This window comes from Flavobacterium gossypii, assembly GCF_014138495.1.
In the GTDB taxonomy this organism is placed as follows: domain Bacteria; phylum Bacteroidota; class Bacteroidia; order Flavobacteriales; family Flavobacteriaceae; genus Flavobacterium; species Flavobacterium endophyticum.
In genome coordinates this window covers 1,035,010-1,092,680 of record NZ_JACJIS010000001.1, presented here as the reverse complement: position 1 = coordinate 1,092,680, position 57,671 = coordinate 1,035,010, and the positions used below count along the sequence as shown (strand labels likewise).

At 37.0% G+C, this 57,671-nt stretch carries 54 protein-coding genes and 2 tRNA genes (2 of these 56 only partly in view); 24 read left to right on the top strand and 32 right to left on the bottom strand.

The window, feature by feature from the left end; translation table 11 throughout:
* The 3 genes in view from GGR22_RS05195 to GGR22_RS05185 are tightly spaced (at most 2 nt apart) and all read left to right on the top strand, a layout consistent with a single transcriptional unit that may run on beyond the window.
* Positions 1-600, top strand: partial view of an SCO family protein gene (locus tag GGR22_RS05195; protein ID WP_121375284.1) — the 3' portion only. The gene continues 138 nt to the left of window position 1, outside the view; only the last 600 of its 738 coding nucleotides appear in the window; its start codon lies off the left edge, out of view; it ends in the stop codon at positions 598-600.
* 2 nt (positions 601-602) lie between these two features.
* Positions 603-1,151, top strand: coding sequence for a DUF420 domain-containing protein (locus tag GGR22_RS05190; RefSeq protein WP_182492827.1), 549 nt, complete (start codon positions 603-605; stop codon positions 1,149-1,151).
* Complete coding sequence (locus GGR22_RS05185) at positions 1,141-1,374, top strand: thioredoxin domain-containing protein (RefSeq protein WP_182492826.1); 234 nt, start codon at positions 1,141-1,143, stop codon at positions 1,372-1,374. The genes GGR22_RS05190 and GGR22_RS05185 overlap by 11 nt, the downstream gene beginning before the upstream one ends.
* A gap of 13 nt (positions 1,375-1,387) precedes the next feature.
* On the opposite strand, the gene GGR22_RS05180 is transcribed toward GGR22_RS05185, so the two are convergent.
* Positions 1,388-2,785, bottom strand: a complete 1,398-nt coding sequence (locus tag GGR22_RS05180) for a DUF4403 family protein (protein ID WP_182492825.1) — start codon at positions 2,783-2,785, stop codon at positions 1,388-1,390.
* 166 nt (positions 2,786-2,951) lie between these two features.
* On the opposite strand from GGR22_RS05180, the gene GGR22_RS05175 reads away from it, so the two are divergent.
* Genes GGR22_RS05175 through tsaB form a run of 3 tightly spaced genes read left to right on the top strand, consistent with a single transcriptional unit; the run spans position 2,952 to position 6,376 of the window.
* Positions 2,952-4,397, top strand: coding sequence for a TolC family protein (locus GGR22_RS05175; protein WP_121375281.1), 1,446 nt, complete (start codon positions 2,952-2,954; stop codon positions 4,395-4,397).
* A 3-nt stretch (positions 4,398-4,400) separates the two neighbouring features.
* A complete protein-coding gene (locus GGR22_RS05170; RefSeq protein ID WP_182492824.1) occupies positions 4,401-5,720 on the top strand; it encodes an efflux RND transporter periplasmic adaptor subunit in 1,320 nt (439 codons plus the stop codon).
* Positions 5,720-6,376 carry a tRNA (adenosine(37)-N6)-threonylcarbamoyltransferase complex dimerization subunit type 1 TsaB gene (tsaB, locus tag GGR22_RS05165; protein WP_182492823.1) on the top strand — a complete coding sequence of 219 codons (657 nt, stop codon included), beginning with the start codon at positions 5,720-5,722 and terminating at the stop codon, positions 6,374-6,376. Before GGR22_RS05170 ends, tsaB begins: the two co-directional genes overlap by 1 nt.
* On the opposite strand, the gene GGR22_RS05160 is transcribed toward tsaB, so the two are convergent.
* The 5 genes from GGR22_RS05160 to GGR22_RS05140 all read right to left on the bottom strand — a co-directional run bounded on the left by GGR22_RS05160 (position 6,377) and on the right by GGR22_RS05140 (position 11,247).
* Positions 6,377-7,051, bottom strand: coding sequence for a hypothetical protein (locus GGR22_RS05160; RefSeq protein ID WP_182492822.1), 675 nt, complete (start codon positions 7,049-7,051; stop codon positions 6,377-6,379).
* A gap of 26 nt (positions 7,052-7,077) precedes the next feature.
* Entirely contained in the window at positions 7,078-7,887 is an 810-nt protein-coding gene (locus GGR22_RS05155) for a mechanosensitive ion channel family protein (RefSeq protein WP_182492821.1), read from the bottom strand.
* 108 nt (positions 7,888-7,995) lie between these two features.
* On the bottom strand, positions 7,996-10,014 hold the full coding sequence (locus tag GGR22_RS05150; RefSeq protein ID WP_182492820.1) for a thioredoxin domain-containing protein: 2,019 nt from the start codon (positions 10,012-10,014) through the stop codon (positions 7,996-7,998).
* Positions 10,015-10,089: 75 nt separating this feature from the next.
* Positions 10,090-10,290, bottom strand: coding sequence for a dodecin family protein (locus tag GGR22_RS05145; protein WP_182492819.1), 201 nt, complete (start codon positions 10,288-10,290; stop codon positions 10,090-10,092).
* A 57-nt stretch (positions 10,291-10,347) separates the two neighbouring features.
* A complete protein-coding gene (locus GGR22_RS05140; protein WP_182492818.1) occupies positions 10,348-11,247 on the bottom strand; it encodes a NifU family protein in 900 nt (299 codons plus the stop codon).
* A gap of 342 nt (positions 11,248-11,589) precedes the next feature.
* On the opposite strand from GGR22_RS05140, the gene GGR22_RS05135 reads away from it, so the two are divergent.
* Complete coding sequence (locus GGR22_RS05135) at positions 11,590-12,582, top strand: PorP/SprF family type IX secretion system membrane protein (RefSeq protein ID WP_121375273.1); 993 nt, start codon at positions 11,590-11,592, stop codon at positions 12,580-12,582.
* Positions 12,583-12,654: 72 nt separating this feature from the next.
* A complete protein-coding gene (locus tag GGR22_RS05130) occupies positions 12,655-13,173 on the top strand; it encodes a gamma carbonic anhydrase family protein (protein ID WP_182492817.1) in 519 nt (172 codons plus the stop codon).
* Between the two features lie 15 nt (positions 13,174-13,188).
* Here the strand turns inward: GGR22_RS05130 and murI are convergent, their stop codons facing one another.
* The 8 genes from murI to GGR22_RS05090 all read right to left on the bottom strand — a co-directional run bounded on the left by murI (position 13,189) and on the right by GGR22_RS05090 (position 21,391).
* On the bottom strand, positions 13,189-13,968 hold the full coding sequence (gene murI / locus GGR22_RS05125; protein WP_182492816.1) for a glutamate racemase: 780 nt from the start codon (positions 13,966-13,968) through the stop codon (positions 13,189-13,191).
* 65 nt (positions 13,969-14,033) lie between these two features.
* A complete protein-coding gene (locus GGR22_RS05120) occupies positions 14,034-14,534 on the bottom strand; it encodes an OmpH family outer membrane protein (protein ID WP_170148775.1) in 501 nt (166 codons plus the stop codon).
* Between the two features lie 30 nt (positions 14,535-14,564).
* The gene (locus GGR22_RS05115; protein ID WP_182492815.1) at positions 14,565-15,638 is read right to left on the bottom strand and encodes an OmpH family outer membrane protein; all 1,074 of its coding nucleotides are present in this window, start codon (positions 15,636-15,638) and stop codon (positions 14,565-14,567) included.
* Positions 15,639-15,682: 44 nt separating this feature from the next.
* Entirely contained in the window at positions 15,683-18,310 is a 2,628-nt protein-coding gene (gene bamA, locus GGR22_RS05110; protein WP_182492814.1) for an outer membrane protein assembly factor BamA, read from the bottom strand.
* Complete coding sequence (locus GGR22_RS05105; RefSeq protein WP_121375267.1) at positions 18,243-18,983, bottom strand: isoprenyl transferase; 741 nt, start codon at positions 18,981-18,983, stop codon at positions 18,243-18,245. The genes bamA and GGR22_RS05105 overlap by 68 nt, the downstream gene beginning before the upstream one ends.
* Positions 18,984-18,986: 3 nt before the next feature.
* On the bottom strand, positions 18,987-19,670 hold the full coding sequence (gene porG / locus GGR22_RS05100) for a type IX secretion system protein PorG (RefSeq protein ID WP_182492813.1): 684 nt from the start codon (positions 19,668-19,670) through the stop codon (positions 18,987-18,989).
* Positions 19,671-19,824: 154 nt separating this feature from the next.
* On the bottom strand, positions 19,825-20,709 hold the full coding sequence (locus tag GGR22_RS05095) for an NAD kinase (protein ID WP_121375265.1): 885 nt from the start codon (positions 20,707-20,709) through the stop codon (positions 19,825-19,827).
* 22 nt (positions 20,710-20,731) lie between these two features.
* Complete coding sequence (locus tag GGR22_RS05090; protein WP_121375264.1) at positions 20,732-21,391, bottom strand: CBS domain-containing protein; 660 nt, start codon at positions 21,389-21,391, stop codon at positions 20,732-20,734.
* A 105-nt stretch (positions 21,392-21,496) separates the two neighbouring features.
* On the opposite strand from GGR22_RS05090, the gene GGR22_RS05085 reads away from it, so the two are divergent.
* Positions 21,497-22,210, top strand: a complete 714-nt coding sequence (locus GGR22_RS05085) for a pyridoxine 5'-phosphate synthase (protein WP_182492812.1) — start codon at positions 21,497-21,499, stop codon at positions 22,208-22,210.
* A gap of 18 nt (positions 22,211-22,228) precedes the next feature.
* Positions 22,229-22,993, top strand: a complete 765-nt coding sequence (locus GGR22_RS05080; RefSeq protein ID WP_182492811.1) for an alpha/beta fold hydrolase — start codon at positions 22,229-22,231, stop codon at positions 22,991-22,993.
* A gap of 55 nt (positions 22,994-23,048) precedes the next feature.
* On the opposite strand, the gene GGR22_RS05075 is transcribed toward GGR22_RS05080, so the two are convergent.
* Positions 23,049-24,401 carry a T9SS type A sorting domain-containing protein gene (locus GGR22_RS05075; protein WP_182492810.1) on the bottom strand — a complete coding sequence of 451 codons (1,353 nt, stop codon included), beginning with the start codon at positions 24,399-24,401 and terminating at the stop codon, positions 23,049-23,051.
* 137 nt (positions 24,402-24,538) lie between these two features.
* On the opposite strand from GGR22_RS05075, the gene GGR22_RS05070 reads away from it, so the two are divergent.
* The 4 genes from GGR22_RS05070 to clpX all read left to right on the top strand — a co-directional run bounded on the left by GGR22_RS05070 (position 24,539) and on the right by clpX (position 28,553).
* Entirely contained in the window at positions 24,539-24,907 is a 369-nt protein-coding gene (locus tag GGR22_RS05070; protein ID WP_182492809.1) for a phage holin family protein, read from the top strand.
* A 124-nt stretch (positions 24,908-25,031) separates the two neighbouring features.
* Positions 25,032-26,357, top strand: a complete 1,326-nt coding sequence (tig, locus tag GGR22_RS05065; protein ID WP_182492808.1) for a trigger factor — start codon at positions 25,032-25,034, stop codon at positions 26,355-26,357.
* A gap of 225 nt (positions 26,358-26,582) precedes the next feature.
* The gene (gene clpP, locus GGR22_RS05060) at positions 26,583-27,242 is read left to right on the top strand and encodes an ATP-dependent Clp endopeptidase proteolytic subunit ClpP (RefSeq protein ID WP_121375258.1); all 660 of its coding nucleotides are present in this window, start codon (positions 26,583-26,585) and stop codon (positions 27,240-27,242) included.
* A gap of 75 nt (positions 27,243-27,317) precedes the next feature.
* The gene (gene clpX / locus GGR22_RS05055) at positions 27,318-28,553 is read left to right on the top strand and encodes an ATP-dependent Clp protease ATP-binding subunit ClpX (RefSeq protein WP_121375257.1); all 1,236 of its coding nucleotides are present in this window, start codon (positions 27,318-27,320) and stop codon (positions 28,551-28,553) included.
* A 67-nt stretch (positions 28,554-28,620) separates the two neighbouring features.
* Here clpX and GGR22_RS05050 read toward each other — a convergent pair whose 3' ends face one another.
* Both GGR22_RS05050 and GGR22_RS05045 read right to left on the bottom strand, forming a co-directional pair.
* Positions 28,621-31,080 (bottom strand): outer membrane beta-barrel family protein, encoded by a 2,460-nt coding sequence (locus GGR22_RS05050; RefSeq protein WP_182492807.1) that lies wholly within the window; start codon positions 31,078-31,080, stop codon positions 28,621-28,623.
* 156 nt (positions 31,081-31,236) lie between these two features.
* Positions 31,237-32,763 carry a GH3 auxin-responsive promoter family protein gene (locus GGR22_RS05045; RefSeq protein WP_182492806.1) on the bottom strand — a complete coding sequence of 509 codons (1,527 nt, stop codon included), beginning with the start codon at positions 32,761-32,763 and terminating at the stop codon, positions 31,237-31,239.
* A 126-nt stretch (positions 32,764-32,889) separates the two neighbouring features.
* Between GGR22_RS05045 and GGR22_RS05040 the strand changes: the two genes are divergently transcribed.
* A complete protein-coding gene (locus GGR22_RS05040; RefSeq protein WP_121375254.1) occupies positions 32,890-33,687 on the top strand; it encodes a DUF2797 domain-containing protein in 798 nt (265 codons plus the stop codon).
* A gap of 50 nt (positions 33,688-33,737) precedes the next feature.
* On the opposite strand, the gene GGR22_RS05035 is transcribed toward GGR22_RS05040, so the two are convergent.
* Positions 33,738-36,320, bottom strand: a complete 2,583-nt coding sequence (locus tag GGR22_RS05035; protein WP_182492805.1) for an AsmA-like C-terminal region-containing protein — start codon at positions 36,318-36,320, stop codon at positions 33,738-33,740.
* A 175-nt stretch (positions 36,321-36,495) separates the two neighbouring features.
* Entirely contained in the window at positions 36,496-38,259 is a 1,764-nt protein-coding gene (gene sppA, locus GGR22_RS05030) for a signal peptide peptidase SppA (protein ID WP_182492804.1), read from the bottom strand.
* Between the two features lie 124 nt (positions 38,260-38,383).
* On the opposite strand from sppA, the gene folK reads away from it, so the two are divergent.
* Entirely contained in the window at positions 38,384-39,529 is a 1,146-nt protein-coding gene (folK, locus tag GGR22_RS05025; protein ID WP_182492803.1) for a 2-amino-4-hydroxy-6-hydroxymethyldihydropteridine diphosphokinase, read from the top strand.
* Between the two features lie 4 nt (positions 39,530-39,533).
* Here folK and GGR22_RS05020 read toward each other — a convergent pair whose 3' ends face one another.
* Entirely contained in the window at positions 39,534-40,064 is a 531-nt protein-coding gene (locus GGR22_RS05020) for an RNA methyltransferase (RefSeq protein WP_182492802.1), read from the bottom strand.
* A 65-nt stretch (positions 40,065-40,129) separates the two neighbouring features.
* Here GGR22_RS05020 and mutS point away from each other — a divergent pair, with 65 nt between their 5' ends.
* The 5 genes from mutS to GGR22_RS04995 all read left to right on the top strand — a co-directional run bounded on the left by mutS (position 40,130) and on the right by GGR22_RS04995 (position 44,007).
* Positions 40,130-42,736, top strand: a complete 2,607-nt coding sequence (gene mutS / locus GGR22_RS05015; RefSeq protein WP_182492801.1) for a DNA mismatch repair protein MutS — start codon at positions 40,130-40,132, stop codon at positions 42,734-42,736.
* Between the two features lie 141 nt (positions 42,737-42,877).
* Positions 42,878-42,950 (top strand) — tRNA-Gly (locus GGR22_RS05010).
* 15 nt (positions 42,951-42,965) lie between these two features.
* A tRNA-Leu gene (locus GGR22_RS05005) sits at positions 42,966-43,051 on the top strand.
* A gap of 151 nt (positions 43,052-43,202) precedes the next feature.
* Positions 43,203-43,406, top strand: coding sequence for a hypothetical protein (locus tag GGR22_RS05000; RefSeq protein ID WP_182492800.1), 204 nt, complete (start codon positions 43,203-43,205; stop codon positions 43,404-43,406).
* Positions 43,407-43,656: 250 nt separating this feature from the next.
* Positions 43,657-44,007, top strand: coding sequence for a DUF1508 domain-containing protein (locus GGR22_RS04995; RefSeq protein WP_182492799.1), 351 nt, complete (start codon positions 43,657-43,659; stop codon positions 44,005-44,007).
* Positions 44,008-44,074: 67 nt separating this feature from the next.
* Here GGR22_RS04995 and GGR22_RS04990 read toward each other — a convergent pair whose 3' ends face one another.
* From GGR22_RS04990 to GGR22_RS04975, 4 genes are all read right to left on the bottom strand, one after another.
* Positions 44,075-44,308: a hypothetical protein gene (locus tag GGR22_RS04990; RefSeq protein WP_170148746.1), complete on the bottom strand. Its 234-nt coding sequence runs from the start codon at positions 44,306-44,308 to the stop codon at positions 44,075-44,077.
* Between the two features lie 253 nt (positions 44,309-44,561).
* Positions 44,562-46,700: a S46 family peptidase gene (locus tag GGR22_RS04985; protein WP_182492798.1), complete on the bottom strand. Its 2,139-nt coding sequence runs from the start codon at positions 46,698-46,700 to the stop codon at positions 44,562-44,564.
* A gap of 88 nt (positions 46,701-46,788) precedes the next feature.
* Entirely contained in the window at positions 46,789-47,247 is a 459-nt protein-coding gene (locus tag GGR22_RS04980) for a GNAT family N-acetyltransferase (RefSeq protein ID WP_246336913.1), read from the bottom strand.
* An 8-nt stretch (positions 47,248-47,255) separates the two neighbouring features.
* Complete coding sequence (locus tag GGR22_RS04975; RefSeq protein WP_182492797.1) at positions 47,256-48,482, bottom strand: 3-deoxy-D-manno-octulosonic acid transferase; 1,227 nt, start codon at positions 48,480-48,482, stop codon at positions 47,256-47,258.
* A 98-nt stretch (positions 48,483-48,580) separates the two neighbouring features.
* Between GGR22_RS04975 and GGR22_RS04970 the strand changes: the two genes are divergently transcribed.
* Together GGR22_RS04970 and galE are read left to right on the top strand one after the other, a co-directional pair.
* Positions 48,581-49,711, top strand: coding sequence for a DegT/DnrJ/EryC1/StrS family aminotransferase (locus tag GGR22_RS04970; protein ID WP_182492796.1), 1,131 nt, complete (start codon positions 48,581-48,583; stop codon positions 49,709-49,711).
* Between the two features lie 44 nt (positions 49,712-49,755).
* Positions 49,756-50,769: a UDP-glucose 4-epimerase GalE gene (gene galE, locus GGR22_RS04965; RefSeq protein ID WP_182492795.1), complete on the top strand. Its 1,014-nt coding sequence runs from the start codon at positions 49,756-49,758 to the stop codon at positions 50,767-50,769.
* Between the two features lie 63 nt (positions 50,770-50,832).
* Here the strand turns inward: galE and fabD are convergent, their stop codons facing one another.
* From fabD to GGR22_RS04925, 8 genes are all read right to left on the bottom strand, one after another.
* A complete protein-coding gene (gene fabD / locus GGR22_RS04960) occupies positions 50,833-51,708 on the bottom strand; it encodes an ACP S-malonyltransferase (protein ID WP_121375243.1) in 876 nt (291 codons plus the stop codon).
* Positions 51,709-51,739: 31 nt separating this feature from the next.
* Positions 51,740-52,408: a YiiX/YebB-like N1pC/P60 family cysteine hydrolase gene (locus GGR22_RS04955; RefSeq protein ID WP_182492794.1), complete on the bottom strand. Its 669-nt coding sequence runs from the start codon at positions 52,406-52,408 to the stop codon at positions 51,740-51,742.
* 34 nt (positions 52,409-52,442) lie between these two features.
* Positions 52,443-52,958: an Rv0361 family membrane protein gene (locus tag GGR22_RS04950; RefSeq protein WP_121375241.1), complete on the bottom strand. Its 516-nt coding sequence runs from the start codon at positions 52,956-52,958 to the stop codon at positions 52,443-52,445.
* Positions 52,959-53,089: 131 nt separating this feature from the next.
* A complete protein-coding gene (locus tag GGR22_RS04945; protein ID WP_121375240.1) occupies positions 53,090-54,040 on the bottom strand; it encodes a bestrophin family protein in 951 nt (316 codons plus the stop codon).
* 37 nt (positions 54,041-54,077) lie between these two features.
* Positions 54,078-54,800: a hypothetical protein gene (locus tag GGR22_RS04940; RefSeq protein WP_182492793.1), complete on the bottom strand. Its 723-nt coding sequence runs from the start codon at positions 54,798-54,800 to the stop codon at positions 54,078-54,080.
* 75 nt (positions 54,801-54,875) lie between these two features.
* Entirely contained in the window at positions 54,876-56,264 is a 1,389-nt protein-coding gene (locus GGR22_RS04935; protein WP_182492792.1) for a HAMP domain-containing sensor histidine kinase, read from the bottom strand.
* 6 nt (positions 56,265-56,270) lie between these two features.
* Complete coding sequence (locus GGR22_RS04930) at positions 56,271-56,945, bottom strand: response regulator transcription factor (RefSeq protein WP_121375237.1); 675 nt, start codon at positions 56,943-56,945, stop codon at positions 56,271-56,273.
* A gap of 138 nt (positions 56,946-57,083) precedes the next feature.
* Positions 57,084-57,299 (bottom strand): (4Fe-4S)-binding protein, encoded by a 216-nt coding sequence (locus GGR22_RS04925; protein WP_121375236.1) that lies wholly within the window; start codon positions 57,297-57,299, stop codon positions 57,084-57,086.
* Positions 57,300-57,430: 131 nt separating this feature from the next.
* Between GGR22_RS04925 and GGR22_RS04920 the strand changes: the two genes are divergently transcribed.
* A protein-coding gene (locus tag GGR22_RS04920) for a hypothetical protein (RefSeq protein WP_182492791.1) crosses the window boundary here: on the top strand, positions 57,431-57,671 show its 5' portion. The gene runs 1,394 nt beyond the window's last position; only the first 241 of its 1,635 coding nucleotides appear in the window; its start codon is at positions 57,431-57,433; its stop codon lies off the right edge, out of view.

Below are 57,671 nucleotides of genomic sequence, written 5' to 3'. Positions count from 1 at the left end.
AAATCTGACGAAGCTAAAAACATTGTCAAGATCGGTGCGGCGCCAAAATTTAGCTTGACGGATCAGAACGGAAAAACAATTTCAAATAAAGATTTTGAAGGTAAAGTTTATGTAGTAGAATTTTTCTTCTCGACCTGTCCATCCATCTGTCCAGTGATGAATCAGAATATGCTGTTGATTGAAGACGAATTTGGAAAGAATGCTGATTTCGGAATCGCTTCTTTTACCATCAATCCAGAAAATGATACGCCTGAAGTCTTAAAAAAACATGCGGAGCAATTAGGAGTGAGTTCTCCAAATTGGCATTTCCTTACTGGCGACCAAGAATATATTTACAACATCGCAAATAAAGGATTTAATATTTATGCTGGCGAAAGCAAGAAAGAAGGTGATGCTGGATTTGAACATTCAGGCTATTTTGCTTTAGTCGATAAAAAAGGTAATATCCGAAGCCGAAAAGATAAATCAGGAAATCCAATTATTTTTTATACCGGCTTAAATTATAAAGACAAAGAAGGCTTCCAAGATGATTTGCAAGGAAAATACAAGCCAGGCATTCATGCCATCAAGGAAGATATAGCAATTTTATTAGAAGAATAAGTATGGAGAATAATTTGAATGCTGTTGAGCTGAAATATAGAAAATGGATTATTGTATTGTCTGTAGCCATTCCTGTCGTAGTAGCTATTCTTTTTGGCGTAAAGCTGAAAGATTTTGGGTATGATGTAGAACCTTTATCATTTCTGCCGCCGATCTATGCAACGATAAATGGAATCACTGCGGTCCTTCTAGTTACGGCTGTATGGGCAATCAAGAACGGCAAAAGAAAATTACACGAAAATTTAATGAAAACGGCTATCGGATGCTCTGTAGCTTTTCTAGCGATGTATGTGGCGTATCACATGACGGCCGATAGTACTCCGTATGGAGGAGAAGGAGCTCTGAGATATGTGTATTTTTTCATACTGTTGACGCACATTCTTTTGTCAATCATTATCATTCCTTTTGTTCTCATAACGTATGTAAGAGCGTTGGCAGAACGATTTGACAAACACAGAAAGCTGGCAAGGATAACCTATCCTATGTGGCTTTATGTGGCGGTTACCGGAGTTATTGTTTACTTGATGATTTCGCCATATTATGCACACTAAAAAAATATCTATATTCCTGTTTCTGGCTTTGCTGTTCTTTTCATTGGACTCAAACGCCCAATGTGCCATGTGCCGTGCAGTTCTAGAAACAGAAGAAGGCGGCATAAAAGCAGAAGCGGTCAATGACGGAATCGTCTATCTCATGGTTATTCCGTATATTTTAGTCGGAATCTTGGGATATGCAATCTATAAAATGAAAACACAAAAAAAGCCTGAAGAATAATTCAGGCTTTTTTTTATTTCAATCCATCGATACTGACGTCTACTTTTCCGTTAACGCTGATAAAAGCAATAATGGCTCTGTTAGTAAGCTGTATCCTTTTGAATTCGATATCATCAATGGCGCCATTTACAAAAACGCCCGGCATTGGAGAGTAGTTTTTTAAATAGCCCATCATGTTTTTCTTGCCTTCTTCTAAATTAGGCTTGATCGAATAACGACAGCTTTCTTGCATCTTCCTCAATATGATTCCAGAAGCCAGCCAGTTTGCGGTCTTGATCAACTTATTTTTAGTATCCAGCACATAATCAAGCTGGTCGAAATAAATTTCTTTCGTAGCATCATTATACTGTGGAAATCCAGAAAGATAAATGGTTCCGTTGATAGAACCTAAAAGGTCCAGTGCGATAATCATCTTATTGTTTTTTTGCCAGATGTCTACTTTTTGGACAGTCACTTTTTTCTTTCCAGAACCAAATTCTTGTCCCTGAAAGTTTTTAGTCATTAATTTCGAAGCGTCCTGATAGGTAGAAACAGCTGCAATATTGGCAGAAATATGATCCGGCATTTTGGTTACCGGCTTTAAGACCATCTTGTCTCTGTCGAGCTTGTTTTTTGGTTGCTGTCCAACGATTGTTTCCATGATGCATTTCAAGCCCATCTCAAAAGAAATGATTTCTTTTTGAAGCTTGGCATCAGTCGTATAAAGTTCGATTGGCACAATTCGAAGCCATGAATCATATGTCTCGCTCATCTGAAATGGCGTACATATTTTTTCTAGGGCATCCAGCACATTAGGCTTGAAGTCCATTGATTTTTTGATGGCTTCGTCGAGATTGTTCTCGATTTTCGACTTAAAAATACGAATGGCTGGATTGATCAGATACGTAATCGCAACATTTTTTCCGCCAATGACTATAGTCGGGCTTTCATTCCATTCCAACGATTTTATGGTCGTGTTGGTGTTCATCTTCCAATTGGTTAGTCCTACATCACTTAGCAAGGTAACAACGCCATTCATATTTATTTCTCGGGTGTCATAAAGTTCTATCCCAAGTTTGTTGATTCCGTATCTGTAATGGATGTTGATTTTTAAAGGAAGTACCGTTTTTATTTTTCCTTTTTCTTCTGAAATTTTTATGGCAGAAAGTTTCCAGACTTTCATCTGTATATCATCATCTTCTATGTTTTTGTCCTCATAAATCACGTCGTTCAAGAGCCTGTTAGTCTGATTTTCGATGTCCTTGAGTTTTATTTTTACGGGGAGGTTGATGAATGATGTCGAATTTTCATATACCAAAGGCGAAGCATCATCTGGTTCAGGTTTTAAGGCTTCGATTTGCTTTGAAGTAGAACAGCCGCTGATGAGAAAGAGTGTTAGTAATGAGATTGATAGGCCTAGGAATTTACCCATATCTTTAATGTTTTAATTTTGAAGTAAATGTAAATTTATTTTTTAATATCTTTCTAAAAAAAATCTGTAACAGATTCCCGATTTAAAAGTCTAATTAGTTTTATTAAGTAAGTAAAAAAACTAAATTTGTATTGCAATCGATTACACATTTTGTACGTAATTATCTATGAAAAAAACGTTGGTCAGTAAACTAGTTTTAATTTTTGCCCTTTTCTTCGGGCTTGCATCAAATGCCCAGGCAAAAAAATGGACCTTGCAAGAGTGCGTGCAGTATGCGTTAGATAATAATATTTCTATACGACAGGCAGATTTGGACAGCCAAGTCGCAGCTGTTGATAAAAAAGACGCTTTTGGCAATTTCTTGCCGTCGATCAATGCAAGTGCTTCACATTCGTGGAATATCGGTCTGAACCAAAATATCACCACGGGTCTTTTAGAGAATCAGACGGTTCAATTTACTTCTGCAGGCCTAAATGCTAATATCGATATCTACAAAGGATTGCAAAACATGAACAGGCTTAAAAGAGCCCGCCTTTCAGTTATTGCGGCACAATATCAGTTGTCAAAGATGAAAGATGATGTTTCTTTGAATGTAGCCAATGCTTTCCTGCAAATTCTTTTTAATAAAGAAAACCTGAAAGTTCAAAAAGAACAGCTGCAGAATAATGAAAAACAGAAACAGCGAACTGAAGCCTTAGTAGACGCCGGTTCTGTACCAAGAGGCGACCTGTTGGATATGAATGCTACCGTAGCAAGCAGCCAACAGGCAGTAATCGTTGCAGAAAATACGCTATTAATTTCAAAATTAAGCTTGGCACAATTGTTACAGCTAGAAGATTTCCAGGACTTTGATATCGCAGATAATGATTATGAAGTAAGAGAAAGCGAAGTAATGCTTCAGTCACCTTCTGCCATATTTGAAAAAGCAAAAGAAGAAAGAGCAGAATTGAAAATTGCCAAAACAAACCTAGAGATAGCAGAAAAAGATGTAAGAATAGCGCGAGGAGCATACCAACCTAGCTTACAAGGATTTTATAGTTTTAGCACCAGAGCTTCCTATTCGGATAGAGTAACTGGTTTTGAACTGAATCCTCAAAACCCTACTAGAGTGATAGGAGTTGTCGAAGGGACGAACCAAAATGTAGTAACACCAAATACGTCTCCATTATTAGGAAGTCCAGCACCAGTTTTTGATCAATTCAGTGATAACAAAGGACACTCTTTCGGTGTTCAGTTGAACATTCCTATCCTAAACGGATTGTCAGCCAGAAACAATGTCGAGCGTTCAAAAATAGCCTTGGAGCGTTCAAGAACCGTATATAGCCAACAAGAACTGGATCTCGAACGAAATGTCTATACAGCTTTTACTGATGCCAAAGGAGCTTTGAAATCCTATGAATCGGCTTTGGTAGCATTGGATGCGAGAACAGAAGCCTTTAATTATGCTAAGGAAAAATTTGAAGTAGGATTGATGAATGCCTTTGAGCTCAATCAAGCACAGACATTGTATGTCAACGCGCAATCTGAAGTATTAAGGACAAAATTCGATTATATCTTTAGGGTGAAAGTTTTAGAATTCTATTTCGGCATTCCTATTATCCAAAAACAATAAATTATGAAAAAGAAGACAGTTTATTATATACTAGGAGGTGCGATACTTCTGATAATTATTTTATTGGTACTTTCCAAGACAGGTGCTATTGGAAATAAAGAAAAAGGAAAAGAGGTAGAAATATCAAAAGTAGAGGCCATGACGATTATCGAAACGGTTTCTGCCACCGGTAAGATTCAGCCAGAAATTGAAGTAAAAATTTCATCTGAGGTTTCGGGTGAAATTATAGAACTGCCTGTAAAAGAAGGACAGGTCGTTAAAAAAGGCGATCTGCTAGTTCGCATCAATCCTGATTTGTATACTTCCGGACTAAATCGTTCTGTAGCAAGCCTTTCGGGAACGAAAGCAGGCTTAAGCCAAGCAGATGCTCAATTTAAAGAAGCAAAAGCAAATTATGAAAGAAACAAGACGCTTTTTGAAAAAGGAATAATTTCAAAATCAGATTGGGACAAGGCGATTTCTTCATATGAAGTTGCTCAAGCGACAAAACAATCGGCGTATTATAATGTTCAGAGCGCTTCGGCAACCGTGAACGAAGCAAAAGACAACTTAGGACGAACTACAATTTATGCTCCTGCCGACGGAACGATTTCTTCATTAGGCGTAGAGCTGGGCGAAAGAGTACTTGGTACACAACAGATGACGGGTACCGAACTTTTGCGAGTAGCGAACCTTAACAACATGGAAGTTGAAGTCGATGTAAATGAAAATGATATTGTTAAGATTAATGTCGGCGATTCTGCAAAAGTTGAAGTTGATGCTTACCTTAAAAAAGAATTCAAAGGAATCGTTACCAGCATTTCAAATTCTGCCAGTACAGCATTGACAGCAGATCAGGTGACAAACTTTAAAGTAAAAGTAAGGATATTGAAAGAATCGTATGCTGATTTGCTTGAAGGCAAGCCAGAAAGTTATTCGCCTTTTAGGCCAGGTATGACAGCGACAGTCGATATCATGACCAAAAGAAAAGATAACGTGCTGTCTATTCCGATCAGTTCTGTGGTCGTGAAATCGGATACTTCTGCTACTGCAAAACCTGTGGTGATAAGTACGAAAGAAGACGAAAATAACAATCAAAAAGCGCCAAAATCTGATAAGAAATTTGAATGTGTGTTTGTGAAAGTAGGCGATAAGGCAAAGATAAGAGTCATAAAAACTGGAATCCAAGATGATACCAATATTGAAGTTTCTTCTGGCTTGAAAAAAGGCGATGTCGTAATAATTGGTCCTTATGCTACAGTTACAAAAGATTTAAATTCAGGCGATATGGTACATGTCAAATCTGAAGGCGAAGTTAAAAAAGACAGCAAGACAAAAAAATAATGTCCTATATTCTCAATATTGAAACGGCTACGAAAAACTGCTCGATAAGCATTGCCAAGCAAGGAGAAACACTTCTTTGCAAGGAAATGGCTGAACAAGGTTATTCACATGCCGAAAAACTCCATGTTTTTATAGCAGAAGCATTGCAGGAATTACAAATAGATTTCTCCGATTTAAGCGCGATTGCGGTAAGCCAAGGCCCCGGTTCTTATACAGGGCTTAGGATTGGCGTTTCGGCTGCAAAAGGTTTGTGTTATGCCTTGGATATTCCATTGATAGCGATTGATACGCTAGAGGTATTGGCTGCTCAGCTTTCAATTTCTGAAGGATTGATTGTTCCGATGATTGATGCCAGAAGGATGGAAGTCTATAATGCTGTTTTTGACAAGAATCATCAAAGAATACGAGATACCAAAGCAGAAATCATCACCGAAGTATCTTTTTTAGACCTAGAAGGCACTATCCATTTAATCGGTGACGGCGCTTTAAAGTGTGCCGATATATTGAAAGATGCGAGATTTGTTTACTATCCAGAAAATACGTATCCTTCTGCCAAAGAAATGAGTCTTCTTTCTTTTGAAAAGCATAAAAAAAGCGACACCGTAGATGTCGCTTACTTTGAGCCTTTTTATTTGAAAGATTTTATGATCAAATGATTATAAAATAGTGTTTAAAAACGAACCTAGACTTTTTAAATCTTCCTCTTTATCCAAAGAAATTTTATTTGATTTTATGTACTCTGTAACTTCTTTTTCTTTTCCAGGAAAGAGTTTGTACAGTTCTTTCTTGTTTGATGGAATAAAAACGATAGGTTGTTCTTTTACTTTGATATAATATTCTGTCGTTGCTTTTTTATACATAGCAGGTTTAGCTGTCTGATATCCGCTAGAAGCAGCTACCGCTTCTTTCAAGAAAACTTTAGTTCTTGAATAAATCTTTACCTGTCCGTTTTCGCTAATCAGATTCAGATAACCTGTTTTGTTTCCTTCTTTTTGAGTTGTATAGTCCTCATACACATAAGTATTTTTCTTGCTAGTAGTAACTATAGGCACACCTTTATTAGGGATAAGGTTTTTGGTTGCGTCATCAGAGTCTTTAAACTCTATCTGGTCAGTAAAGGCATTATATCTTAATAATATAATCTGACTATTGTTTTGGTAACTTCCAGGAAGAAATGTCTCATCTATATATTGGCTTCCTTGTGGTTTTGTATCGTATGTTACTATATTTGACTCAACGCGCCTATTGTTTGACTCATAATTTACAGTCTGTGCGAAGCCAATCTGACTTGCAAATGAAAGTGATAGGAATAAGATGCTTTTAAAATTCATTTTTTAAGGTTTTAAGGTTAAATATTTTATGTGCTTGCTTTTACAAATGGACTCTTCTCCATTTTTTCTAATTCTGCCAGGCTCTGTTCCAAAATATCAGAGCTCATGTTTCCAAAATTTTCGTTCTTGGACCATGGTCTAGCCACTAAATTTATGCCAGTATCTGTCAAATCGCTGACAATTACTGCTGGAGCAGGGTTTTTTAACACTTGAGGGTGTTTTTTCATGATTTCCATCAGCATCTCTTTTACCTGCTTTATGTCGGTCTCATAATTTATCTTGAAAACAAGATCGGCTCTCCTGCTGTTGTTTTGCGAAAAATTCTTGATTTTATTGTTCGAAAGTATGCCATTCGGAATATAAACAACCTGATTAGACGCAGTCAGTAATTTTGTTGTAAAAATTTGAATTTCTAAAACCTTTGCTGTTTCGGCTTGAGCTTCAATCGTATCACCGACTTTAAAAGGTTTGAAAAGGATAATCAAAACACCGCCTGCAAAATTAGAAAGAGATCCTTGCAATGACAGACCAACGGCCAAACCGGCAGCTCCAAGAATGGCTACAAACGAGGAGGTCTCAACTCCCAGTTTGGAGATAAAAATTACAAATAACAGTACTCTCAAGACCCAAATCAAGATATTTGCTAGGAACGTAGTCAGCGTAGGTTCTAGATTTCGGCTGATCATTATCTTGGTGGCAAGACGGTTCAAAAGTCTGATTCCCCATAATCCCAGAAAGAGTATTAAAAAGGCACCGATTAATCGAGGTGAATAATCGACTAAAACCGCGATAAAACGATCTGTATACGTTTCTATTTTTTGAGTGTCAATCAACATGCTGGATGGTAAAAAGTGTTTTCGTATTTAAGTATCAAATCTACTGATTAAAAAAATAAATTTTTCTTAAATTATAATAATTTTAATGTGATGGATGTCGTGTTTGTTTTAAAACTTTAAGTTTTGCAAAGTTAATTCTAGATTTTCAGAAGGCAAATCACAAGTCTTATTTTGGCATACATAATATAAATTTTTTCCTTCTTCAAATCGAGATTTTAAGAATGGTAGTTCGGAAGGCTTGTCATTTCCAGAAAAGACAATGTTGGGAAGGTAGTCTTTTTGCAAGATTAAAATATTTGCTAATGCTTGCTCTCCACAAACGGCAAGCTCTCTATTTTCATCCGAGAAATTCAGAAAAGCATGCAGCCAGTTGGAAAAAGCTGAAGGATAATCGATGTTAGGAAGAATATGGCCCAGCATTTTTTGCGCCGTCGATTCATAATAAGGATTGTCAAAATAAATAGCAAGTTTATAAAGGTTATTTGCCATGACAGAGTTGGAAGCAGGAATTACATTGTCTTCTAATTCGTAATGCTTTGTAATCAACGCGGCATCAATATCGGAAGTAAAGGAAAAGAAATCAGTTGTAGTATCATAGAAATGATCGAAGCAATAATCGGCAAGCTGTTTTGAGTGATGAAGCCATTTCTCGTCAAGCGTAGCTTCATATAAGGAAATAAACGCATCAATCACAAAACAATAATCTTCAAGATAGGCGTTTATCGTATTTTTGCCGTCATTATGGCTGTGCAACAAGTTTCCTTCAGGAGCCCAAAGGTTTTCAGTTATAAAAGAAGCATTTTGCAACGCTTTGTTTAAATAGTCTTTATTTCCTAAAGCTTTATAGGCATCGACAAATCCTTTTAACATCAACGCATTCCACGAAGTAAGACATTTGTCGTCCAATCTTGGTTTCTTTCTTTTTTCTCTTTCGGTATAGAGCAGGTTTTCCCATTCATGTTTCTTTCTATGAAGCTCAGAACTATCTTTTTTATATTGTGAAGCAATTTCTTCTAAAGATTCTGTCTGGATCAAGACATAGTTTCCTTCTTCCCAAAATCCGAATTCATTAATATTGAAGATGATGCTGAATAGTTCGAAATCTTCTTTCAATATAGCTTTCAGTTCTTCTTTTGTCCAAACATAGAAAGCACCTTCTTCTAGATGATTATCTACGGTCAAGCTGTCTGCATCTAGGGCAGAATAAAATCCTCCATCGCGATTGGTGAGTTCTTTTGATATAAAGGTTAGTGTTTTTTCAATCACTTCTTTATATAATGGATTTTTTGTGAGTTTATAGGCATCTGAATAGAGCGACACCAATTGCCCATTGTCATATAGCATTTTTTCAAAATGAGGTACATGCCATTTCATATCGACAGAATATCGCGAGAAGCCCCCGTCAATAGTGTCGAATAAACCTCCGTAAGCCATTTTTGTGAGCGTCAGGTTGACGAATTCCAATAGTTGGTTATCTTTTTTCTGGTAGGCATAGCGCAGTAGAAAAGAGTAATTGCTCGGCATCATGAATTTCGGAGCTCGGCTATAGCCTCCGAATTCCCAATCAAAACTTTTTTTCCATTTTTCAACAAGGTTGGCAAGAGTGCTCGAATCAAATTGTTCGGCATCTTCTTGTTTATGTACTAGGCTTATGGAGTTGATTCCGTGATGCAATTTTTCGGCGTAGTCAATCATTTTTTCAGGATTAGACCGATAGAGTTGCTGTAATTGCTGCAAAGTGTCCATCCATTCACCTTTTCTGAAATAGGTTCCTCCCCAGACAGGCCTGCCATCTGGAAGGCATACGACATTCATGGGCCATCCGCCTCTACCTGTCATAATTTGAACGGCTTTCATGTAAACAGCGTCTATGTCTGGCCTTTCTTCTCGGTCAACTTTTATACTGACAAAGTTTTGGTTCATGACAGCGGCAGCTTCAGAATCCTCGAAAGTTTCATGTTCCATTACATGGCACCAGTGGCAAGCCGAATAGCCTACGCTGACAATTATTAGTTTGTCATTTTCTTTGGCAAAATCCAAAGATTTTTGGTTCCAAGCTTTCCAGTGTACTGGATTGTTGGCGTGTTGAAGAAGATACGGACTGGTTTCGTTATGTAAATCGTTCATTTGGAAAGACTCCTTTCTTTTATAAAAAAAGCGCTCCGATATTCGAAACGCTTGATTCAGGTGATTTATGTTTCTTTATTCTAGTTCGAAAGTAAGTTTTAAATTTACTCTAAATTCCTTAACCGTTCCATTCTCTACAGTAGCACTTTGATCTTGGACATACACCGATTTGATATTTTTTAAGGTTTTGGATGCCTTAGAAACAGCTTTTTTTGTAGCGTCTTCCCAGCTTGTCTCAGAGCTAGAAAGAACCTCGATTACTTTTAGTACAGACATAATTTGCTAGTTTTAAATTGTTTATCTTATAAAAATAGCAAATAAATGTGTCTTTTGCTAGCTATTTATTGCTTCCACTTTTATTTCTTCGTCATTCAGCATGTCTTTCAGCATGTTTTCGATGCCGCTTTTAAGGGTAAATGTTGAAGAAGGGCACCCACTGCACGCTCCTTGCAATACAACTTTTACTCGTTTTTCTTTTTCGTCATACGAATCAAAAAGAATATTGCCGCCGTCTGCTGCTACAGCTGGTTTTACATATTCTTCCAGAATGTTTATGATTTGCTGTGAAGTTGTATCTAGGTTGTCGAAATTCTCAATTTTCTGTTTTTCGATTTTCGGATTCATCGCAGCTACGTCTTCGTCGATAACTGTTCCTCCGTTTTCAATGAACTCTTTGATAAAAGTTCTTAGCTCGTAGGTGATGTCCTGCCATTCTTTTACTGCATATTTCGTAACTGAGATATAATTCTCATCAATAAAAACTTCTTTTACGTAAGGGAATTTGAAAAGCTCTAAGGCTAAAGGAGATGATGCTGCTTCATCGATGTTTTTAAATTCCATCGCCGTTTTTGTCATCATCTTGCTGCCGACAAATTTCTGAACCGATGGGTTTGGCGTGCTTTCAGCATAAACTGTCAATGGTTGTTTTTGGACTTTTTTCTCCGTAATAGTTAGAATTTTTCCGCCTTTATTGACAAAACTTTCAATCTGCTCCGCAACAGCATCTTTTACATCATCCCATTCTACGATATTATATCTTTGGATGGCGATGAAATTTCCGGAGATATAAACGGATTTTACAAACGGAAGATAGAACAATTGTTGGGCAAGGGGAGAATCTTTGGCTTCGTCTATATTTTTGAACTCAAAATTTTCATTTTGTGTAATAAAATCAGGCAATTCAAACTTTAATATTGTCGGATTTTGAGTTTCTTTTATTATAATATGTATCATTAGATTTTATTTTTAGCAAATTTAACAAAGAAATTTTCCGTGAAATATTATATTTGGTTTTTTATAGAATAAATTAACAGTTCTTTCGTTTTTGTTTAACAGTCCAAGTGAATAGTGGCGGGATAATTATTTAAGAGCTTTTTAATTTTTTTCTTAAAGTTTATATAAAAAGAGTGTGTAATATTAACGAATTAGTATACCAACCTAACACAAAAATTTATATATTTGACCGCTACGAAAAATTACTAGATCAAATCGGCCTGCCTGTTTAATAGGTAATCTAAGGGTAGCAGGTTTTTGATAGGTTGTTTTAAGAGCATTTTCATTAAAAAGATAGACCCCATGAATTTTAAAAAGAGGTATTTAGCATTATTATTGTTATTGTCACAAATATCGTTTTCACAAGAAGGAATTGCCGTTTATTCAGATTATTTATCCGATAATTATTATTTGATCCACCCTTCAATGGCTGGTGCTGCAAATTGTGCTAAATTACGTTTAACTGCTCGTCAGCAATGGTTTGGGCAGGATGATGCTCCAGCTCTACAGACGTTGAGCTTTAATGGCAGAGTAGGGGAACAATCGGGTGTCGGTATTATACTTTTTAATGATAAAAATGGTTATCACTCGCAAGTAGGAGCAAAACTTACGTATGCCCACCATATCCAATTTTCAAGAGGAGATTATGATTTGAACCAATTATCATTCGGTATGAGCGCAGGATTGGTACAAAGTAAATTAGATGAATCTGAGTTTGAAGGATTTGATCCAATTGTTGTAGGTGGAATTTACCAAAAAGATTCTTATTTCAACGTAGATTTTGGTGCTTCATACAACTACTTGGATTTTTATGCTCACTTCACGGTAAAAAATGCTGTTTCAAACATCAGAAGAGAAATCTATACTGATTATGAGTCTGATAACTTAAGAAAATATTTGTTTAGTGCTGGTTATGTTTTCGGAGATCCAGACAGATTACAGTGGGAGCCTTCTTTCTTATTCCAGCTTGTTGACGAGACTAAAGAAAAATCTATCGACGTAAACTTAAAAGTCTACAAAGATTTAGATTTCGGAAAGCTTTGGGGAGGTTTGTCTTATAGAAGAAGCTTCGATGGCGCCCAATATCTTGACGGAAACAGTGTTTCTGATCAAAAACTTCAATACATTACCCCAATCGTGGGCTTGAATTATAAAAACTTTATGGTTGCCTATACATACTCCCATTTGACAGGAGATGTAAAGTTTGATGATGGAGGTTTCCACCAAATCACTTTAGGTCTGAACTTATTCTGCAAGAGAGAAAAATGGGATTGTAATTGTCCTGCTGTTAATTAATTATTTTAAAGTTGATATTAATTCTGTCCCGATAATTGTAATAATGTTATCGGGATTCTTTTTTATATTCCTATGCTAATAAAAACTGTGAATGGCAAGAGTCCTTTAATTCCGGACGACTGCTATGTGGCTGAAAACGCAACTATTATCGGCGATGTAACATTTGGTTCTTCCTGCAGTGTTTGGTTTAATGCTGTAATCCGAGGCGACGTGCATTACATCAAGATTGGAAACAAAGTAAATATCCAGGATGGAGCGGTTATTCATTGTACTTACCAAAAACACCCAACTGTAATTGGGAATAACGTTTCAATAGGGCATAATGCCATTGTGCACGGTTGTACTGTGCAGGATAATGTTTTGATAGGCATGGGCGCTATCGTAATGGATAATTGCGTAATTGAAAGCAATTCGATTATAGCAGCTGGTGCGGTAGTCACGCAGAATACTATTGTTGAATCGGGAACAATCTATGCGGGTGTTCCGGCTAAGAAAGTAAAGGATATAAACAAATCGGATTTTGCAGGCGAAATAGAACGTATCTCGAATAATTATGTGATGTATTCAAGTTGGCTAAAAGAAGAAAAGTAAGTGTCTTAGACTTGCTTAAAAATCCTTTTGAAGTACGGTATATTTATTTTCTAAGATTGTTTCTAATACCTTTGGATTTGAATTGGTATAGAATATAGTACTTGGGTTATCTTGCTCTGTATTAAGTCCAATTTTTTCCTCTAGTACTTTTTGCGTCTGCTTTGCTACGGCTTCACCAGAATCGATAATTTTGATATGAGACGGCAAGATTTCTTTTATTTGTGGAATCAGATAAGGGTAATGGCTGCATCCTAATACCAAGTAATCTATGTTGGCTTCAATCATAGGCGTTAGGTATGTTTTTAAGAGCGATGTCATTTCTTCCGAATGCATTTCCCCATCTTCGATGAGCTTTACGAGATTATAGCCCACCTGCTCGATAATATTTGTGTCTTGGAATTGTTCTGCTGCCTTATTGAAAAGTTCGCTGTTAAGTGTTCCTTTTGTAGCCAGGATTCCTATAGTCTGGGTTTTTGAGTTATTTGCTGCCGGTTTTATGGCAGGCTCAATTCCAATGAACGGAACGTCATATTTAGCTCTTAATTCTTTTATGGCATTTGTGGTTGCCGTATTGCAGGCTACTACGATAATTTTGGCATTCTGGTCTAAAAGATACTCAGTGTTTTTTATGCTGAGCGCAATAATTTCATCCTTAGATTTTTGTCCATAGGGTGCATTTTTGCTGTCAGCCAAATAAATAGTATTCTCGTGAGGCATCAATTGATGAATTTCTTTCCAGATGGAAGTTCCGCCTATTCCAGAGTCAAATAGTCCGATTGGGTTTGAGTTTATCATAGAAACAAAAGTAAAAAAAAACTGCTCAATTAGTTTGAGCAGTTTTTAAAAATATTTTGGATTGATTAGAAACCAAGTTCTTTTTTTACGTCAGCAGTGATGTTTGGACCATCTGCAAGTAGAACCATGTTTGAATCTAAAACATATTGGTATCCTTTAGCTTTACCTACTTTTTGAATAGCAGCTTTGATTTTGTCTTGGATAGGCTTGAATAAATCTTGCTCTTTTTGCTGTAATTCTTTTTGAGCATTTTCGCCGTAATCTCTGATTCTTTTTTGCATGTCTTGGATTTCAACAGCTCTGTCTTGGTTTATTTTTTCAGAAACAGTTGTAGATTCAGAATCGTATTTTTTTAGTTTGGCTTGATATTCATCAACCATTGTTTTGTAATCAGCATTGTAAGTCTGGTTCAATTTTTCAAGTTGCTTTTGCCCTTCCAACATAGCAGGCATCTTAGCCATAATTTCACTAACGTCAACATGTGCAGTCTTTGCTTGAGCATTCATAGTCTGGCTTGCACCAATGAAAAGAGCTGCGGCGATTAGTAAAGTTTTCAATTGTTTCATCATTTTAAAGTATTAAATATTAATTTAGTTTTAGTTCCCGTTATTGTTTTCTCCAGAAGTTTTTTTCTCTTCTTTTTCTTTTTTAGCGGCTTCTCGTTCTTCTAAAATTTTCTTTCTTTTTTCTTCCAAAGCTTTTTTACGCTCGTCTAATTTTTTTTGTCTTTCTTCAGCGGCGTCTTTTTTAGCTTGCTCTGCTTGAGCTTTTTTATCTGCTATTGCTTGTGCTGCAGCGGTATTTTTTTCTTCTACTACGTTTCCGTCTTTCGGTTCTTCTTTTACAGTTTCTGTAGTCGCTTTTTCAGGTTCAGAACTTGTCTTTTTAACGTCTTCTGTTTTTGTTTTAGCAGCATTTCTTTTCGCTTCCCTTTCTTCCATAAGTTTAGCTCGTTTTTCTTCAAATGCTCTTTTCTTTTCTTCAGCAGCAAGTTTTCTATCTTCGATTATTTTCTCTCTCGCCGCTTTTTTGTCTTCAAGTAATTTTTGTCTTTCTGCCAAATCTGGGTTTGAATCAATCATGTCTTGCTTGCGTTCTTTTTCGGCTTCTTCTTTCAGCTGCTTGTTGCTAAGCTGCTCTCTTTTTTCTGCTCTTGTAAGTTGTCTTACAACTAGGTCACTAATGTTATGTCTTTCAGCTCCAAATAGCATCGTAAGATCTGATGATTTGTCAAAAATAAAATCATATTTTTTACTTTCAGCTATATCTTGCACGATAGTGAAGACTTGGTCTTGAATTGGTTTTACTAATACCGCTTTTTGCGTGATTAGATCACCTGTAGATCCAAATCTTTTTTGCTGAAAATCTAATAATTCAGTTTCAAGGAAAGAGATTTCTTCTTCTCTTTCTTCAATAAGTTCTTTGGTCAATAAGACTCTTTCTGTTTTCAGATTTTCTTTCAGCTTATTGATTTCATTTCTTTTTACTTCTGCTTCTTGTTTCCACTTTTGAGCTTTTAGCTCTAGCTGGTTTTTGGCTTCAGCATAGTCAGGAACTTTTTCCAAAATGTATTCCATGTCTATGTATCCAATACGAATACCGCGAGTCTGTGCCCCAACTGTAGCTGGAAGAGCGGCTAATAGAAATAGTATAAAAAAATGTTTTCTCATATTCTTGATGTTATATTAGAAAATATCGTGCCAAATTTATATTGTTAAAATTGTTGTCCTATGATGAAATGGGTTTCCCATCCGTTTTTCTGTGTACCTCCAGGGATTGGATCGAATCCATGTCCGAAGTCGATACCTAATAATCCAAAGGCTGGCATGAATACTCTTAGACCAAAACCTGCCGAACGTTGCAATACAAACGGATTATAATCTTTAAAATTGTCATACGCTGCACCTGCTTCAAGGAAAGTTAAGGCATAAATCGATGCCGCACCTTTCAATGTAATCGGATATCTCAACTCCAATGAAAACTTATTATAGATAGTAGCTCCATTTTGGTTTCCTAAAGCATCCAGCGGTGTCAACGATTGATTTGGATATCCTCTCAACTGTATTACCTCACGGCCATCTAACGAATAATTCGCTAAACCATCTCCACCAAGGAAAAATCTTTCAAAAGGAACAAGGCCTCTATCATTGTTATAAGCTCCAAGGAAACCGAATTCACCTAAAGAACGAAGTACGAATTTACCATAAATTTTTGTATACCAATCAGCTTTGAATTTAATTTTATAATATTCCAGCCAATTAAACTTCTTCTGGTCAATTTTTGCTCGGTTTGGCGTGCCGTCTTCATTTTGATATTCTGGATTGTTTTCAAGGTCTTTGTAGTCAACACCATTGAAAAGAGAATAGGGCAATGTGAATTTGGCGCTTATGCTGAATTCAGATCCGAAAGTTGGGAAAATTGGGTCCAAACCTCTACTGTCTCTTCGCAATCCTATAGTGTAGGCTAAGTTTCTAGAATTACCATCACCAAAAGTGAATAATCCTGTGTTATAGTTGTTCAAATCATAATATTGGAAACTTACTGCCTGTGATAATACAAAGTAATCATCTGGAACGTTAAGTTTTTTTGCAATACCAAGGGAAAGGGATGTGATGTTGAAACTCTTGTCTCTGTTTACATCGTTATTTCCTGTGTATAAGAACTGCTTACTATGAGAGATAGAACCTGAAAATTGAACTGGTTTCTTTCCGCCAAGCCATGGTTCTGTGAAAGAAAGGCTATACGTCTGGAAGTAAGAACTTCCTTGAAGTCTAAGAGCCAATTTTTGTCCATCACCCATCGGAAGCGGCGTATAGGCGTCTTTCTTGAAAATATTTTTTATGGAGAAGTTGTTGAAAGAAAGACCTAGCGTTCCAATGAATCCGCCGCCGCCGTAACCTCCTTGGAGTTCGATCTGGCTCGATCCTTTTTCTACAACATTGTATTCGATATCAACTGTTCCTGCAGCAGGGTCTACGTTTTTGAATTTTGGTTCTAAAGCCTGAGGGTCGAAGAATCCTAATTGTCCAAGCTCTCGAAGCGTTCTCATCAAAAGTTCCTTGCTGTATTTCTGTCCTGGAAGTGTTCTTAGTTCACGATAGATAACTTTGTCGTTTGTTTTGTCATTTCCGACTACAGTAATTTTATTGAAGTAGGCTAAAGGGCCTTCCATAATTCTGATCTCGAAATCGATCGTATCATTGGCAGTTTTGACCTCCACCGCATTTACGGTCGAGAATAAATAACCGCTATTTTGGTATAAGTTTTTAATGTCGTTTCCGTCAGGTTTTGTCTTATCCTCGATTCTTTTTTGCAACAGTACGCCATTGTATACATCACCTTTTTTGATGCCTAGCATTTTTTGTAGTCCTTGATCTGTATAGACCGAGTTTCCTAGGAACTTAATGTTTCCGAAATAGTATTTATTTCCTTCTTCTACATTTAGTTTTATAGCAACGGTATTTTTTTCTTTGTTGTAGTTGATAGAATCAGATACGATTCGAGCATCTCGATATCCTTTTTCTTTATAGACAGATACGATGTTCTCCAAATCTTCAGCATATTTTTCCTTGATGTATTTTGAGCCTTTCCAGAAGCGGAGCGGGAATCTTGTCTTTGTGTTTTTCATTGCCTTTCTGATTCTGCTATCAGAAAGTTTTTCGTTACCATTGACTTCTATTGAGCTAACTTTTACTTTGCTGCCCTTGTCAATGTTTACAAGCATTTTGACTTCATTACCAGCTGTAGTGTCTTGAATAGTAGTGATAACTACTTTAGTGTTGTAGAAGCCGTCTTTTTTGTATTTATTTTCAATGTAGTTTTTTGTCGTAGTGATAAGATTTTCGTTAACTATTTTGCCTTTTGTCAGTGAGTTGTCCTTAATAAGGCCCTCTACTTTCGACTTTTTAACGCCTTGTATTTTTACTTCGCTTAATTTCGGCAATTCGCTGATATGCATGTCGATAAAAATACTGTCACCATCAATTCGATTGATATAGGTGTCAATTTCATTGAACAATCCTAGTTTCCATAATTTTTTGATGGCACTACTGATTTCTTCACCAGGAACTGTGATTTTTTGTCCTTTTTCAAGGCCGGCAAATGTAACAACTGTTTGTTCGTTATAGCTGATTTTTCCGATAACTTTTATATCGGCTAGAATATATTCTCTTCCTTGATCAAATGGGACTCTGTCTTGGGCTTTTGCTTGAAAAATATTTCCTAAAACTAATACGGTTAAGAATAGTTTAATGCTTTTGTCTAACATTAAAAGTTTATTTAATTTGTTCACTTGTTTTTCCAAATCTACGTTCTCTTTTTTGATAACTAATGATAGCCTCATATAAATCTTTTTCTCTAAAGTCAGGCCACAATACATCTGTAAAGTACAATTCTGCATAAGCTATCTGCCAAAGTAAGAAATTGCTGATCCTATGTTCGCCACTGGTTCTTATTAATAAATCTACGTCAGGTAAATTTTGCGTGTAAAGATGCTGATTAATAATTGATTCGTCAATAGCGTCTATTGAAATTATATTATTTTTAACTTTACTGCTTATATTCTTTATGGCAGAGACAATTTCCTCCCGTGAACCGTAGCTTAGCGCAAGAGTCAGGGTCATCCTGTTGTTGTCTTTTGTTTTAGAAATGACTTGGGATAATTCTTTTTGAGCAGAGGAAGGCAACTTTTCAAAATTGCCGATTGTATTAAGTTTTATGTTGTTTTCTGTAAGGGTTTTAAGCTCGTTTTTCAATGAATTTATGAGAAGTTTCATCAAGGTATCTACTTCTAATTTCGGACGGTTCCAATTTTCAGTAGAGAAAGCATAGAGCGTAAGATTTTCAATGCCAAGTCGGGCACAAGTTTCTACGGTTTCTCTTACCGCTTTTGTGCCATTTTCATGGCCAAAGGCTCTTAGCAGGCCTTTTTGTTTAGCCCAACGGCCATTTCCATCCATGATGATGGCTAGGTGCTTTGGGAGGTTGTCTTTGTTTATTGTTTCTAGTAAGTTCATTCTTTATTCTGCACAGTAGCATGGTTTGTTCCCAAAGGTATAGGTTAGTGTGAAACCTGAAAAAACATACCAATCTTTGCTGTTTAAATTTCCAAATCGCAATGTATCAAAACTGTCATTTTTCGGGTTGCTTCCATCAAGATTATCAGTAAAGGTATATCTAGCTCCGACTTCAAATCCTAATATAAGCTTTTCTGCAATTCTGGTTTTCACGCCAACAGTCATTGGGATTGCAAAACTATTTTTTTTATCATCTTCTTCATACTGATTGTTCAGGTAATATAATTCGGTATAGCGAAAATAACTTATTCCTGAATATACATATGGAGTCAGCAAAAATCCCGATTCATGCAAATTAAAATCAAAAAAATTGAATTCAAGGCCTAAAGATAATTCTTTTACACTATTTTCAAAGTTTAATCCTCTTTGTTTTCTGGCGGGCATGTCAGAATCCTTATCGTCTGATGTTATTTTTCCTTGCGTATAAGAAATTCTCCAAGAATGTCTCGGACTTTTATTCCACTTGTATAACACTCCGAAAGCAAATTCATTTGGCTTGACATAATTGGTCGGACCAACGTCTCCAATGTAGTTGTTTCCTCCGGCAAAAATTCCGATTTCGTGAATCTGGGCGTTAGAAACGGCAAAACTTAAAATGCAGAAAAATGTAATTATTATTCGATTCATTTAATGAAAAAATAAGGGTGCAAATATAACAATTATGAGCACTTATCAACTGTCTAATAATTAAATATCCTTAATTTTAGGCAAATGCTAGGCTCTTTCGATTTAAAGTAAACGAAACTTAAGTGTCGATAGTATAAAATGTAAGGGATTTTCTTTAGTTTCTCTTGTCTTCTCCCCAAAGTAATTTGGTGCGTAAAGTTTTCAAGAAGCTTTTTTCTGGAAGCTCGACCATGTTGATCTGGAAAGGTGTTTTTTTGATAGTCAGCACAGTGTCATTGCTGATTGAAGCTATTCTAGAATCCAACGAAACGAGATAATGTTCTTCACGGCCGGAAACTTTTAGCTTTATCTCGACGTTGTCGGGAATGACCAAAGGTCTTGCGTTTAAATTGTGTGGTGCTATCGGAGTAATGACAAAACTTTCGACCGCAGGTGTTAGTATCGGCCCGCCACAACTTAACGAATATCCGGTAGAACCTGTAGGTGTTGAAATAATCAAGCCATCTGCCCAATACGAATTTAAATATTCGTCATTTAAGTATGTTTCGATAGTAATCATCGACGTAGTGTCTTTTCTGCTTACTGAAATTTCGTTCATGGCAAAATTCAGATTTTCGATTTCTGGAATATTCTCGGAACTTTCCAAGCTAAGCAATGTTCTTGGCGAAAGGGAATAATTTTTATCGATAATATATTGCATCAGCTCATCGATATTTTCTTTTTGGACGGTTGCCAAAAAGCCTAGTCTTCCTGCGTTTATTCCCAAAATAGGAATGCCAGAGTCCCTCACCAATGTAGCCGCACGCAAAATAGTTCCGTCTCCGCCTATGCTTACCAGAATTTCTACGTTGCTGTCAAGATCATTAAAATCATGAAAAGTGCTATATTCTTTTTGGATGATTTGTTTTTCGTAGAGCATGGCTAGAAAATCATCCTGAATAACCAATTCGACATTGTTTTTGTTGAAGAAAACAAAAATATCCCTGATAATTGGCTCCGTGCTATTTTGATAATATTGACCGTAAATGGCTACTTTCATTTCTGATAATCTAAGATCTGATTTATATGTTTAAATATTTATCCAAATAGTCCGAGCGCTCTTTTAAGGCATTCAGATAATTGTCTTCTTGATGTTCTGAAATAATTTCATAGTTATAGCGCCTAAAAGTCTGAATGATTTCATTCATCGCGCCCAAAGTAATTTTTATAGTAATCTGAACTTTGTCAGCTTCCACATTAGAGACAAACAAGCCGAGCAATTTTCCGTTATTGCTTTCCACGATCTGCGTAATCTGGCTCATGGAATAGTCATTAATGTTTTTTTCAACAATGATAATTCCCCCCATTTCTTTCAGGAAAGGAGTTTCGTGGAAAAATTTGATGATGTCAGTGATGTCGTAATAACCGATATAGTTGTTCTTGTCATCTAGAACAGGAACAACGCTCGTATGGTTTCTAGCGAAAACTTCTAAGACATCTAGCCAAATCATGTTTTTTCTGGCAAAAAAACCTTCCAAAGTGTAACGATAGTCGTTAACTTTTTTATCAGAATCGAAAGTTTCTACATCATCTCCCGAAATGCTTCCGATGTATATTCCTTCTTCCAAAACTGGAAAATGTGAAAATGACAGGTCGGCGAAAAAATCTTGAACTGATTCAATCGTGTCGCCAATGGCTATCGCCTTGATGTCGTTGTTGATATAATCTGTAATTTCTGTCATAGCCTACTGTCGATAATCCGTTGCAAAATAATCAAAAAATAGCACAAAACGCCTTGTTTAACTTTGTATTTTTGTATTAAATAATTATTCTCAAAAAGTATTCCAATGACAAAATTAAGCGTAAACATAAATAAAATAGCAACTTTACGAAATGCGAGAGGTGGTAATGTTCCTGATTTATTGCAAGTTGCCAAAGATATTCAGCGTTTTGGTGGGCAAGGAATTACCATCCATCCAAGACCTGACGAACGCCACATTCGTTACCAAGATGCTCGTGATTTGAAGTCTGTCGTATATACAGAATACAATATAGAAGGGAATCCAGAGCGAAAATTTATAGATTTAGTTTTAGAAGTCAAGCCCACACAGGTGACTTTGGTTCCGGATGCAGACGATGCAATTACGTCTAACGCAGGATGGAATACAATAAAAAACCAAGATTATTTGACGGAAATTATACAAGAGTTTCAGCGCAACGGAATCAGGACTTCCATTTTTGTTGATCCAGTTCTTGAAATGATTGAGGGCGCCAAAAAAACAGGGACTGAAAGAATTGAGTTGTATACGGAGGCTTTTGCACATGAGTATGATTTAGGAAATAAAGATGGCATACAGCCGTATGTTGAATCGGCAAAATTGGCAAACGAACTCGGCCTCGGAATCAATGCCGGCCATGATTTGAGTCTCGATAATATTCAGTTTTTTCAGCAGCATATTCCAAACCTACTCGAAGTTTCTATAGGACATGCCTTGATTTCTGAATCCATATATCTAGGGCTTGAAAACGTAGTCAATATGTATCTTCAGAAGTTGAAATAAAAATTTAAAAAGCGATTTATGTTGTACTCAAAAATAGAAGGCGAAGGAAAGCCGTTGCTTATTCTTCATGGTTTTTTAGGGATGTCGGACAATTGGAAAACTTTGGCTGGACAAATGGCTTCTGAAGGTTTTCAGTTGCATATTTTAGACTTGCGTAATCACGGAAGAAGTTTTCATTCCGATGAGTTTACGTATGAAGCGATGGTTAAAGATGTTTTGGAGTACTGCCAAACAAATAATTTGGATAAGGTTTCAATCTTAGGGCATTCTATGGGAGGGAAAGTAGCCATGTTTTTTGCAACCACTTATCCGGAAAAAGTAGAAAAGCTAATTGTGGCAGATATTGGTCCAAAATATTACAGGCCGCACCATCAAGATATCATGGCTGGATTAAACGCAGTTGATTTAACCCAGAAGCCAGATCGCTCTCACGTTGAAGAGATTTTGAAAGAATATGTTTCGGATTTTGGTACACGCCAATTTTTAATGAAAAGCCTTTATTGGATAGAACCAGGTCAGTTGGCTTTCCGTTTCAATCTTCCTGTTTTTAATGAACAAATTGATAATATAGGAAAGGCGCTTCCTGAAAATGCAGTTTTCGAAAAACCGACATTGTTTTTAAGAGGAGGAAATTCAAATTATATTAAGGATGAAGATTTCGAAACAATCAAGCATCATTTTCCAAATTCTGAAATAAAAACGATACCCAATGCAGGGCATTGGCTCCATGCAGAAAATCCTAAAGATTTTTACAGCGAATCAACTCAGTACTTATTAAAATAAAAAAAATCCCTTTCTGTTTCAGAAAGGGATTTTTGTAATTAAAAACTATTATTAATTATTGTTTTGCAAATTTAACAGTTTCTTTAGCTCCGCTATCATTTGTAGCTGTCAAAACATACATTCCAGTTTCAAGTCCAGAAACGTTTAAGCTAACTTGGTCTTGAGCTGAGAATTTTTGAATCATCACTTGTTTTCCTAATAAATCATAAACTGCAACCTCGTTGATAGAAGCACCGCTTAAGTTTAATTGGCTGTTAGTTGGGTTTGGATAAACTTTGAAAGTTTTGTTAGATGCGATATCTTCTATTCCTAGAGCTGCACCGCTGTATTTGTAAATTCCACCTAAGCCAGTAACACCATCAGTGAAACCTCCAGCCCATCCTGTAGATCCGTCTAAGAATGCGATTGAAGTTCTTTGTGTTCCGCTGTCTATTTGTGTCCATGTAGTTCCATTGTCATTGCTGTAAGCTGAAGATTGAACTGTTCCAGCTGTTCCAGTTCCAACAAGAACTGTAGTTCCTTTAATGTAGGCTACGTTTCTGTAAGGAGCTGTGTAGCTAGCGCCTGTACCCCATGTAGTTCCACCGTCAGTAGTTTTATAAAGAGTATAAGTTGCTGTTGCTTGAGGTCCAGTCCTAGCTATAAGGATACCATTGTTATTATCACTAAAGAAAATTTGTCCTCCAGTATTGGTTCCAGAGAAATCTGTAATAGGAGTGTTTAATTTTGTCCAAGTTGCTCCCATGTCTGTAGTTCTGTATAATTTACCTTTGTTGGTAACAAACCAGAAAGTATTTCCTGCAGCTACGTTTCCTCCGTTATATCCGTATTCGCCAGAAGCAGGGTCTGGTAATGCAGCAGCTGGTACTAATGTCCATGATGTTCCTCCGTTTGTTGTTCTGTAAACTTCAAACTCTCCATTACCTGTACCGATAGGGTCTCCTTGAGTAACGCCATTATTTTCATCAAAGAAATGTACTACGTTAAAATAAGAAGTTAATGTTGCAGGTGCAGCTGTTGTATATCCGCCAGGATTTGAATTTGTCCAAGTCGCTCCGCCATCAGTAGTTTTGTATACACCTCCACCGCCGAATTCTGCGTCTACAGCTCCAGCAAATGCAGTAGTAGCGCTTACAGCTGATAGGTTAGTTATTGTAAGGTTTGGGTCGAAAACTTCGATAGTTCCTGGAATCCAGTTTGCTCCACCATCAGTAGTTCTTGTGAATTCTTGTACAATATCATCACCTGTAGTTCCATCATATCCTAATGCCCAAACTACATTTGCATTGATGATTTCGATATTCTGAACTCCTCTTGAAGCTTCTGCGAAACCTGTGTTTTGTTCTGTCCATTGGGCGTTCATACCCGCTGCAGCGAACAACGATAAAAATAGTAATGTTTTTTTCATAATGTGTATTTGATTGAATTATATGAATTCCAAAGATAAAAAAAATGTTTACATATAAGATTTGTATGATATTTTTTATGCATAAATTAACACATCATAAAAATTGCTATATTTGGGTAAATATAAATCAAGATATTATGAATTTAATTATCAGAATCCTTCTTACGGCTGTTTTAGTAATGGTAATAGCACATTTTATGCCGGGTGTAGCCCTTAAAGGAACACATGGTCTGTCGTCCGATAATTTTGTAACGGCAATTATCGTAGCCGTAGTTTTGGGACTGCTGAATTTATTTGTGAAGCCTATTCTAGTCCTACTGACACTACCGGTGACGTTTATCACTTTTGGATTATTTCTCCTTGTCATCAATGCCTTGATCATTATGCTTTGCGCCAATTTAGTAGATGGCTTTGCTGTTTCTAGTTTTTGGACAGCACTTTTGTTTAGCTTGATTTTGTCTGTTTTGCAGTCTGTCCTGTTCTCCTTGACAGGAGGTGATAAATAATACAGTAGATTTGATAGCAGATAGTTATCGTATTTGTTAATCCTATATTAATACATTAATGTAAAACTTGGTTGGGTTGTAAAAATGTTATAATTTTGCAACCCAATTTTAGTATGTAAAAAAAATGAATATTACAAGAAATAATGTTGACGCTTTAAATGCGATTGTAACGGTTGAAATCTCAAAAGCAGATTATGCTCCTCAAGTGGATAAGGTTTTAAAAAATTATTTGAAAAACGCCAGCATTCCTGGTTTTAGAAAAGGCGCTGTTCCAATGAGCCTGATCCAGAAACAATACGGAAAAGCGGTTTTGCTGGAAGAAGTAAATAAAGTGTTGCAAGAAAATCTGAACAAATACTTAGCTTCAGAAAAATTAGACATACTTGGTAATCCGCTTCCTAAAATGAATGAAAACTTCGATTGGGATGCTGATGATTATTCTTTTGACTTTGAATTGGGTCTTGCTCCTGAGTTTACAGTTGACTTAGAGGCTAAAAATAAAGTAACGTTCTATAAAATTACTGCTGACGATAAAATGCTTAACAATCAAGTAGAGCGCATCCAAAAACAATACGGGAAACTGATTTCTAAAGATACTGTAGAAGAAGGATTCGATTTGACAGGAACTTTTACTAACGAGGAAAACGGAATCAATAATACTGCAACAATTTCTCTTGATGTTTTCAAAGACAAAAAGACAGCTAAAAAATTCATTGGCAAAAAAGTAGGTGATGTCGTTACGTTAAAAACCAAAGGTCTTTTTGACGATGATCACAAATTGATGGATTACCTAAAAGTAGATCACGACAATGTTCACGGCCTTGACATTGATGTTGATTTCAAGATTGAAGAAATCAATGCTACTGAATTGGCAGAATTGAACCAAGAATTATTCGACAAATTGTTCGGGGAAGGAAATGTGACTTCTGTTGAGCAATTAAAAGAAAAAATCAAAGAAGACGCTGAGAAACAATTTGCTTCTCAAGCAGACCAAAAATTCTTGAACGATGTTACGGCTTCTTTGTTAGAAAATACAAAATTCGAATTGCCAGCGACATTCTTGAAAAAATGGATTCAAACTGTTGGCGAAACGCCTTTGACTCCTGAGCAAGCGGAAGAAGAATATGCAAGATCAGAAAACGGACTTCGCTACCAATTGATTGAAGGAAAGGTTTTGGCGCAAAATAACCTTCAAATCACTTTTGAAGACTTGAAGTCCTATACTTCTGAAGTAATCAAAAAACAAATGGCCCAATTCGGACAGATGAATCCTACCGAAGAAGATGTAGAAGGAATCGTAGCACGTGTGCTTTCAAATCAAGAAGAAGTGAAAAGACTTTCAGAACAAGTAATGAGCGAAAAAATGCTGAGCTTGTTTAAAGAAAAAGTAAAAGCAAAAACCAAAGAAGTTTCTTACGAGCAGTTCATCAAAGAAATGTACGGAGAATAATTTCTTGAAAAAATAGTTATCTTTAAGGCGCCAAAATATTTTTTGGCGCTCTTTTTATTTGAAGCCTTTCGGTTTTTTGTCCCTTACTGACGGATTGTCCGATTATTCAAGTTCTTTTCATGTCAACAAGTTCTGATTTAATATTTGCACGAACTTTGCAATAATCAACAGAAAAGAATAAATTAGAGTTATTTATGACTCATAACATTTAACTTATAACTAAAAATGGATTACGGTAAAGAATTTAAAAAGTTTGCTACAAAGCACCAAGGTGTCAATAGCATGTACTACGATAAAATCGTAAACAGCATGACACCATATATTATTGAAGAAAGACAATTGAACGTATCGCAGCTGGATGTATTCTCTCGCTTGATGATGGACAGAATTATCTTTCTTGGAACAGGAGTAGACGACCATGTTGCTAACATCATACAGGCGCAGCTATTGTTCTTAGAAAGTGTTGATTCTTCTAAAGACGTTCAAATTTATATCAATTCTCCAGGCGGAAGCGTTTATGCGGGTCTTGGAATTTATGACACAATGCAATACATCAAGCCCGATGTTGCGACGATCTGTACCGGAATGGCCGCTTCTATGGGAGCAGTCTTGCTTTGTGCTGGGGCAGAAGGAAAACGTTCTGCATTGCCACATTCAAGAGTAATGATTCACCAGCCATCTGGAGGCGCTCAAGGAGTTGCAACCGATATGGAAATCAACTTACGCGAGATGCTGAAATTGAAAGACGAATTGTATGAAATCATTTCGAAACATTCAGGACAGACCTTCGAGAGAGTCCACAAAGACAGCGAAAGAGACTATTGGATGAAAGCGGATGAAGCAAAAGAGTACGGAATGATTGATGAAGTTTTGAGAAGAAGTTAAAAATCAGATGGCAGAAATCAGATTTCAGTCACAGGCTGGAATCTGAAATCTAAAATCTGAAATCTAAAATTAAATATGGCTAAAGAAGTATTAGAGTGTTCTTTTTGTGGAAGGAAAAAGCCAGAAACAAATCTGCTGATTGCAGGGATTGACGCGCACATATGCGACAAATGCATTGAGCAGGCTCATGGAATTGTTATTGAAGAACTAAGGCAGAATAAAAGAAATGGAGCCATGGCTTCGGATCTTGTTTTGCAAAAACCAAAAGAAATCAGGGCTTTTCTTGATAAATACGTAATCGGGCAAGACCAAACTAAAAAGGTAATGTCGGTTGCGGTTTACAACCACTACAAACGTTTGATGCAACAGCAATTAGACGATGAGGTCGAAATCGAGAAAAGTAATATTATCATGGTAGGCCAGACCGGAACTGGAAAAACATTGGTGGCAAAAACCATCGCCAAAATGTTGGATGTTCCATTGGCAATTGTCGATGCGACCGTATTGACCGAAGCAGGTTATGTTGGAGAAGATGTGGAAAGCATCCTGACAAGATTGCTTCAGGCTGCAGATTATGATGTCGCGAAAGCCGAAAGAGGAATTGTTTTTATCGATGAGATTGACAAGATTGCACGCAAAAGCGACAATCCGTCGATTACGAGAGATGTCTCTGGAGAAGGCGTTCAGCAGGCTTTGTTGAAATTGCTTGAAGGAACCGTAGTAAATGTACCGCCAAAAGGTGGAAGAAAACATCCGGACCAAAAATTTGTTGAGGTAAACACTCAGAATATTTTATTTATTGCTGGTGGTGCTTTTGACGGCGTAGAAAGAATCATTTCGAAACGTCTGAATCGTCAGGCTGTCGGATACAGCTCTTCTAAAAAAGCAGATAATGTAGACAAAGACAATCTGTTGCAGTATATTATTCCGAAAGATATCAAAGACTTCGGATTGATTCCTGAAATAATTGGCCGACTTCCGGTTTTGACACACATGGATCCTTTGGATAGAGAAACATTGAGAGCCATCCTGACGGAACCTAAAAATGCTCTAATCAAGCAATACCAAAAGCTTTTTGCTATGGACGATGTAGAGTTCTCTATTTCTGATGAGGCTTTAGATTATGTGGTGGATAAAGCGTTAGAGTATAAATTAGGTGCTCGTGGCCTTCGTTCATTGTGTGAGGCAATATTGACCGATGCAATGTACGATTTGCCAAGTTCTGACGATAAATCGTTAGTAATCGATAAATCCTATGCTGAAAATGCTTTAGACAAAAACTTATTGCAGCGTCTGAAAACAGCTTCTTAAGTTGATTAAATAGAAATGAAAAATCCCGATGAGAATCGGGATTTTTTGTTATACGCTGTTTAGAAAATTAAAGCCCTTTGCCTCCTTCTTTTGCTTTTTCTACTTCAATGTTGGTGTTTTCCGTCTGTAATTTCAAGTTTCCAAAATTGTAAGTCAATGAAATTCGAAACGTTCTGGAATCTTGTTTTTCATAAAATAATGTCCTAAGGTTTTTTCCTTCTACCAAGGCATTTACTTCGTTGGCATTGAATACATCAAAACAATGAACGCCGATTTTTAATTTCTTGTCCATAAAAGTTTTGTTGAACGAAATATCAAACTGCTGGATTGGCCTTTCGATTCGGTAGATTTCCCAGTTTCCTTTTGGAAGGAAAAAGTAAGACATATTATTGATGATACCCCAAGGAAGATGAATTTGTGATTCCGCGCCAAAGTTTACGATTCCCGTATTTTTAAACGTAAAATCATAACCTTCAATATCTGTTTTTACATAGTTGATATTGGCATAGATGTAATTCATCTTGTCAATCTCGTTCATTCGTTTTGTAAACTCTTCCTTGCTCTTGAAGAAATAATCCAACGGAATAGGGAAAGACAAATAAGCGCTAAAAGTCTTGATTCGGTCAAAAGAAGCAAAGGTTCTGTTGCTTACCAATTCGCCGTCCTCAGCGCTAAAGAGAAACTGTGTGTCGTTTTTGGCTATCGTATAATTGGCTCCCAAATTGACGTATTGGAAAGCCGAAATCTTAAATCCGTAATTGTCATAAAAGATAGGCTGTAATGCCATATTTCCGACCGATGTATTGTATCGGTTAAAATTCGAACTGTTGTTAGGGTCGATAGTATAATAGCCTGGCTGGGAAACTTTTTTAGAATAAGAAGTGCTAAAATTGATGTTTTCAGTCGCTTCAAACATAATACTGGCATTCGGAAAAAAACGAGTATTGTTGAATTTTATCTTATCTGCAACCGAGCTGGCTTCTCGCTCTACTTCAAAATTTTCAAAACGCACACCAGCCGTAAGATTGAACTTTTTATATTTTTTTCTCGCTTCTACATAAAACGCCAAATTGTGTTCCGAATAGTCGAAATCAATTTCTGATTCGTAGTGATTAGAATTGAAAATAGCATCGCTTGGTTCTTCGAAATTATATCGTCCAAAATCTTTCACTTTTGTAGTATTGTATTTACCGCCAGTATTTATTGTAAAAGCATACTTTTCAAAAGGGAATGAAAAGTCATATTTTAAATAGTAATTGGTCAGGGCAAAATCAATATCTGAATTGTTATACGTATAAACATTGTTTTCAAAAGAAGTCGATTGGTTCAATGGATTCCTATCAAAAAGATTGGTATAGGCAGTGATGTCAAGTGTTCTTCCCAAGGTGTCGAGTTTTGTTTTGAATTGTAAGCTCAATTCTTGATTGTTGGCCTTTGTTTTGGATATTCCATTATTCGTGAAATCAATAGTGTTACTCAAAGCAGAACTTTTGTTGTCATTCCTGTCGTTGGCAAGACTCATATTATAATTGAAAAGAAGATTGGATTGGTTCGACAATTTGTAATTGATACCCGTTCTCCAATAAAGATTTCTGTATGTGATAAGGTCAAAGCTTTCCTGCTCGAGACGTACCGGCGGATTAAAATAAGTAAATTCTTGCGCGTTACGATTCCTGTTTTCTCTTTCGACGTAATTCACACCAAACATGGTCTGCCAACTCAAGTTGTTTTCTTTGCCATTCAAAAGAATCTGCGGACTTGGCTTTTGATATTTGTTGAAGTTATAATTGATGTTGAAGCTGGCATTCACGCCTTTCATTTTCTTGCCATTCGTCACGATATTAATGATGGAACCGCTGGCATTGGCATCATACGAAGCTCCTGGGTCATAGATGAGTTCTATTTTTTCGATTGAATTGGCAGGAAGGCTGTTCAGGTAATTCTGGAGGTCAGTTCCGGTCAAATTGCTTGGGGCGCCATCAATATAAATCGTAACACCTTTTCCGTTTAAGGTAAGCGAACCAGAAGGAGATGTAATTACTCCAGGAAGCTTTTTGACAGCTTCAAGAGTTGTGCCGCTGTTAAGCAATCCGTTTTCTTTAATGTTGATCGTAGTCTTGTCAGACTCGACTTTCATGTATTGGCGCTGGTTTCCATACACCGTAACTTCGCTGAGTTCATTCGTTTTATCTGTGAGTTCAATATTTTGGATGATTTTCTCGCGATTTTCTGCGGTAACTTCAAATGCAATTTTCGCTTGCTGAATGTTCAGTCCAGAAATGGTAAACGAATAGTTCCCTAATTCTAGCTTTTTTGTAAGCGTAAATTTGCAACCATTTCCTCGGTAAGCTCCGATTTTGGTTTTGCTGTTTCCTTCAATTTTTTCTAAAAGAATTTCTCTTTCCGAAGAGTCGCTTTCGCAAGGAATTCCGTTTTTTGGACTGTTTAGCTCAAGATAAGTAGGAGGCTGTTGTGCGAGTACAAGTTGACTAACGCATAAAGCAAAGGCGACTATTAATGATTTCATTTTGATTAGTTTGATTGATGATGATGTTTATCAGACTTTTCAAAATGAAAATTGTTACAGAAAAAGCTTATTTTTTTGATAACTACAAGCAACTTTAACATTCAGAAGAAGTAAGTCTTTGATTGTGTATGTCTGCTTATCGTGTTTGTCTTAGAATTAAGTAGTAATAGAAAATTGCATGGATTTCAGTTCTTCCAGATAATTCCTCTGGTTGGATAATCTTGGGATTTTATGCTGTCCTCCTAATTTATCTTGCTCTTTCAGCCAGTCATAAAACAAGTTTGTTCTTGCTACATTGATAATCAACGGATTTAAGGTCATGTTGTTATGGCGCTTTGCCTCATAATCAGAATTCAGAGACTGCAAGGTATCGTCTAAAATCTGCCTAAAATCTGTGATATTCTCAGGCGTATTTTTAAATTCAATCATCCACTCGTGAGCGCCTTTTTCTTTTCCTTCCATAAAAACAGGAGCCACCGTATAGTCAATGACTTCGGTGTTGGTCAGTTTGCAGGCTTTGGCTATAGCTCTGTCTGTATTTTCAACAATCAGTTCTTCTCCAAATACGTTAATATGATGTTTTGTTCTGCCGCTTACGCGTATCCTATACGGATTTAAAGATGTAAATCGAATAGTGTCGCCGATCATATAGCGCCATAATCCAGCATTTGTGGTAATTACGATTGCATAATTTTTGTCAAGTTCAACTTCTGATAATCGGATGATTTTCTGTTCTGGTGTCCCAAAAGTATCCATCGGGATAAATTCGTAAAAGATACCGTAGTCTAACATCAGCAATAAATCACTGGAATTGTTGAGGTCTTGTATGGCAAAAAATCCTTCAGAGGCATTGTAGATTTCATAATATTGGAAACCAGAGTTCGGAAGAATTTTTTTGTATTGTTCTCGATAGGGCTCAAAACTAACACCGCCGTGGAAATAGACTTCCAGGTTTGGCCAGATTTCAAGCAGGTTTGTTTTTCCAGTAACTTCTAATGTTTTGTTCATCAGAACTAACATCCAAGATGGAACTCCCGCAAAACTCGTTACATTTTCGTGAATTGTTTCGTTGATGATTGCCGGAATCTTGGCTTCCCATTCGCTCATCAACGATACTTTATTGCTCGGCGTACTGCTGAATTCTGCCCAGATCGGCATATTGTCAATCAATATCGCAGATAAATCACCGAAGAAAGTGTTATTGTCTTCGTACAGCTGTTTGCTTCCGCCAAGACGAAGGCTTTTTCCGGTAAATAATTGCGATTCTTCGTTGTTGTTAAGGTAAAGGCTCAGTAAATCTTTACTTGCTTTATAATGGCAGTTTTCAAGTGCTTCTGTGCTAACGGGGATAAATTTACTCTTCGCGTTAGTAGTTCCGCTTGACTTTGCAAACCATTTTATCGGCGTGTTCCAAAAAACATTCTGCTCGCCTGTTCGCGTCCTTTCAATCAGCGGCTCCAAGTCTTCATAAGTAGAAACAGGAACCCTTTCGGTGAATTCTTGATACGATTTTATCGAAGAAAAATCATACTGTTTGCCGATAACAGTGTATTCGGCAGTGCGGATCAAGTTCAAAAGCAACTCTTCCTGAACTTCATTTGGGTATTTCAGGAACAATTCAATTTGATGGATTCTTTTTTTTAAAATCCACGTTGCCACCGAATTGATTATGGGTAACGCCATTTTTTAGGTTTGAGTTATGATTTATGAGTTACGAATTTCTAACTTTACCAAAAATAACAAAAATTGTCGAAAGTCAAGTGCCAAAAGCCATAAAGCGATCGTCTAAATCATAAACTCAAAAATACAATGCAATACGAAGGTGTTCTTTCAAAAATGGAAACGGAATTTGCGGCTCAGATTCAATATTATCTGACTTTTGAAAACAGTTTCTTGAACGTAAACCAAGCTCTTGATAAAAATATTGAAATCAGTTTTCTCGGTTACCAATGCCTTAACTGTTCCAAAAAGAAAAAGATTTTTCGCCAGGGATTCTGCTATGATTGTTTCTACAGCAGTCCGGCGGTTGGAGATTGGATCATGAGACCCGAATTGAGTACAGCACATTTAGGGATTGCAGACCGAGATTTGGATTATGAAACCAGAGTACAGTTGCAACCACATGTGGTATATCTAGCTTTATCAAGCGAAATAAAAGTAGGCGTGACGCGAAAAACACAGATTCCGACGCGATGGATCGATCAAGGCGCATGTGAGGCGGTTTCTATTGTGGAAGTTCCGAATCGGTATTTGGCTGGAATTACGGAGGTGGCTTTGAAAAATCATTTTGTAGACAAGACCAATTGGAGGAAAATGCTTCAGAACGAAGTGTTGACTTTGGATTTGATAGCTGAAAAAACTAATATTTTTGATAAGCTTCCAGAAGAAGTGAAGCCTTATTTTAATCCCGACTTAGACGAGCACTTTGTGTTGAAATATCCAGTCTTGAGATATCCTAAAAAAGTAACGGGATTGAACCTAGACAAAACTCCGAATTTTACAGGCCGATTAATAGGAATAAAAGGGCAATATTTGATTTTTGAAGATGGGACAGTTTTTAATGTCCGAAGCTTTGAAGGCTACGTCATTGGGATGAATATTTTATAAAAAAAGCCTGCAATTAAAGATTGCAGGCTTTTTTGTTTCAAGTTATAAGTTTATTCTTTTTTCTTTTTATTAAAAAGACCTTTGATTCCTTCGGAGACTTTTGTTTTTACGTCTTCCTTGGTAGGATTCGTCTGTGTTTTAGTTGTATCTTTTTTAGTACCGCCTAGCAGATTTCCTAAAGCGTTGGTTCCTTGAGTAACCAATTTGTCTTTTTGGGTTTTGACTAATTGCGTCGCTAGTTTGGTAACAGCCTGTTCTATATCTGTCGAGACTTTTGGATTTTTAAAATTACCCGTAAGTATAGCCGTTACAGGAATGTTTTCTAATTTGTTAGCTTCGGCAGGGCTCAGTTTTGCGATTAATTTATTTGCTTCTGTTCCCAGGTATTTTGCAGGGACGTCAAATTTCAGGTTGTAATTCATAGACTGGTCAAAACCGTGCTGCCCGCCAACATTTATCTTGATGTCTTGGTATTTGATGTCGAAAGGTTTCACGTTTACTTTCCCATCTTTGAACGTAAGATTTGCTTTTAGGTCGTTCAAGTTTAATTTCTGCAGGTCGATGAATTTTACTTTTTCATCAAGCTTGTTTAAAACGGCAGAATTTTTTGAGTTTATTGTAGTCGAAAGCAATTGCCCGAACAAATCGCCTGAAAGCGTATTGAGGTCTGGCGACATTGTTTTTGCATCCAAATTACCAGAAAGCTTGATGGTCGAATTCAGTTTTCCGTTAATTGCATCGGCAATCGGAGCAATTTTCTTCAACATGTCCAATTGGCTAAACGTCTGATTGATATCTACCGTAGATAAGCCCAAATTCATATTAAAAGTAGGCACTTTGCCTTTTGTAGAAACATCCCCCGTGGCTGTGATTAATCCATTGAAAATTGAAGTTTTTAAATTTTGGAGTGAAACTGCTTCGTCTTTTACGATAATTTTTCCAGAAACGTTTTTAAGGTTTAAGTTGTCATACACTACAGTGTTCGCAGACGCATTCAAGGTTACATTTAAAAGCTTTGGGATCTTGACAGCTTCTGTAGTTACAGTCTTATTATTTACCGTAGTTTCGGTTTTTGACATGAAATCTGATACCAAAAATTGGTTGGATTTCATCGTGAAATTCCCTCTCAACTCTTGGTCTTTGAAAGCATAACCTAAGAAATTTTCTAAAATACCATTTACTTTTAAGTCGGTTTTTCCAGTCGTCATATCCAATTGCTGCAAATTGATTTTTTGGTTTGAAAATTGAGCAACAGCAGTATTGATGGTATAGGCTTTTTTATCGGCATCGACATATTTGAAGCCAGAAATACTTGCGTTTCCGGCAGCTTGAATGTTTTGGTATTGATTTGTTTCTACCGACTTCATATCGAATTTAGTCTCTATATCAGCTTTCAGAATTCCTGAAAGCGGAGTATCTAATTTTACAGGATATGCTTTGGAGACATTTGCAAGATTCACGGTTCCTTTTAATTTGGCATCTACCAACGGATTTTCGACGATGTTTTTTACATTCGCCTGTACATTAAATACATCCTGATCGATTCGGAAAGAAAGCTTGTCAAGGTTTACGTACGTATCGTTCAATATTCCTGTTTCATTGATGATTTTTGTATCAATTACGATATTTTCTACCGATTTTGGAAGGTCAGGATATTTGAACGACGCATTGTTAGAAGCAATGGCCAGATTGAATTTTGGAACGGTCTTATCGCTATACAAACCTTTTGCAAATCCAGAAACTTTAAAATCGCCAGTTGTTTTAACGGTACTCAGGTTTCCGGCATATGCTTCAGGAATAACTCCCAAGAAATTTTTGAATGAGGAAGTCGGTGTCTTGAAAGTCAAGTCGTATTCTTGTCCGGCATCAACAATCTGGATAAAACCATCAAATTCTAACGGTAGTTGATTGATCAAAGCTTTATTGTCTTTGAACGTATATTTGCTGTTTTCTAGATCAATTCCTAATACGGCGTCCAAATCCAATTTGATGTTTTTCATGTAATTGGTCTTGTCCATATCGAGAGAAACCTTTGCAGTAGTTTTGGTTGTCAAATCCAATTTTGAAGCCGCAAAATTTCCTTTTCCTTGGTGATTCAAGCTATCGATGACCATTTTGACTTTGGAACGTTCGTCGAAGTAAGTAAAACGCAGGTTTTCTATTTCGTAATTTTGGACGTTCATGGCAAAAGGCTTGCTTTTAGAATCTTCCTTTTTATCTTTCTTGTCTTTTATGGCGATATCAAAATTACCGACGCCGTTTTTGTCAAAAAGAATATTAATCACGCCGTTTTTTGAAGAAAAGGATTCGATATTCATCGGTTCTCCTTCGCTTTTAAAAAGTTCTTTGATAGACATTTTTAGGTTTACTTCTCCAGCATATACCAAAGTGTCGCCTTCAAACGGAGCCTTGTTGATGATGCTTAATTTATCAATGGTAACGTTCGCGCGCGGAAAGCTCTTGAACAAGCTTAAGTCTACATCGTTAAATGCGACTTTCGCGTCTACATTTTCATTAATTGATTTCAAGACCAGTTGTTTGATCTTGTCTTTGAATAAAAATGGCGCTGCAGCTAATGCAATGATTATTACCAATAGAAATATACCGACGGCTTTTAAAATCTTTTTTAACATAATAAATTTATTTATTTATCGAAATTATAACAAAAATTAAACCAATATCCTTAATAAAAGTATAAATAAGAAAAATTTTAAAGAAGTGAAATCTAAAACTTAATGTTTTCGAAATATATAAATAAAAAATATCAGGGTTTTTGGCCCTGATATTTAGTTTATTACTTAAAAGAGATTATTTGATATTTATCTCATAAGGCATTAAGGCCTGCATTCCTTTTTGAGCGCTCATTCTTCGAATCTGCTCGATCATTTGGTAGTTTTCTTCGCCTACCTCTTCTTTGATAAAGCTTTCTTTCGATTGCATGAATGGCATGCCACCAAAAATATCTGCAAATTTCTTCTCGTATTCCGGATAATCGGCAGTCTTGTAGTCTTTGATTTTAGCCAATTTTGCGGCTTCTTTTATAGCGTCGCCCATTCCTCCAATTTTATCAACTAAGCCAATTTTAATCGCATCAGCTCCAGTCCAGACTCTTCCTTGGGCAATAGAGTCAACTTCTTCAAACTTCATGTTTCTTCCTTTGGCCACACGGTCAACAAAAACTTTGTAGATGTTTTCTACGCTTTCTTGAACCACACTTCTGGTGTTATCGTCTAAAGGAGTGAAGATGCTATATCCGGCAGCATTCTGGTGCGTTTTTACCTCTTCTGTATGAATTCCAATGTTGTTCGTCAGTTTTGTAATGTTTGGCAGCGTACCGAAAACTCCGATTGAACCTGTAATAGTGGTTTCTTCAGCAAAAATCTTGTTGGCGTTACAAGCGATATAATAACCTCCAGAAGCGGCCAGATTCCCCATAGAAACTACGATAGGTTTTACCTTTTTAGTTAGCTCAATTTCTCTCCAGATCAAGTCGGAAGTCAAGGCGCTTCCACCCGGACTGTCTATTCTCAAGACGATCGCTTTAACTTTTTTGTCGTTTCTAGCTTCCTGTAAAGAACGTCTCATCGAGCCTTCGCCGATAATGTTGACATCGCCTTCGCCACTAAGAATGGTTCCTTGCGCATAGATGATGGCAATAGTGTTTTCACTGCTTGGTTTTTTTCCTACGGTCGAGTTTTTATGCGCATAATCGATAATGCTTACCGTGTTATACTCTTCGTCTTTTTTGACTTTAAGCGCTTTTCTGATACCGTTGTGGTATTCGTCTTCATAAGCAATCTTGTCAATCAATTTTTCTGCTTTTGCCATTTCTGGCGTTCTTGCCAAAAGTCCGTTTGCAATTTCATTTAGTTTTTCAACCGGAATTTTTCTGCTTTTTGAAATATCAGCGGCAACCGAATTCCAAACCGAATTCAACAAAGCTGAAATCTGCTCGCGGTTGGCTTCGCTCATTTCATTGGCTAGATAAGGCTCTACAGCGCTTTTGTATTTTCCGTGGCGGATAACTTCCATCTTAACGCCAGTTTTCTCTTGAAAATCTTTGTAGAACATGACTTCCGAAGAAAGCCCTTTGAAATCCATTTCTCCAACAGGATTAAGATAGATTGTGTCGGCAACAGAATTAAGATAGTATTCTTTTTGGGTATACGAATTGGCATAAGCCACGACAAATTTTCCTGATTTTTTGAAATCTTCTAACTTGTCTCGAAGCGCTTTGCTTTGTGCCATTCCTAATAATGACATATTGTTTAGGATGGAAATTCCTTTGATTTTATCGTCGGTTTTTGCCGCATCAATCGCGTTTAGCACATCAGAAAGACCGTTTGTCTTTTCTTCATTCAAAAAGCTGAAATCTTCGTATAAAAATTTCCCTGCGTAGTCGTTTGTAACTTCTTCTAAATTCAGTTCTATTACTGAATTGTCTTTTACTACAACGGTCTTAGAATCGTTACCGCCAAATAATGCGGCAATGATTATAAATCCAAAAAATAGAACGAATAGGAAAACGAATAATCCGATTACGGTTGAAAGTACATTTTTTAAAAAATTCATAGTATTGTTATTTCTTTATAGGTCACATAAATATCGAAAAAGTTACAAATTTCGGCCTAATAATTTCGGATTGCAACTTAAAAATGTGCTTTTGTCTGAAATACTTTTCCTTAATTTGCAGTCTATGAAAATGCAGCACCAAGTTATATTATCTATCGGAAGCAATGAAGGCGACAGGCTTCAAATAATTCAGCAAGCTATCGAATTGATCCACAAAGAGATTGCTACCGTTGTTAAGGTTTCAAAGCTTTACGAAACGCCGTCTTGGGGTTTTGAGGGCGACGCCTTTTTCAACTGTGCTATATTGATGCACACTTGCAAGACGGCTTCTTCAATTTTGGAAGAAGTTCTTGAGGCCGAATTGGATTTAGGGAGAATCAGAAAGGCAGGGGCAAGGTATCAATCTAGGACAATCGATATAGATATTATAAGCTTTGACGAAGAAATTATTGATACTGAAAATTTAAAAGTACCGCATCCGCATATGCAAGACCGAAAATTTGTCTTGCTGCCGATGAACGATTTGAAATCTGATTTTGTCCATCCAAGGTTCAATAAAAATGTCGTCGAGCTGTTGAGAGATTGTAAAGACGAATCAGTTTACAAGATTGTTTCTGATTTAGAATCTCCTGTAGCAAAATACCATTTTGACCATTTTAATTATATCGCCATCGAAGGAAATATCGGCGCTGGAAAAACAACGCTTGCTCACAAAATTGCAGAGGATTTTAATGCTAAGATTGTCTTGGAAGGTTTTGCGGACAATCCTTTCCTTCCTAAATTTTATAAAGACCAAGCACGATACGCCTTTCCGTTAGAAATGTCTTTTTTGGCTGACCGATACCAGCAATTGTCGCATGATTTGGCGCAGTTTGATTTGTTTAAGGATTTTATTGTTGCCGATTACCATATTTTCAAATCCTTGATTTTCGCGAAAGTTACGTTAGGTGAAGACGAATACCGATTGTACAAGACGCTTTTTGATATTATTTATAAAGAAATGAAAAAGCCGGATTTGTATGTCTATTTGTATCAAAATACAGAACGTCTGCTAGAGAATATAAGGCTGAGAGGCCGTTCTTATGAACAAGAAATCCCGGCAGAATATCTGGACAAGATCAATAGAGGCTATCTTGATTATATAAAATCTCAAACCGACCTGAATGTCTTGGTTATTGATGTTTCCGATAAAGATTTTGTCAAGAACCAATATGATTATCTTCAGATTTTAGATGAAATCGAAAGCAAAGCTTTTTCGGGAAAACGATAAGGTTTTAAAAATTCAATTTTTGAAACAAATCCCAAACTACGATTCCGGCACTTACCGAAATGTTTAGCGAATGTTTGGTGCCTAATTGCGGAATTTCTATAGTGCCTTGGCATTTTTTAATCGCTTCTTGAGAAACGCCTTTTACTTCGTTTCCAAAAACCAAAGCATATTTTTGATCATTTTCCGGAATAAATTCTTGCAGAGAAATAGAATTTTCTACTTGTTCGATTGCCATGACCGCAACATTTTCTTTTTGGAGGCTGTCAATCACTTCTAAAACATCTTTGGCATATTCCCAAGAAACAGTTTCCGTTGCGCCAAGAGCCGTTTTGTGGATTTCTTTGTTTGGAGGCGTAGCCGTAATGCCACAGAGATAAATTTTTTCAATCAAAAAAGCATCGGCCGTCCTGAAAACAGAGCCGATATTGTGCAGGCTTCGGATGTCGTCTAATATGATAATTAGCGGTGTTTTTTCGGCCTGCTTGAAATCCTCGATACTTTTTCTTTCTAATTCGCTGTTGGCAAGTTTTCTCATAAATGCAGATGCAATACTATTAGTTTTTCTATTTTAGCAAAAATAATTTAAAAATCCGAATACTCTTGGCCACGAAAGATAAAACTCCGAAAGAAACTCCATTAATGAAGCAATACAACGAGATCAAAAGGAAATATCCTGATGCTTGCTTGTTGTTTAGAGTGGGAGATTTTTATGAAACTTTTGGCGAAGATGCGATCCGCGCTTCTAAAATTTTAGGAATCGTGCTCACAAAAAGAGGCGCTGGTTCCGAAACCGAAACGGCTCTGGCAGGATTTCCGCATCATTCCTTAAATACTTACCTTCCTAAATTGGTAAAAGCCGGACTGCGAGTTGCGATTTGCGACCAGCTCGAAGATCCAAAAATGACAAAGACTATCGTAAAACGTGGCGTTACCGAATTGGTGACTCCTGGCGTTTCTATGAATGATGAGGTGCTTCAGTCAAAATCAAACAACTTTTTGGCTTCAATTTATTTCGGAAAGAGAATTATAGGGATTTCTTTCTTAGATGTTTCTACGGGCGAATTTTTAGCTGCACAAGGCAACGAAGAATATATTGACAAGTTGTTGCAGAATTTTAATCCGAGTGAAGTACTTATTCCAAAACAGAATAAGAACGATTTCAAAGAATTGTTCGGCGAAGACTATCATAACTTTTATCTCGAAGACTGGGTGTATAAAGAAGATTATGCCTTCGAGACGCTGACAGGTCATTTTCAGACCAATTCTTTAAAAGGATTTGGAATTGAAGAATTGCCAGAAGGGATTATTGCTTCGGGAGCGATTTTATATTATTTGTCAGAAACGCAACATAATAAAGTTCAGCACATCACGTCAATTCAACGAATTGCAGAAGATGCTTATGTTTGGATGGACCGATTTACGATCCGAAATTTAGAATTGTATCACAGCTACAATCCAAACGCAGTAACATTGCTAGATGTTATCGACAGGACGCTTTCGCCAATGGGAGGCCGTCTTTTGAAGCGTTGGCTAGCGCTGCCGCTAAAAGATGCAGATAAAATAAAAGGACGACATGAGGTAGTTTCTTATTTAAAAGAAAATAACGAGGTGCTGAAAAGCATCCAATATCAAATAAAACAGATTTCCGATTTGGAACGTCTGATTTCAAAAATCGCGACCGGAAAAGTGTCGCCTAGAGAAGTTGTATATCTAAAAGATTCGTTAGATGCCATCATTCCGATAAAATCATTGGCTCTTGAAAGCCAAAATGTTGCAGTGAAGACGATAGGAGACAGCCTACACAGTTGCGACTTGTTGCGAGAAAAAATCAAGACGACACTTAATCCAGAGGCTCCGGTTTCCATCAATAAAGGAAATGCAATTGCTAAAGGCATTCATGCTGAATTAGACGAATTGAGAAGCATTTCGACTTCTGGAAAAGAATATCTAGAAGGAATCGAGACAAGAGAATCAGAAAGAACGGGTATTTCTTCTCTTAAAATTTCTTTCAATAATGTTTTCGGATATTATATCGAAGTCAGAAATACACACAAAGATAAAGTGCCGGCCGAATGGATCCGTAAGCAGACCTTGGTAAATGCTGAGCGTTATATTACGGAAGAACTGAAAGAATATGAAACCAAAATTCTTGGAGCGGAAGAGAAAATTCACCAATTAGAAAGCCAGCTTTTTGAACAATTGGTCAATTGGATTTCGACGTATATAAAGCCTGTACAGCTCAATGCGAACTTGATTGCCCAGTTAGACTGCCTTACGTCTTTTACGCAATTGGCCATCGAAAATAATTATGTATGTCCTGTTCTGGATGATACTTTTGAATTGGAAATAAAAAATGGACGTCATCCGGTAATCGAAAAACAGCTTCCTGTTGGAGTTCCTTATATTGCGAATGATGTCTATCTAGACAGAGATACCCAGCAAATCATCATGATTACGGGGCCTAATATGTCGGGTAAATCAGCTATCCTGCGTCAAACAGCATTGATTGTATTGTTGGCACAGATGGGAAGTTTTGTCCCGGCCGAAAGCGTAAGGATGGGTGTCATAGATAAAATTTTTACAAGGGTAGGTGCATCGGACAACATTTCGATGGGAGAATCTACTTTTATGGTCGAAATGAACGAGACAGCTTCGATCTTGAACAATCTTTCCGACAGAAGCCTGGTGCTTTTGGATGAGATTGGAAGAGGAACGAGCACCTATGACGGAATTTCTATCGCTTGGGCAATTGCCGAATACCTGCACGAGCATCCTGGAAGGCCGAAAACATTATTTGCGACGCATTATCACGAGCTCAACGAAATGACCGAAATTTTGGAAAGAATCCAGAATTACAATGTTTCTGTAAAAGAATTAAAAGATAATGTGCTTTTTATCCGTAAGTTGGTAAAAGGAGGAAGTGCCCATAGTTTTGGTATTCATGTGGCTAAGATGGCCGGAATGCCTCAAACGGTAATCCAAAAAGCACAGAAACTGCTGAAAAAACTTGAAAAAGATCATTCAGGAGAAGCCTTGAACGGTATAAAGCCGTCTAAGGACGAAATGCAACTGAGTATTTTCAATTTAGACGACCCGCTTTTGGAGGAAATAAAAGAAGAAATATTGAATTTAGACATCAATACCCTCACGCCAGTGGAAGCTTTGATGAAGCTGAATGAAATCAAGAGAATGCTAGTAAAAAAATGATTTGGATTTAAAGAATACGTTATCAGAAAGTTATATTTTTTATCTTCTTTTTTTCAAAAAAGTTCTTGTATAATTGAATTAATGTATTAAATTTGCATCCGCAATACGGTTCAAGTGTTGCTGTTCTTACAAATCAGAAATGCGAAAATAGCTCAGTTGGTAGAGCGCGACCTTGCCAAGGTCGAGGTCGCGGGTTCGAGCCCCGTTTTTCGCTCAAATTAAAGTCCATGCTCGGATGGTGAAATTGGTAGACACGCTGGACTTAAAATCCAGTGAACAGTAATGTTCGTGCGGGTTCAAGTCCCGCTCTGAGTACAAAAAGCCCCTAACTTAGGGGCTTTTTTATTTTTATAAGTTAAATATTCCTTGCTTCTAGGGATTTAAATCTTGAATTTTTTAAAAAAATGCCGAGCCTTGTTGTAAGAGGTTTGATTGGCTAAAGCTTATTACTGACTTTGATGAATCCATGTTGCAGTCAAGAGGGGATGGATTCTGGAGAGGGTTTTGGAATGCGATAAAACCTGTTGCTAAGGTTGATGCTATTGATGCTGTAAAAGGATTTTTAGAGGGCTTATTTGGCGGTATTCATGGAGTTGTAGCTGGAGCATATGGCGGCGCATTGATTGGTGGCTTGGAAGGTTCGGCAGAAAAAGCTCTTAAAGGAATCTGAGGATGGATTACGGACTAATAATTCTTGTAATAGAAAAAATGATGGCCTCTTTGTGGGGTTTTTTTATTTTTATTATTGATTTATTTTTACTTTAGAATTGAAGGTCATTTGGGTGAAAGAATTTAGTATTTATTCTTACATTTGGCGCATCAATCATTAAGCGGGTAAGAATTAGTTACTTTTAATCACTTAGTGGGAAGCCTCTCTTTCGGGAGGCTTTTTTGTCTTAAACACTCTATTTAATTATTTTATGGGCGCATTTGTTATTAGCAAGAAAGACGAAGATCATTACAAGTTTGTGTATACTTCTCGAAAAGGAAAAATCGTCTTTACGAGCATGACTTATGAATTAAAAATGGATTGCGAAAGCGATATTGAAATCATTAAAGCGAATGCTGAAACAGCACTCTGCTTGAAATTCAGGGCTTCAAGCGGTAAATATTTTTATAAGCTGATCATTAACAGCAAAATTTATGCTGTAAGCAGAAAGTTTAATACCGAACTGCGATTGGCGAAAGGAATTTCAGAAGTGGCGCTTTATGTTTCAAAAGCAGAAACACTTGATTTTACGGGGGCTGATATCTTTGCAGACATAGACTAAGGTTGTTAAATAATAAGCATAAAAAAACCCCGCTAAAAGCAGGGTTATTTTTTTTACTGTTTGCTAATTATTGTTTAGCAGGAGCAGCAGTTTCAGCTTTAGCAGCTTCAACTTTAGCTTCTTCAGCAACTTTAGTGCTATCAACAGTAGCTTCAGCGTTTACTTCAGCAGCTTCAACAGCTTGAGTAGCTTCAACTTCTGTAGCTTCAACAGCAGCCTCTTCAGCTGGTTTTTCAGTTTCTTTACAAGAAACAAATGCCATAGTAGCAACTAATGCTAAGCTTAATACAACTTTTTTCATCTTACTAAATTATAAAGGTTAATTATTAATTCGGAGCAAAGATATAAATTTTTTAATATCTTAAAATATTTATTGTAATTTTTTTTAAAAGATTTTTTTTAAAAATAAATTCCTTGAATTACAAGGGTTTAAGCGATGTCTTTGTGATTTAAAACTTGTTAAAAATGACAACGACTACAATAATTCGCCAAATTCTGAAATTTAAGAGCTCTATTTTCGGTAATTCTTAAATTTTATGGCGAAAAACTGTGAATTATTTCTTTCCTCCAACGATTTTCATCTCGTTAATCAGGTGTTTCGCTCCAGCATATTTGTCAATAATAAAAAGAACATATCTCATGTCGACCATTATATTTCTGCAGATGGCAGGATCGTAATAAATATCGCTCATTGTTCCTTCCCAAACACGGTCAAAGTTGAGACCTATCAGGTTTCCTTTTGCATCTATCGCAGGGCTACCTGAATTTCCTCCCGTTGTGTGGTTGGTCCCAATAAAACAGACTGGCATTTTTCCTTTTTTGCCGTACTGGCCGTAATCTTTTTTGTTGTACAAGTCAATCAGCTTGGCTGGAACATCAAATTCATAATCGCCAGGGATGTATTTTTCCATCACGCCGTCTAAATAAGTCGTATGGCTATAAGTTACTGCATCGCTTGGCGAATAGCCTTTTACTTTTCCGTAAGTAACACGCAGCGTACTGTTGGCATCTGGGAAAATTCTAGCCTCTTTCGGACTCAATTCTAAAATACCTTTCACATAAGTGCGTTGCAAAGCCGCAATCTTTAGGTTGATTTCATCGTATTTCGGACTTACTTCTTTAACATAGGTGTCAGCCAATGATTTTACGAACTGGTAGCCTTTATCCGCATTGATTTTTGCCATAACAGCTTTTGCGTCGCCAGAAAGTAATTCTTTTAGTCCTTTGTAGCTTGTGAGTTTTGAATCGTAAACTCTATCGGTCAATTTTTTGTAATCTGCATTTTTCAAGGTTGCTGGCAAAAATTGCTTAGGCGCTTTGGTCGCATACAATTCGATCAATTGCTCAAATACTTTTTCGTCTACAGTAGCATTAAAATCTTTATAAGTTTCTTCGAGAGCCTTGATAGTCGCTTCTTTTCGGTCTTTAAACGATTGCTCTCCTCTCGAATTGTAAACCTGCTCTAATTGATAAAGTCGGTAGCCGATTGTTAGCAATTCCGTGTTTCGCAATACGACTTCTGTAAAATAATCCCTGCTTAGGGCATAAGGAGCGATTTCGGCATAGTTTTTTTCGAAGTCAACAAACAGGTTACCGTATTCCGCTTGTTTTCCCGCTTTGTTTACTTTTTCCAAGAACACTTTTTCAAATTTTTTCTTGATCTCAATAGCATTTGATTTTTTCAAGCCTTGAGTCTCGCCGATCCATTTTTTCCAATAATTGGCAATACTTGCATATTTTGAAGCATATTGAATCTTGATAGCTTTGTCTTTTCTCATGAATCCGTCGGCCACTTTTAGGGCTTTGTCGCGGATTTCAATCTTCGCTGGATTCAAATTGTTTACGATTTGCTCAACCGCAACAGATGGAAGGTATTCTGTAGTTCTTCCAGGATAGCCGAATACTAATGTGAAATCATCTTCTTCCACGCCTTTTATAGAAACAGGCAAAAAGTGTTTCGGCGTATAAGGAACGTTGTCTTTTGAGTAAGCAGCAGGACGATTGTTTTTATCAGCATAAATTCTGAATAATGAAAAATCGCCTGTATGCCTTGGCCAAACCCAGTTGTCTGTGTCGGAACCGAATTTGCCTATAGAGGAAGGCGGAGCGCCTACCAAACGTACGTCTTTATAACTTTCTACAACAAATAAAATATATTGGTTTCCTTCATAAAAGGTACGAATCCTATTTTCCTGCCATGCTTCTTTTGGAGACGATTTTGTCAGCGATGCAATGTTTTCTTGGATTTTTTTCTGCTTTTCTGCTTCTGAAGAAATGTCAGAAACACCATTTAAGATTTGAGAAGTTACGTCTTCAATTTTTACGATAAAAGTTACTTCTAAATCAGGATTTGGCAGTTCTTCTTCTAAGCTCATCGCCCAAAAACCATCGGTCAGATAATCGTGTTCTACCGTAGAATGAGCTTGGATTTCTCCGAAACCGCAATGGTGATTTGTCAAAAGAAGCCCTTTAGAAGAGATAACTTCTGAAGTACAGCCACCGTTAAATTGTGGTACTGCATCCTTGAGGCTTGATTTGTTTACATCATAAATATCGGAGGCCGACATTTTCATTCCCAGATTTTTCATTTCTGTTTCATTCATCCCTTTCAAAAGCGATGGGATCCACATTCCGCCTTGCTGTGAATAGGCAGGAAGAACCAGTAAAAGGACAAGAAGTCTTAAAAATTTCATAGATAACGATTGAAGTTTAGTGGTTGCAAGTTACAATTTTTGTGTAAAAAGCCGAATTATTTAACGATTCTCGAATTTTTAGTTGTTTTTAAACAAGACTGTTTTTTACCGTCAGTTTCATCAACCTGCGGTTGTGAATTGCAAAATCTTTAGATAAATAGAGTTTCTGGGCAATCTCATTATGGCCTTCGACTTCGAGATAAATAATTTTCAGCGAAAGCGCAATGGCTTCCTGATGAATAAAATCTAAGGCTTTTTTTCCGATTCCTTTTCCGCGTGCTTTTCCGGAAATATACAATTCATCTAGGAAGGCGATCGTTCCTTTGTATTCAAAGCTAAAAACGAAAGTCAGGATTACATAGCCCACTATTTCATCATCCGAATAAATCAGCCATGCTCTTCCCAAATGCGGATTTTCTAAAAACTCCAAAAATAAAGCTTTTGAAATTGCAATGTCGATCGGGTAATTGTCGATGGCATAAAATTCCTGCATCATCGGAACAATAGTATCGATGTCTGAAGTGTGTAAAGGTTTGAATGTTGTCATGGTTTTGTTTACAGATTTTTCAAGATAACTTCTGTCGCGTTTTTATTCATCTGTACGAAAGTGCTCGAGATATGTCCTTTTTCAAAGCGTTCGTCTTCGTTTTGGATTAGAAGAGAAAGCGTTTCTTCCAATTCTTTTTTGTTTTTCACAGAAATACAGCCGCCCATATTGACTAAAGCGACAGCTTCTGAAAACTTTTGGTAATTAGGGCCGATAACAATCGGAATCCCAAAAGTAGCAGGTTCTAAGATGTTGTGCAGGCCTGAAGTCCCGAAGCCGCCTCCGACATACGCAATATCAGCATAACTGTAAATTTTAGTCAAGATGCCGATGGTGTCAATGATAAAGATATCGTAATCGGCTAGATTTTTGTTTTTCAGTTCTGAAAATAGGATAGTTTTTTTTGAAATACTGCTTTTCAGTTCGCTAATTTGTTCTGGCTTGACATTGTGCGGAGCGATGATAAATTTTACGCCAAAAGAATTGGTGTTTATAAAATCTAGCAGTTGTACTTCGTCTTTTGGCCAAGTGCTTCCGCAGACAATCGTCAATTGATTGTTTTTGAATTTTTCTATGAAATCTAGCGAATTGTCTCTTTCCAAAATTTTTAAAACTCGGTCAAAACGCGTATCGCCGCTTACTTTTACATTGTTAAATCCAATCTCTTGCAACAATAGCTTGGAACTTTCATTCTGCACGAAAAACTGTTTGAAAGCAGTAAGTGCTTTTCGGTAGAATCCGCCATACCATTTGAAGAAAACCTGGTCTTTCCTGAAAATTCCAGAGAACAGATAGGTAGGAATGTTGCTTTCTTTTAAGGCGTTCAGATAATTGGGCCAATATTCGTATTTGATAAAAAAGGCCATTTCGGGATGGACTAATTTCAGGAATTTTTCTGCGTTGCTTTTCGTGTCCAAAGGAAGATAAACGATTACATCCGCAACTGTTGAGTTTTTCCTGACTTCATAACCCGAAGGCGAAAAGAAAGTCAGTACGATTTTATGGTCAGGATACAGTGTTCGAATCTTTTCCATCACCGGAAGACCCTGTTCAAACTCGCCGAGAGAAGCCGAATGAAACCAGATGGTCTTGTCTTTTGGCTGTATTTTATTACCTAAAGTCTTAAAAACATTTTTTCTTCCCTCAATAAAAAGCTTCATTTTCGGATTAAAAAAAGCAACCGCCTTTAAGGCAAATCCAGTGATGATTACCAGTAGATTATATAGAAAAAACATAAGTCTGATTTTGAATCGCTAAAATACGCTAGTTTCTAGAAATTCATTGGTTGTCCATCATTTTATTAGTAGTTTTGCTTGTTTTAAATTTAATTTAGATGAAAAAAATTCAAATGGTTGACCTAAAAGGTCAATATGAAAATATAAAAGAAACAGTAAACAATTCTATTCAAGAAGTTCTAGACACCAATACTTATATTAATGGTCCAGAAGTTCATAAATTCCAGAAAAATCTAGAAGAATATCTTGGCGCAAAACACGTGATTCCGTGTGCAAACGGTACAGATGCTTTGCAGATTGCCATGATGGCGCTGGATTTAAAACCTGGCGACGAAGTAATCACCGCTGATTTTACTTTTGCAGCAACCGTTGAAGTTATTGCGCTTTTGCAACTGACTCCAGTTTTAGTCGATGTAGAAATCGACACGTTTAATATTTCTGTTGAAGCAATTAAAAAAGCAATCACGCCAAAGACAAAAGCAATTGTTCCAGTGCATCTTTTCGGACAGGCTGCCAACATGGAAGCTATCATGCAGTTAGCTCAAGAGCATAATTTGTATGTAATCGAAGATAACGCACAGGCAATTGGCGCCAATTACAGATATTTCGACGGCAAAAAAGAAAAAGTAGGAGTTATAGGCCATGTCGCTTCAACATCGTTCTTTCCGTCTAAAAACTTAGGCTGTTATGGAGATGGAGGCGCTATTTTTACAAACGATGATGACTTGGCCCACAAGCTTCGCGGTATCGTAAACCATGGAATGTATGTACGCTACCATCATGATGTGGTTGGCGTAAATTCACGTTTGGACAGTATTCAGGCAGCGGTCTTAAACGTAAAACTTCCAAAACTAGATGAGTACAATGCAGCAAGGCAATTGGCGGCACAAAAATACAGCCAGGCTTTGGCAAATCATAAAAATATCGTTACCCCGTATGTTGCGGGTGAAAGAGATTCGCATGTTTTTCACCAATATACGTTGCGTATTTTGGATGCCGATAGAGACGGCCTAATGCAACATTTGTTGGATAAAGGAATTCCATGTGCAATTTATTATCCGATTCCGTTGCACAGCCAAAAAGCCTATATAAATGTCCGCTATAAAGAAGAAGACTTTCCGATAACCAATCAATTGGTAAAAGAAGTAATCTCACTGCCCATGCATACGGAGCTGGATGATGAGCAGATCAAATTCATAACAGATTCGATTTTAGAATTTTTGCAATAATTGATACAAACCGTGCACTTTCGCGCCATAAAAAATAAATTAGAATGAAAATACTAGTTACGGGAGGATTGGGCTTTATCGGTTCTCACACAGTCGTAGAATTGCAAAATGAAGGCTTTGAAGTCGTGATCATCGACAACCTTTCCAATGCCGAAGAAAAAGTTTTGGAAGGCATTATAGCAATCACCGGTAAAAAGCCAATTTTTGAAAAACTGGATTTAAGAGAAAAAAACTCAGTAAAGGAATTTTTTACAAAACATGCCGATGTAGCCGGAGTAATTCACTTTGCGGCTTCAAAAGCGGTAGGTGAATCGGTTGAAAATCCGTTGCTTTATTACGAAAACAATATTAATGCGCTAGTGTATCTATTGCAGGAATTGCAGCAAAAAACAGATGCTAGTTTTATTTTCAGTTCGTCTTGTACCGTTTATGGTCAGGCAGAAAAAATGCCTATTACCGAAGATGCTTCTGTACAGCCAGCAATTTCGCCTTATGGCAACACCAAGCAGATTGGAGAAGAAATAATCCAAGATGTTGCCAAAGTATCAAATATAAAGGCAATCTTGTTGCGTTATTTTAATCCGATAGGAGCGCATTCGTCAGCAGAAATAGGTGAATTGCCTATTGGAGTGCCCCAGAATCTAGTGCCTTTTATTACACAAACCGGTATGGGATTGAGAAAAGAACTGTCTGTGTTTGGATCTGATTATCCGACTTCTGACGGTACTTGTGTCAGGGATTATATTCATGTGGTCGATTTGGCGAAAGCGCATGTTATTGCTTTGAAAAGGCTTATCGAGAATAAAAACGAAGCCAAAGTCGAAGTTTTTAATGTTGGTACAGGAACAGGCAGCACAGTTTTGGAAGTTATTCAATCTTTTGAAAAAGTCAGCGGACAGAAATTGCCTTATAAATTAGTCGATAGGAGAGAAGGCGATGTGATTGAAGCGTATGCTGATACGCAGAAAGCTAATAAAATACTAGGCTGGAAAGCTGAATCTACTTTAGACCAAGCAATAGAAAGCGCTTGGAAATGGGAAAAGAAAATCCGAAGCTAAAAAATACTAAAAATAAAAACCCGCAAGTCACTTGCGGGTTTTTTTATGATATAACGATAAATACTAAGCAGAAAAAGTAGCAGCGTTTTTATCAATCTTATTGACTAATCCGATTAAGACTTTCCCTGGACCAACCTCTGTGAAAGAAGTAGCGCCATCGGCAATCATCTGCTGGACAGACTGTGTCCATTTTACGGGAGCTGTTAGCTGTGTGATTAAGTTTTTCTTGATTTCAGCCGCATTAGAAACAGCACTTGCCGGAACGTTTTGATATACCGGACAGATTGGTTCTGAAAAAGTAGTGTTTTCAATAGCAGCAGCCAATTCTTCTCTAGCAGGTTCCATCATCGGTGAATGGAAAGCACCTCCGACAGGAAGAATCAGGGCACGTTTTGCACCAGCTTCTTTCATAGCTTCGCAAGCTTTTTCAACAGCTTTTGTCTCGCCAGAGATGACTAGCTGTCCAGGACAGTTGTAATTTGCAGCAACTACAATGCCGTCTATAGAAGCACAGACTTCTTCAACAATATGATCTTCTAGTCCTAAAACGGCAGCCATAGTCGAAGGAGTAATTTCGCAGGCTTTTTGCATTGCCAGCGCTCTTTGCGAAACCAATTTCAGTCCGTCTTCAAAAGACAGTGTGCCGTTGGCAACCAAAGCAGAAAACTCGCCTAAAGAATGTCCTGCCACCATTTCTGGCTTGAAATTATCGCCCAGTGTTTTTGCAAGAATAACGGAATGTAGGAAAACAGCAGGTTGTGTTACCTTCGTTTCTTTTAGTTGTTCTGCTGTTCCTTCGAACATGATATCGGTAATCCTAAAGCCTAAAATGGCATTGGCTCTTTCAAATAACTCTCTTGCTAATTCTGATTGTTCGTAAAGGTCTTTTCCCATTCCTGTGAATTGGGCGCCTTGACCTGGAAATACGTATGCCTTCATTTGTTCTCGGTTTTGTTATGTCGCAAAAATACTATTTATTCTCAATATCGTATTGATTTATCTTAATGTCAAAATATTTGGTGTCATACATAGGGCTCATCGAAAAAAAGAATTTCTTTCGAGCCTCTGCTTCGGTCGGAAGCGATACGCAATGCAGGTCTTTTTCTAAAATTTTCCATATCATTTCGGTACAGAAAAATTTTTCGTCATCGTCAAAATTTCCTTTATGGTCGAAAGGAATATGCATAGCCAAATACTTTTGCGCTAATTGGGAAATTTTAGCGCCCATGTCTTTGTCGCAGTTTTTAGCACGGGTGATGATGATTTTATTTGGAAAAGAATATTTCAAGAAATCACCGATTGGCTGTGCTTGCAACCCATCAATATTCGTCACATCTGAAGACAAGGAATGGACTACATATAGGGAATCGTTGTGTTTTATAATTATGCCGGCATGAGTTACATCTATAGTTCCTGAGTTGAGTTCTTTGGAAATATAGTCGCTGAAAAAGCCGAAACCTCTACGCAAGATAAAATCGCCTTCCTCAATTTTGGCAAGTTCTTCATCGGAAAGACGTGTCACAGCTTCATTTTTTAGGATGGCTTCCTGTTCCGATTTTCGGTCAAAATAGAAAAACAGCTTATAGGCGACAACAGCCAAAATAAAAAGCATTGCCGAATAAAAGATAAGTTTCTTCATTGCGACAATGCTTTAAATTAATTAATGTGTTTTATTATTCTGCTACTGTAGAATCAGCAGGAGTAGCAAGAGAATCAACAGGAGCAGCTAATGAATCAGTAGCTTCAACTTCGCCAGCTGGAGCTTTTGCGCCACCTTCTTTATTTGCGTTTTCTTTGTCGATAGTTACTTTCCATTTTCCGTCAACTTTCACCAAGTTAAGTGTTTGCTCAGTTCCTGTAGGCTCTTTTGTACTCGTTGTTTTATATTTTACTGTTGCTTTATCATCAGTTACTTCAGAAGAAATGATTTCTACTTTTGCATCAAGTTTCTTCATTTCGTCTTTTTTACCAGCTACCATAGATTCCATCATTCCGATTAAAGAAGCTGTTTGCTCGTCGCAATATTCTTTTGCTTCTGCGAATTCTCCTTTATTTACGTGATTTAGGAATTTTTCTGCTACCGCTTCTGGGTTGCTGTCGTTAGAACATGAAACGAAAAAACTGAATGATAAAAATCCTAAGATTAAAAATGCTTTGCCAGCGATACTTCTGAAAGTGTTTGTCTTCATAAATTGATTTGTTTAGATTTATGTAAAAGTAGAATTTTTTCAGATATTACAAAGAGACGGACTCAAAATGTTTTGTACAAAATAAAAACTGACCTTGTATGAAGGTCAGTTTGTAAACAGAAGCCCGAAATTTACAGTACAAAGTAAGCGTTTTTAACGGGCTGGATATGATGGAGTTCCGTTTCGGGTTTTTTAATGTGGTCTTCAAATTCGTCGCGGAATTCGTTTACCATCTGCACTAAATTCTTTTCGATCGTACTAGAGATAGCAGTCATTGGCGTATCAGTCGGCCTGTTTTCGAATGGATCTTGCAGATGGATAGCCATTTTTTCAATCAAGAAGAAAGCGGCGCCGATAGTAGTTACCAAAGGAATCTGCAACCAGCCTATTAAATCAGTCAATCCAAAAGGCAATAAGATAATGAACAAGCAGAGCGTGAATCGGATGTACATACTATAGGTTGTTGGGAAAATCGTATTCTTGATTCTCTCGCATTTCCCCATAGAATCGCATAAACGTGTCAGCGTATTGTCTATTTCGACTTGCTGGTAAGTGTTTATCTTTCCTTGCTCATTGGCCTTTTTCAAGTCTTTGGAATGTAAAAGCAGTATCGCATTGGGAACATGTTTGTGCTTTTTGACATATTTAAAATCTTCATCACTCAAGATTTGCTTAACTGATTTTAAAGGGTCTTTTCCACGAAGCGACTGGCTCAAGCTATAACACCATGCCGCTTGCCTTTTGGCAAAATTTTCTTTGAAGTCATTAGCTTCTACAGAAAAGTCAGGGTCTTTGTAAAAGGCGATAACTTGTCTTATCAGTGTTCTGGAATCGTTTACGATCGCACCCCAAATAATTCGAGCTTCCCACCAACGGTCATAAGCTTGGTTGGATTTAAAAGCCAGCAAAAGAGAAATGATTGTTCCGATAATTGTTGGAATAGCAATCGGTATATTAATGGCATTAGCTCCGTAATAATTCAGAAAGATTTCAAACGAGATAACATATAGGATGACTAGGAAAAGCTCGATCTTGATTTTTCCTAAGACATATTTCATGGGTATTTTCTTTTTTAGTAGCATATAATATTGTTTTATTTCTTATTAATTTTTCATGGCTTTAGACGATTTCTTCATATAAAGACAACACCGGTAGTCCAAAGCTTTCATTAATGTTGATTTCTTTATTTTTCATCTTGATCTTTTTAGGTTTTCGGGTTTCGATCAAAAGATTGATGTTGTTTTTTGTGATGGCTTCTGTCAGCAATGGTTGGATTTCTTCTGGTTTTTGATCGCTGAAAATTTTGGCTTGGCTCACTATCCTGAAATCAAAATGATCTTGAATTAATTCTTGTAAGTCTTCAATCTGTAATCTTGATTTTGTCTGTTCCAGATACATTGCTTTGCTTAAATCTTGTTCTTCAAAATTTGGACATAAATGAAGGATCGGGCATTTGCAATTGGACAGAATCTGTAGAAATTGGCTGTGGATTCGCTTTTCGGTATTTTTATAAGAAGGCGTCAAGATGGCCAGCTCAATGTTGAGGTGCTCCATGAGATTTTTCATCACCGGCGCAGAAATTCCATATTGATTATGGATTTTTAAAGAACAGTTTCCTGAAGCCGCAGTTAGCTCACGGCAAGTCGTTAAGATGCTTTTTTGCGAAACGCTCATGTCGCTTTTTATGTTTCTTAGAAAAGAAGCAGAAGAAAAAGTATCCGGAATTTCGCTAACTAATGCTAAAAAGATGGTACAGCTTTTTCCTCTCGATTGCTGGATAGCAGTCTTAACAGCATTGATAGTGTCTTGTTCTAATGTCGATGGTATTAATAGATTTTTCATATGTATAGTTTTTAATTATACATGCAAAATAAAGGGCTCGAGATTAGAACGGACTTAGATTAAAATTAGAATTTCTTAAGATTTTAGATTAGAATTTCTAATGTTGTTTTTATGGAAAGTGATATTTACGACGGTTCCTTTTCCAGTTTCAGACTGAATTTGCAATTCGCCATTGTGCATGCGTATGATTTTCATTGCTAATGGAAGCCCAAGGCCATAGCCGTTGTATTTAGACGCAATTTTTCCTCTAAAGAAAGGCTCATATAAATAAGGAATGTCTTCGGGCGGGATACCGATACCGATGTCGGTAATGGCAATTTTAATCTTCGATTTGTCGGCCGAAAGTGTCACGAATACTTCGTCATTGTCAGAATATTTTACGCCGTTAGAAATGATATTGTTCAAGGCGAGTTCCAGCAAAGGTCTGTTGCAAGGAATAGTCAGCAGTGATTCGTCTTCAGGAATGTTGTGCAATTTGATATTGACACGATTGTCTGGAAACAAAGTGTCGATTGAAGCTTTGGCTTCCAAGAGCAATTCGTCCATTCGAGCAACATCTAATACTTGTTTCGTACCATCGTAGCCAGTTTGGGTTAATTTCAGCAAGCTTTCAGTCAAGTTGCCAAGTTTGGAAGCCTGTCTGTTTATGTTTTCAAGAGAATTGACATATTCTTCAACCTCTCTTTCTTTTAGGAGCATGATTTCGGTTTCGGCAATGATTGTAGTTATTGGCGTTTTCAACTCATGCGAAGCATTGTTGATGAAATTGGCTTGTATTTCGAATGAAGTTTCCAATCGGTCGAGCATGTCATTAAAAGTTTTCGTAAGATCCGAAATCTCGTCATTTCCTTCAACGTCCGGCAGTCGGTTATGAAGATTTGAGGCACTGATTCTTTTGACATCTTTCGTAATCCGTGCCATAGGATCGATAACGCGGCGGGCCAGAAATCTTCCGAAAAAGTAAGCTAGGATTAGGAATCCCATGCCTCCGAAAACTAAAATCTGTACGATATAAATAGCGCTGGTATTGCCGCGACGGTCTTTTGCCGTAACGATTACCATATATTTTTGTCCCGATTCTTTAAAGATCTGCCCGTAATAATAGCGATAATCTTCTTCAATCCAGCTAGAGCCGGTCTTCATTATTTCCGCATAGAAATCAGGCGGGAGATGCAAGTCGGTATTGTATTCAAAAGTGTTTTCGCCATTTACTTTCAGTACATAATCTTTTTCTTCGACTAGTTCTTCTAAGCCTTCTTTTTTAAATTCTTGAAAATAACGCGTCTTAAGCGGGTCATTCTGGTAATAAATGGAAGAAGCGATTTTTGCCCGGTCCTGTAATCTTTTCAGGAAATAATACTCGTTATTTTGCTTAAACAGAAAAAAAATAACGGCACTCAAAAGCAGCGTGCTGAAACAGGAAAGCGCAATATAAGTAACCGTAATTTTTTTTCGTATCTGCATCCGGATTTATGGTTTTATGACATATCCAAGACCTTTAATGGTATGGATGAGTTTGTTTTGATAAGGCTTGTCGATTTTGTTTCGCACATAATTGATATACACATCGACAACATTCGTGTTCATGTCAAAGTTGATATCCCACACATTATCCAAAATCTTTTCTCGCGAAAGAATAACTTCGGCATTTCGGGCTAAATACTGTAATAGCTTAAATTCTTTTGCTGTTAGCTGAATCTTTTCGCCATTTCTTTTTACGGTTTTTGATCGAGAATCAATTTCTAAATCGTCAATGACTATAGTGTCGTTTGGCTTATGGTCTTGGTTGGATCGTCTGGCAAGAGCGCTGATTCGGGCTTCTAGTTCGGAAAATTTAAAAGGTTTTGCAAGATAATCGTCGGCTCCTGCATTTAGTCCAGTTACGATGTTTTCTGTCGTTCCTAATGCGGTCAACAGTAAAATCGGTACAAAATTCTTTGAGGCTCTTAACCGTCGACAGATTTCAATCCCGTTAATGTCTGGCAGCATGATGTCTAAAATGACCACGTCGAAATTATGATTATGGATCATTTCAAGAGCGGTGGTTCCATCAAGAGCAACGCTTACCTCATTGTTTTTTTCAGAAAGTCCTTTTCGAATAATCGATAAAAGATTAGGTTCGTCTTCAACAATGAGTAGTTTCATGAATGGGTAGATTTAGGGTGCTCAAAAACAAAAATAGAGATTGAGTTCTTAAAATTTTGTAAAATAAAAATCTTAATCGTCGCTTTTATGAAAATCATAAAAATAAAAGTTATTTGCTAGGGTATCTTGAATGAAGCGTCAGATGTTTTTGTAAAAGCTCAAAGCTCCCGACGGGCATTTGTTTACCGTATCAATAATCTTCTCTGTAGTTGAACCATCAATTTTAATCCAAGGCCTCATTTTAGGCTGAAAAACATCCGGATTGTTTTTTACGCAATTTGTCGAATGAATGCATTTTTCGGCCTGCCATACAACTGTTACTTCACCATTTGAATATTCTTTTTTCTCTTCCATGGCGTTCTTTTTTTTAGCTACTTATAAAGATAAAAAATTATCCATAATTTTCTAAAAGAAATCTGCTGTTCAAAAATTGTAACATTTTTCTCATTCACAGACTTATTATAAAACCAAAATAGAAAACAACCATGAAAAAAATTATCCTGATTTTAGCCTTGCTTTTAATTGGATTCTTATTGTTTTATAACGTCTTGCCCGTAATCAATTATGGCTTTGTGGGCTTGCCGCTTTTACTGTTATTACTGTTACTTATTGCAATTGTTCTTTTTTCTAAAATTGAAGTGACATCAACGACAAGAAAATTGAATATGTTTTCCAAAACGAACAAAATTTTGTTCTTTTTGTCTTTTGGACTCCTAGTTTATCTTG

Bases quoted from the DNA above. Each gene is read 5' to 3' on its own strand.
- GGR22_RS05190 (WP_182492827.1), top strand. From the start codon at position 603: ATGGAGAATAATTTGAATGCTGTTGAGCTGAAATATAGAAAATGGATT.
- GGR22_RS05185 (WP_182492826.1), top strand. From the start codon at position 1,141: ATGCACACTAAAAAAATATCTATATTCCTGTTTCTGGCTTTGCTGTTC.
- GGR22_RS05180 (WP_182492825.1), bottom strand. From the start codon at position 2,785: ATGGGTAAATTCCTAGGCCTATCAATCTCATTACTAACACTCTTTCTC.
- GGR22_RS05175 (WP_121375281.1), top strand. From the start codon at position 2,952: ATGAAAAAAACGTTGGTCAGTAAACTAGTTTTAATTTTTGCCCTTTTC.
- GGR22_RS05170 (WP_182492824.1), top strand. From the start codon at position 4,401: ATGAAAAAGAAGACAGTTTATTATATACTAGGAGGTGCGATACTTCTG.
- tsaB (WP_182492823.1), top strand. From the start codon at position 5,720: ATGTCCTATATTCTCAATATTGAAACGGCTACGAAAAACTGCTCGATA.
- GGR22_RS05160 (WP_182492822.1), bottom strand. From the start codon at position 7,051: ATGAATTTTAAAAGCATCTTATTCCTATCACTTTCATTTGCAAGTCAG.
- GGR22_RS05155 (WP_182492821.1), bottom strand. From the start codon at position 7,887: ATGTTGATTGACACTCAAAAAATAGAAACGTATACAGATCGTTTTATC.
- GGR22_RS05150 (WP_182492820.1), bottom strand. From the start codon at position 10,014: ATGAACGATTTACATAACGAAACCAGTCCGTATCTTCTTCAACACGCC.
- GGR22_RS05145 (WP_182492819.1), bottom strand. From the start codon at position 10,290: ATGTCTGTACTAAAAGTAATCGAGGTTCTTTCTAGCTCTGAGACAAGC.
- GGR22_RS05140 (WP_182492818.1), bottom strand. From the start codon at position 11,247: ATGATACATATTATAATAAAAGAAACTCAAAATCCGACAATATTAAAG.
- GGR22_RS05135 (WP_121375273.1), top strand. From the start codon at position 11,590: ATGAATTTTAAAAAGAGGTATTTAGCATTATTATTGTTATTGTCACAA.
- GGR22_RS05130 (WP_182492817.1), top strand. From the start codon at position 12,655: ATGCTAATAAAAACTGTGAATGGCAAGAGTCCTTTAATTCCGGACGAC.
- murI (WP_182492816.1), bottom strand. From the start codon at position 13,968: ATGATAAACTCAAACCCAATCGGACTATTTGACTCTGGAATAGGCGGA.
- GGR22_RS05120 (WP_170148775.1), bottom strand. From the start codon at position 14,534: ATGAAACAATTGAAAACTTTACTAATCGCCGCAGCTCTTTTCATTGGT.
- GGR22_RS05115 (WP_182492815.1), bottom strand. From the start codon at position 15,638: ATGAGAAAACATTTTTTTATACTATTTCTATTAGCCGCTCTTCCAGCT.
- bamA (WP_182492814.1), bottom strand. From the start codon at position 18,310: ATGAGGCTATCATTAGTTATCAAAAAAGAGAACGTAGATTTGGAAAAA.
- GGR22_RS05105 (WP_121375267.1), bottom strand. From the start codon at position 18,983: ATGAACTTACTAGAAACAATAAACAAAGACAACCTCCCAAAGCACCTA.
- porG (WP_182492813.1), bottom strand. From the start codon at position 19,670: ATGAATCGAATAATAATTACATTTTTCTGCATTTTAAGTTTTGCCGTT.
- GGR22_RS05095 (WP_121375265.1), bottom strand. From the start codon at position 20,709: ATGAAAGTAGCCATTTACGGTCAATATTATCAAAATAGCACGGAGCCA.
- GGR22_RS05090 (WP_121375264.1), bottom strand. From the start codon at position 21,391: ATGACAGAAATTACAGATTATATCAACAACGACATCAAGGCGATAGCC.
- GGR22_RS05085 (WP_182492812.1), top strand. From the start codon at position 21,497: ATGACAAAATTAAGCGTAAACATAAATAAAATAGCAACTTTACGAAAT.
- GGR22_RS05080 (WP_182492811.1), top strand. From the start codon at position 22,229: ATGTTGTACTCAAAAATAGAAGGCGAAGGAAAGCCGTTGCTTATTCTT.
- GGR22_RS05075 (WP_182492810.1), bottom strand. From the start codon at position 24,401: ATGAAAAAAACATTACTATTTTTATCGTTGTTCGCTGCAGCGGGTATG.
- GGR22_RS05070 (WP_182492809.1), top strand. From the start codon at position 24,539: ATGAATTTAATTATCAGAATCCTTCTTACGGCTGTTTTAGTAATGGTA.
- tig (WP_182492808.1), top strand. From the start codon at position 25,032: ATGAATATTACAAGAAATAATGTTGACGCTTTAAATGCGATTGTAACG.
- clpP (WP_121375258.1), top strand. From the start codon at position 26,583: ATGGATTACGGTAAAGAATTTAAAAAGTTTGCTACAAAGCACCAAGGT.
- clpX (WP_121375257.1), top strand. From the start codon at position 27,318: ATGGCTAAAGAAGTATTAGAGTGTTCTTTTTGTGGAAGGAAAAAGCCA.
- GGR22_RS05050 (WP_182492807.1), bottom strand. From the start codon at position 31,080: ATGAAATCATTAATAGTCGCCTTTGCTTTATGCGTTAGTCAACTTGTA.
- GGR22_RS05045 (WP_182492806.1), bottom strand. From the start codon at position 32,763: ATGGCGTTACCCATAATCAATTCGGTGGCAACGTGGATTTTAAAAAAA.
- GGR22_RS05040 (WP_121375254.1), top strand. From the start codon at position 32,890: ATGCAATACGAAGGTGTTCTTTCAAAAATGGAAACGGAATTTGCGGCT.
- GGR22_RS05035 (WP_182492805.1), bottom strand. From the start codon at position 36,320: ATGTTAAAAAAGATTTTAAAAGCCGTCGGTATATTTCTATTGGTAATA.
- sppA (WP_182492804.1), bottom strand. From the start codon at position 38,259: ATGAATTTTTTAAAAAATGTACTTTCAACCGTAATCGGATTATTCGTT.
- folK (WP_182492803.1), top strand. From the start codon at position 38,384: ATGAAAATGCAGCACCAAGTTATATTATCTATCGGAAGCAATGAAGGC.
- GGR22_RS05020 (WP_182492802.1), bottom strand. From the start codon at position 40,064: ATGAGAAAACTTGCCAACAGCGAATTAGAAAGAAAAAGTATCGAGGAT.
- GGR22_RS05000 (WP_182492800.1), top strand. From the start codon at position 43,203: ATGTTGCAGTCAAGAGGGGATGGATTCTGGAGAGGGTTTTGGAATGCG.
- GGR22_RS04995 (WP_182492799.1), top strand. From the start codon at position 43,657: ATGGGCGCATTTGTTATTAGCAAGAAAGACGAAGATCATTACAAGTTT.
- GGR22_RS04990 (WP_170148746.1), bottom strand. From the start codon at position 44,308: ATGAAAAAAGTTGTATTAAGCTTAGCATTAGTTGCTACTATGGCATTT.
- GGR22_RS04985 (WP_182492798.1), bottom strand. From the start codon at position 46,700: ATGAAATTTTTAAGACTTCTTGTCCTTTTACTGGTTCTTCCTGCCTAT.
- GGR22_RS04980 (WP_246336913.1), bottom strand. From the start codon at position 47,247: ATGACAACATTCAAACCTTTACACACTTCAGACATCGATACTATTGTT.
- GGR22_RS04975 (WP_182492797.1), bottom strand. From the start codon at position 48,482: ATGTTTTTTCTATATAATCTACTGGTAATCATCACTGGATTTGCCTTA.
- GGR22_RS04970 (WP_182492796.1), top strand. From the start codon at position 48,581: ATGAAAAAAATTCAAATGGTTGACCTAAAAGGTCAATATGAAAATATA.
- galE (WP_182492795.1), top strand. From the start codon at position 49,756: ATGAAAATACTAGTTACGGGAGGATTGGGCTTTATCGGTTCTCACACA.
- fabD (WP_121375243.1), bottom strand. From the start codon at position 51,708: ATGAAGGCATACGTATTTCCAGGTCAAGGCGCCCAATTCACAGGAATG.
- GGR22_RS04955 (WP_182492794.1), bottom strand. From the start codon at position 52,408: ATGAAGAAACTTATCTTTTATTCGGCAATGCTTTTTATTTTGGCTGTT.
- GGR22_RS04950 (WP_121375241.1), bottom strand. From the start codon at position 52,958: ATGAAGACAAACACTTTCAGAAGTATCGCTGGCAAAGCATTTTTAATC.
- GGR22_RS04945 (WP_121375240.1), bottom strand. From the start codon at position 54,040: ATGCTACTAAAAAAGAAAATACCCATGAAATATGTCTTAGGAAAAATC.
- GGR22_RS04940 (WP_182492793.1), bottom strand. From the start codon at position 54,800: ATGAAAAATCTATTAATACCATCGACATTAGAACAAGACACTATCAAT.
- GGR22_RS04935 (WP_182492792.1), bottom strand. From the start codon at position 56,264: ATGCAGATACGAAAAAAAATTACGGTTACTTATATTGCGCTTTCCTGT.
- GGR22_RS04930 (WP_121375237.1), bottom strand. From the start codon at position 56,945: ATGAAACTACTCATTGTTGAAGACGAACCTAATCTTTTATCGATTATT.
- GGR22_RS04925 (WP_121375236.1), bottom strand. From the start codon at position 57,299: ATGGAAGAGAAAAAAGAATATTCAAATGGTGAAGTAACAGTTGTATGG.